Source organism: Leptolyngbya sp. PL-A3 (assembly GCF_039962325.1).
Lineage (GTDB): Bacteria > Cyanobacteriota > Cyanobacteriia > Elainellales > Elainellaceae > Vacuolonema.
This window is the reverse complement of sequence record NZ_JAMPLB010000001.1, coordinates 115344-173014: the sequence shown is the minus strand read 5'-3', so window position 1 is coordinate 173014 and position 57671 is coordinate 115344. Positions and strand designations below refer to the sequence as shown.

At 51.4% G+C, this 57671-nt stretch carries 41 protein-coding genes and 1 tRNA gene (2 of these 42 cut by a window edge); 17 read left to right on the top strand and 25 right to left on the bottom strand.

Annotation, left to right across the window (positions count from 1 at the left end):
* From NDI52_RS00685 to NDI52_RS00660, 6 genes are all read right to left on the bottom strand, one after another.
* On the bottom strand, window positions 1–1668 hold the 5' portion of the coding sequence (locus NDI52_RS00685; RefSeq protein WP_190772448.1) for a hypothetical protein. The gene continues 525 nt to the left of window position 1, outside the view; 1668 of the gene's 2193 nt are visible here — the first part of the coding sequence; it begins with the start codon at window positions 1666–1668; its stop codon lies off the left edge, out of view.
* 1162 nt (window positions 1669–2830) lie between these two features.
* Entirely contained in the window at window positions 2831–3715 is an 885-nt protein-coding gene (gene rfbD / locus NDI52_RS00680; protein WP_190772447.1) for a dTDP-4-dehydrorhamnose reductase, read from the bottom strand.
* A complete protein-coding gene (gene rfbC / locus NDI52_RS00675; RefSeq protein WP_190772446.1) occupies window positions 3712–4257 on the bottom strand; it encodes a dTDP-4-dehydrorhamnose 3,5-epimerase in 546 nt (181 codons plus the stop codon). Before rfbC ends, rfbD begins: the two co-directional genes overlap by 4 nt.
* A gap of 342 nt (window positions 4258–4599) precedes the next feature.
* Entirely contained in the window at window positions 4600–5127 is a 528-nt protein-coding gene (locus tag NDI52_RS00670; RefSeq protein WP_199307806.1) for a hypothetical protein, read from the bottom strand.
* A gap of 285 nt (window positions 5128–5412) precedes the next feature.
* Entirely contained in the window at window positions 5413–5967 is a 555-nt protein-coding gene (locus tag NDI52_RS00665; protein WP_190772445.1) for a serine O-acetyltransferase, read from the bottom strand.
* 189 nt (window positions 5968–6156) lie between these two features.
* Window positions 6157–7167, bottom strand: coding sequence for a glycosyltransferase family 2 protein (locus NDI52_RS00660; protein WP_190772444.1), 1011 nt, complete (start codon window positions 7165–7167; stop codon window positions 6157–6159).
* Window positions 7168–7957: 790 nt separating this feature from the next.
* Here NDI52_RS00660 and NDI52_RS00655 point away from each other — a divergent pair.
* Window positions 7958–8794 carry a slipin family protein gene (locus NDI52_RS00655; protein WP_190772443.1) on the top strand — a complete coding sequence of 279 codons (837 nt, stop codon included), beginning with the start codon at window positions 7958–7960 and terminating at the stop codon, window positions 8792–8794.
* Between the two features lie 109 nt (window positions 8795–8903).
* Here NDI52_RS00655 and NDI52_RS00650 read toward each other — a convergent pair whose 3' ends face one another.
* The 5 genes from NDI52_RS00650 to NDI52_RS00630 all read right to left on the bottom strand — a co-directional run bounded on the left by NDI52_RS00650 (window position 8904) and on the right by NDI52_RS00630 (window position 13438).
* On the bottom strand, window positions 8904–9689 hold the full coding sequence (locus tag NDI52_RS00650) for an ATP-binding cassette domain-containing protein (protein ID WP_190772442.1): 786 nt from the start codon (window positions 9687–9689) through the stop codon (window positions 8904–8906).
* Window positions 9690–9817: 128 nt separating this feature from the next.
* Window positions 9818–10606 (bottom strand): cobalt ECF transporter T component CbiQ, encoded by a 789-nt coding sequence (cbiQ, locus tag NDI52_RS00645; protein ID WP_190772441.1) that lies wholly within the window; start codon window positions 10604–10606, stop codon window positions 9818–9820.
* A 9-nt stretch (window positions 10607–10615) separates the two neighbouring features.
* Entirely contained in the window at window positions 10616–10960 is a 345-nt protein-coding gene (locus NDI52_RS00640) for a PDGLE domain-containing protein (protein WP_190772440.1), read from the bottom strand.
* A 68-nt stretch (window positions 10961–11028) separates the two neighbouring features.
* A complete protein-coding gene (cbiM, locus tag NDI52_RS00635) occupies window positions 11029–11775 on the bottom strand; it encodes a cobalt transporter CbiM (RefSeq protein WP_190789381.1) in 747 nt (248 codons plus the stop codon).
* Between the two features lie 886 nt (window positions 11776–12661).
* A complete protein-coding gene (locus NDI52_RS00630) occupies window positions 12662–13438 on the bottom strand; it encodes a peptidoglycan-binding domain-containing protein (RefSeq protein ID WP_190772438.1) in 777 nt (258 codons plus the stop codon).
* Window positions 13439–13686: 248 nt separating this feature from the next.
* Here NDI52_RS00630 and NDI52_RS00625 point away from each other — a divergent pair, with 248 nt between their 5' ends.
* Together NDI52_RS00625 and cofG are read left to right on the top strand one after the other, a co-directional pair.
* Window positions 13687–15627 (top strand): FAD-dependent oxidoreductase, encoded by a 1941-nt coding sequence (locus NDI52_RS00625; protein ID WP_190772437.1) that lies wholly within the window; start codon window positions 13687–13689, stop codon window positions 15625–15627.
* Between the two features lie 160 nt (window positions 15628–15787).
* A complete protein-coding gene (gene cofG, locus NDI52_RS00620) occupies window positions 15788–16756 on the top strand; it encodes a 7,8-didemethyl-8-hydroxy-5-deazariboflavin synthase subunit CofG (RefSeq protein ID WP_190772436.1) in 969 nt (322 codons plus the stop codon).
* 171 nt (window positions 16757–16927) lie between these two features.
* Here the strand turns inward: cofG and NDI52_RS00615 are convergent, their stop codons facing one another.
* Window positions 16928–18025: a calcium/sodium antiporter gene (locus NDI52_RS00615; protein ID WP_190772435.1), complete on the bottom strand. Its 1098-nt coding sequence runs from the start codon at window positions 18023–18025 to the stop codon at window positions 16928–16930.
* Between the two features lie 319 nt (window positions 18026–18344).
* Here NDI52_RS00615 and NDI52_RS00610 point away from each other — a divergent pair, with 319 nt between their 5' ends.
* Complete coding sequence (locus tag NDI52_RS00610) at window positions 18345–18692, top strand: hypothetical protein (protein ID WP_190772434.1); 348 nt, start codon at window positions 18345–18347, stop codon at window positions 18690–18692.
* A 243-nt stretch (window positions 18693–18935) separates the two neighbouring features.
* Complete coding sequence (locus NDI52_RS00605; RefSeq protein ID WP_190772433.1) at window positions 18936–19313, top strand: hypothetical protein; 378 nt, start codon at window positions 18936–18938, stop codon at window positions 19311–19313.
* A 50-nt stretch (window positions 19314–19363) separates the two neighbouring features.
* On the opposite strand, the gene NDI52_RS00600 is transcribed toward NDI52_RS00605, so the two are convergent.
* On the bottom strand, window positions 19364–19585 hold the full coding sequence (locus NDI52_RS00600) for a DUF4327 family protein (RefSeq protein ID WP_190772432.1): 222 nt from the start codon (window positions 19583–19585) through the stop codon (window positions 19364–19366).
* Window positions 19586–19776: 191 nt separating this feature from the next.
* Window positions 19777–20892: a 4-hydroxythreonine-4-phosphate dehydrogenase PdxA gene (gene pdxA / locus NDI52_RS00595; RefSeq protein ID WP_190772431.1), complete on the bottom strand. Its 1116-nt coding sequence runs from the start codon at window positions 20890–20892 to the stop codon at window positions 19777–19779.
* 119 nt (window positions 20893–21011) lie between these two features.
* Between pdxA and NDI52_RS00590 the strand changes: the two genes are divergently transcribed.
* Window positions 21012–21113, top strand: a complete 102-nt coding sequence (locus NDI52_RS00590) for a PetM family cytochrome b6-f complex subunit 7 (protein WP_190772473.1) — start codon at window positions 21012–21014, stop codon at window positions 21111–21113.
* 405 nt (window positions 21114–21518) lie between these two features.
* The gene (locus tag NDI52_RS00585; protein ID WP_190772430.1) at window positions 21519–22505 is read left to right on the top strand and encodes an SDR family oxidoreductase; all 987 of its coding nucleotides are present in this window, start codon (window positions 21519–21521) and stop codon (window positions 22503–22505) included.
* Window positions 22506–22696: 191 nt separating this feature from the next.
* Here the strand turns inward: NDI52_RS00585 and NDI52_RS00580 are convergent, their stop codons facing one another.
* Together NDI52_RS00580 and NDI52_RS00575 are read right to left on the bottom strand one after the other, a co-directional pair.
* Window positions 22697–22945 (bottom strand): hypothetical protein, encoded by a 249-nt coding sequence (locus NDI52_RS00580; protein ID WP_190772429.1) that lies wholly within the window; start codon window positions 22943–22945, stop codon window positions 22697–22699.
* A gap of 463 nt (window positions 22946–23408) precedes the next feature.
* A tRNA-His gene (locus tag NDI52_RS00575) sits at window positions 23409–23481 on the bottom strand.
* Window positions 23482–23619: 138 nt separating this feature from the next.
* Between NDI52_RS00575 and NDI52_RS00570 the strand changes: the two genes are divergently transcribed.
* Entirely contained in the window at window positions 23620–24042 is a 423-nt protein-coding gene (locus NDI52_RS00570) for a DUF4359 domain-containing protein (RefSeq protein ID WP_190772428.1), read from the top strand.
* A gap of 317 nt (window positions 24043–24359) precedes the next feature.
* Here NDI52_RS00570 and lnt read toward each other — a convergent pair whose 3' ends face one another.
* Entirely contained in the window at window positions 24360–25967 is a 1608-nt protein-coding gene (lnt, locus tag NDI52_RS00565) for an apolipoprotein N-acyltransferase (protein ID WP_190772427.1), read from the bottom strand.
* Window positions 25968–26303: 336 nt separating this feature from the next.
* On the opposite strand from lnt, the gene NDI52_RS00560 reads away from it, so the two are divergent.
* Both NDI52_RS00560 and NDI52_RS00555 read left to right on the top strand, forming a co-directional pair.
* Window positions 26304–27434 (top strand): HAMP domain-containing sensor histidine kinase, encoded by a 1131-nt coding sequence (locus NDI52_RS00560; protein ID WP_190772426.1) that lies wholly within the window; start codon window positions 26304–26306, stop codon window positions 27432–27434.
* 774 nt (window positions 27435–28208) lie between these two features.
* Window positions 28209–30425: a GAF domain-containing sensor histidine kinase gene (locus NDI52_RS00555; protein ID WP_190772425.1), complete on the top strand. Its 2217-nt coding sequence runs from the start codon at window positions 28209–28211 to the stop codon at window positions 30423–30425.
* Between the two features lie 457 nt (window positions 30426–30882).
* On the opposite strand, the gene NDI52_RS00550 is transcribed toward NDI52_RS00555, so the two are convergent.
* Both NDI52_RS00550 and NDI52_RS00545 read right to left on the bottom strand, forming a co-directional pair.
* Window positions 30883–32076, bottom strand: a complete 1194-nt coding sequence (locus NDI52_RS00550; protein ID WP_190789379.1) for a glycosyltransferase family 2 protein — start codon at window positions 32074–32076, stop codon at window positions 30883–30885.
* A 595-nt stretch (window positions 32077–32671) separates the two neighbouring features.
* Window positions 32672–34393 (bottom strand): ATP-binding protein, encoded by a 1722-nt coding sequence (locus NDI52_RS00545; RefSeq protein ID WP_190772583.1) that lies wholly within the window; start codon window positions 34391–34393, stop codon window positions 32672–32674.
* Between the two features lie 861 nt (window positions 34394–35254).
* Between NDI52_RS00545 and cobN the strand changes: the two genes are divergently transcribed.
* The 4 genes from cobN to NDI52_RS00525 all read left to right on the top strand — a co-directional run bounded on the left by cobN (window position 35255) and on the right by NDI52_RS00525 (window position 45837).
* The gene (cobN, locus tag NDI52_RS00540; protein ID WP_190772582.1) at window positions 35255–39010 is read left to right on the top strand and encodes a cobaltochelatase subunit CobN; all 3756 of its coding nucleotides are present in this window, start codon (window positions 35255–35257) and stop codon (window positions 39008–39010) included.
* 715 nt (window positions 39011–39725) lie between these two features.
* Window positions 39726–41969 carry a S8 family serine peptidase gene (locus NDI52_RS00535; RefSeq protein ID WP_190772581.1) on the top strand — a complete coding sequence of 748 codons (2244 nt, stop codon included), beginning with the start codon at window positions 39726–39728 and terminating at the stop codon, window positions 41967–41969.
* 893 nt (window positions 41970–42862) lie between these two features.
* Window positions 42863–44482, top strand: coding sequence for a DUF3370 domain-containing protein (locus tag NDI52_RS00530; protein ID WP_190772580.1), 1620 nt, complete (start codon window positions 42863–42865; stop codon window positions 44480–44482).
* 434 nt (window positions 44483–44916) lie between these two features.
* A complete protein-coding gene (locus NDI52_RS00525) occupies window positions 44917–45837 on the top strand; it encodes a DUF4886 domain-containing protein (protein WP_190772579.1) in 921 nt (306 codons plus the stop codon).
* Window positions 45838–45906: 69 nt separating this feature from the next.
* Here the strand turns inward: NDI52_RS00525 and NDI52_RS00520 are convergent, their stop codons facing one another.
* Window positions 45907–48342 (bottom strand): alpha/beta fold hydrolase, encoded by a 2436-nt coding sequence (locus tag NDI52_RS00520; RefSeq protein ID WP_190772578.1) that lies wholly within the window; start codon window positions 48340–48342, stop codon window positions 45907–45909.
* Between the two features lie 63 nt (window positions 48343–48405).
* Here NDI52_RS00520 and NDI52_RS00515 point away from each other — a divergent pair, with 63 nt between their 5' ends.
* Window positions 48406–48567: a hypothetical protein gene (locus NDI52_RS00515; protein WP_190772577.1), complete on the top strand. Its 162-nt coding sequence runs from the start codon at window positions 48406–48408 to the stop codon at window positions 48565–48567.
* 95 nt (window positions 48568–48662) lie between these two features.
* Here NDI52_RS00515 and NDI52_RS00510 read toward each other — a convergent pair whose 3' ends face one another.
* The 4 genes from NDI52_RS00510 to NDI52_RS00495 all read right to left on the bottom strand — a co-directional run bounded on the left by NDI52_RS00510 (window position 48663) and on the right by NDI52_RS00495 (window position 53243).
* Complete coding sequence (locus NDI52_RS00510) at window positions 48663–49472, bottom strand: ABC transporter permease (RefSeq protein WP_190772576.1); 810 nt, start codon at window positions 49470–49472, stop codon at window positions 48663–48665.
* 80 nt (window positions 49473–49552) lie between these two features.
* Window positions 49553–50464, bottom strand: coding sequence for an ABC transporter permease (locus NDI52_RS00505; RefSeq protein WP_190772575.1), 912 nt, complete (start codon window positions 50462–50464; stop codon window positions 49553–49555).
* A gap of 22 nt (window positions 50465–50486) precedes the next feature.
* Complete coding sequence (locus NDI52_RS00500; protein ID WP_190772574.1) at window positions 50487–51629, bottom strand: spermidine/putrescine ABC transporter substrate-binding protein; 1143 nt, start codon at window positions 51627–51629, stop codon at window positions 50487–50489.
* Between the two features lie 447 nt (window positions 51630–52076).
* The gene (locus NDI52_RS00495; protein ID WP_190772573.1) at window positions 52077–53243 is read right to left on the bottom strand and encodes an ABC transporter ATP-binding protein; all 1167 of its coding nucleotides are present in this window, start codon (window positions 53241–53243) and stop codon (window positions 52077–52079) included.
* Window positions 53244–53676: 433 nt separating this feature from the next.
* On the opposite strand from NDI52_RS00495, the gene mrdA reads away from it, so the two are divergent.
* A complete protein-coding gene (gene mrdA / locus NDI52_RS00490) occupies window positions 53677–55479 on the top strand; it encodes a penicillin-binding protein 2 (RefSeq protein ID WP_190772572.1) in 1803 nt (600 codons plus the stop codon).
* Window positions 55480–55625: 146 nt separating this feature from the next.
* On the opposite strand, the gene NDI52_RS00485 is transcribed toward mrdA, so the two are convergent.
* On the bottom strand, window positions 55626–57011 hold the full coding sequence (locus tag NDI52_RS00485; protein WP_190772571.1) for an adenylate/guanylate cyclase domain-containing protein: 1386 nt from the start codon (window positions 57009–57011) through the stop codon (window positions 55626–55628).
* Between the two features lie 91 nt (window positions 57012–57102).
* Between NDI52_RS00485 and NDI52_RS00480 the strand changes: the two genes are divergently transcribed.
* Window positions 57103–57671, top strand: partial view of an NAD(P)/FAD-dependent oxidoreductase gene (locus tag NDI52_RS00480; protein WP_190772570.1) — the 5' end (the start) only. Its footprint extends 1006 nt past the window's final position; only the first 569 of its 1575 coding nucleotides appear in the window; the start codon lies at window positions 57103–57105; the stop codon falls past the right edge of the window.

Below are 57671 nucleotides of genomic sequence, written 5' to 3'. Positions count from 1 at the left end.
CACCAGGCTCGGGAAGATACGGCTTGAGGGACCAATTAAGCGATAGGCTGTAACAACGGTCGTATCATCAGTCTCAAACTCGTCGTCGTCAACCTCAAGCTCATCATCAACCTCATTGCTTCCTCGGGGCACGATCACGTAGTAGCGACCGCCCCCAATTTCCTGATAGCGAATCTCATACCGTTGCCGTCTGTTCGTTCTGCCAAACTCAACATTTTCAGAGCTACTAAGAAGAATCAACTGCTGCGAGAAGGCCGAAACATCAAAGCTCGACAATGTCAGCAGGCTAGTATTGAGGGTTGTGTTCGACGTGTAATTTGCAGAGTCAAGCCGATTAATGGCGATCGTGTAATTGTTGGTTGTGGTATTGTTATCGCCACCCGTTACTTGAATCGGTTGCCCAGGATAGAAGACGGTGACATAAGGGCCAACCTGAATAGGATTCGTGATATTGATGGTCGTGCCACACACGTTGCAGGTAGAGGTTGCTCCCTGCCCACCATCATCATCAGAGCCACTGTTGAAGCTTTCGTCAAAATTGTAGCCGTCGCTTGTGTCAGTATCAATACTGCTGATGTCACCCAAACCTGGGAAGGCAGTAAATTGAATCTCTGAAGCTTCACCCTCAGAACGCGTACCGCCCTGCTCAAAGTTATAGCGGATTTGGCCACGGGTACCCGTGCTGCTGAACGCGACCCCATCCGTACCATAAGCGCCAAAGGTTGCCAATACCCCTTCAACTCGGCCATTGCCGCGAATCTGGAATCGGTCTAATGGCAGCGAACCATCAATCTGAGCAGCAGCTCCTGTCAGAGTTGCATCAACGATGCCCCCCTCGCCACGAATTCTAAAGGTACTTGTGCTACGGCCAGGTGCAGGAGCACTCTGCGCGTTGATTTCAAAGCGCTGATTGGCTTCTCCAACAAACCGAATCCCGTCGCTGGTGGTATTGAACAGATAAGAGCCTGCCGCTAAATCTTCTCCCTCAAATCGGAAGTTGAGACGCTGAAGAATAGGGACTGAAGTGGGGGGGTTGCTGCCACCGCCTGAGGGTGAGAATGAAAGGGTCGAAGGCAAATTGATCAGACCATCATTCAAGGTTGTGTCTAGATCGCCAACCTGTAGTTCGCCTTCTGTCGCCGTGAACTCACTTCCCTCTACCGTCGCATTTTCCAGACCAGGCAGGAAAATCAGGGGCGCGCTTCCTAGCACACTGGGGCTAATCAGGGTTCCATTGAAGTTTAAGGAGGACGCAAACGAGTCTACCTCAAAGGACAGGATCGTTTCCCGTTGAGTGAAGGGTAACAAGTTTCCATTTTGTGTCAGGGCCACCCCGGAAAGATAGCCTTGCAGGATACCTGTATCCCCTGCGTCTACAGCTTGGTTTCCACGATCATCGAATGTTGCGCTGGTTGGCACAAATATGGAGGTGGTTGAGGTTCCATTCTCACTTTCGATGCGGAGCTCTTGAACCGAGAGATCAAACAGGCTGGTACCAGGAGTCGTTTGACCAGGAGCGATATTTTGACCGGGGACAAAGAATGCTGCATTACCACTGAGTTGCCCACCAGTTACGCGAATTTGAGCATTACCCGCGGTTGGGAACAGTAATGCTAGACCACTGGCGATCGCAAGTCCTGCAGCTAACCGGGTTGACTTAAAAATCATGAACAGGCCTCCTAGGTGAATCAAATGCTGAATACAGCACATTAAAACTTTTTGCAAACGTAGCTCGACCAGTAGAGACAGTCTGTTAGGCCATGTCTTTCAGGTAACGTCTTATCAGTTTATCAGCGGTATTCCTGGAAACCCGGGAGCAGTAGGGTAATGGACAGTACACCAATCAGAATCACACCTTAGAGAGATGTTTGATAAGTACCTGGGCAATCTCGGACTGTCTAACACCCCTAGTCAAATGGACATTTTAAGCCAGACTGACTTTATGAGTGCGGGGGCTAATCGAGAAAACTTACTGCGAGGGAAAGGAGCAGAAACAGCAGGGCATAAAGCCAACCTCGATTCCCAGTTAAATCTAGCAAGGTAAGAATTCATACAGTGTATTCATTTTCATATCGTTACTGAAAGTAGGAGTTTTATAAATTTATTATCAAGACGCGTGAAGCTTGGGAACCTATTAGAAGCATTTATTTTCTCCTAGCAGCATTCTCGGTTTGTTGATCCACTGTGGAGCATAACAAGAAATTTGCGCTGCAACCCTAATCTTTAAAGCGAATACGGACGATGTATGGCTCAACGCACTCTGCATCATCGGTACCTGGAGCACAGACATACGTGTTGAGGTTTCGAGATGGATAAAACTTACCAACGGCACCATCAAGCAGCTTGAGTTTGATGCTTAGCTCTCTAACTGACAGATGAGCTTTTTCAAAGGTACACGAGGCGTAATGCCATTCTCTTGGGGGATGGGCATGCGCGTGCAGAGGCAGGCAACATGCCTATTGCCAGCAGGATAACAGCTTCATATTGATATGAGAGTTGCGCCCTGCTGTGAAGGATAAAATCCCAGCATGCACCTTTCTAAGACTGAACCTCAGAAGTCCTATTTTTCGTGTGCGTCGCGCACTAAAAATAACCTCAGGCTGCAGTGCTTATTTTGGCGTGCGCAAAGCGCACGCCAAAATAAGCGTTTTCGAGTGCCGCGCAATGCGCGGCACTCGAAAACGCCCTTAACCCGAACTCAGGTTAAAAATAGGGCTTCTGAGGTTCAGTGCAAGACCTGAGTCAAGAAAACGGTTAGATCTGGCAAACCTATACCGTAGGCATGCCAGATCTAACCGTTTTCCTTGCCCTCAAAAGTACCGGCGTTCGCTTAATGAGGAATATTCGCTAACATTTGCCGGAGCCCCTGCCGCCAGTGAGGCTGGGGTTTGCCAAGCAGTGCAGCTGTTTTTTGCTGTGATAGGACAGAGTAGGCAGGGCGTTTAGCAGGTGTCGGATACTCAGCGGTCGTAATCGGCAGAACGCGTTGAATACGGAGCGGAAACCCTAAATGAGCTGCCTCCTCGAAAATAGCGGTGGCAAAGTCGTACCAACTAATGGCCCCACTATTTGTAACGTGGTAGGTACCTGCAATCTGGGCAACGCGATCGCCCTCCATCGCCCCAACAAACTGTAAAATAGCCTGGCCCAAATCCCCTGTCCAGGTAGGTGAGCCCACCTGATCGACCACAACTTTCAGTTCTTCCCGCTCCTGGCCCAGACGAAGCATCGTTTTGACAAAGTTGCCTTTACCCCCATTGCCGTAAACCCAGGCGGTACGGAGGATGAGATGGCGATCGCACTGCTCTCGAATCCCCTCTTCCCCTGCCAGCTTAGATGTTCCGTAAGCTCCTAAAGGACTGGTTGGATCGCTTTCCAGGTAAGGGGTATTCTTTTGCCCGTCAAATACATAGTCCGTAGAGATATGCATCAGAGTGGCTCCAAGCGACTGGGCCTCTTCTGCCATTACAGTGGGAGCCGTACCATTAATAGCTTGAGCCAGTTCTAGTTCGCTCTCAGCTTTGTCAACTGCTGTGTATGCAGCGGCATTAATGATCAAGCTGGGTTCCACATCTCGGATCAGTTGACGGATGGCATCCGGCTGAGTCAAATCTAGTTCTGCTCGACCGACAGCTTTGACCATACCGACTGCCGGTAATAGCGCCTGTAGCTCTTCCCCCAACTGCCCATCTTTGCCTGTTAGCAAAATTCTCATGCAAATACCTCTGCATCCCGAAAGAATGTTCCATCTTTGTCTTTTGCAGAGAGGCTTGGTTCCCCATTCAGGGGCCAAGCAATATCCAAATCTGGGTCACTCCACAAAATGCTGCGCTCATGCTGAGGAGCATAGTAATCCGTCGTTTTGTACAACACTTCCGCTACATCGGAAGTGACAACAAAGCCATGGGCAAATCCTTCGGGGACCCAGAGTTGTCGCTTATTTTCAGCACTCAGCACACAACTGACCCACATACCAAAGGTAGGCGAAGAGCGCCGAATGTCGACCGCCACATCAAAGATTTCCCCGGCAACAACCCGCACTAATTTACCCTGAGTTTGCTGAATCTGATAATGCAAACCCCGTAGAACATTTCGGGCGGAACGCGAGTGGTTATCCTGCACAAAGCGGGCTGAGATGCCTGTTTTATCTTGAAATGCCTGCTCGTTAAAGCTCTCAAAGAAAAAACCTCGTTCATCGCCAAAAACGCGAGGCTCCAGAATCAAAACATCAGGAATTTCAGTCGGAATGAGGTTCATAGAAGGGTTTGGATGGAATAACAATAGCCGTTCAGAATATCGGGCGATCGCCTCTATCAGCCAGAGAAGCTATCAGTGGAAACACGCCTAGAATGCCCATCCTCCGTACAACCGTAACTCTACTCATAGCTTCTAGTGATAAACTTTAGAAACGTAAAGTCTTCATCAACCCTTGAGAAATTTTTTCTGAAGTCCTTGATTTTGTGTGCGCTTCACGCACACAAAATCAAGGACTTCAGAAAGAGCTATAGGAATTGAGAACGGCGTATCACACCGTCCTCAATTCCTATAGCTTTATTCCTGTGTACGGAAAGCCTATAGCAATGACCTCCGGACTCGCTCTTAGCTAGGCTTATTAGACCCTTCAGTAATATGAGCTGGCATACCCACTGCTGTTCTATACGCGGGAACATCGTTCAGCACTACAGCGTTCGCCCCAATGCGCGCATGTTCACCAATCGAAACAGGGCGGATAATTTTTGCACCCGCACCGATATCCACATGGCCCTTCAGATGAACCCCTCCAACAATGGTGACTTGCTGCAAAACAAGACAGTTGGGGCCAATATAGGCATTGGGATGAATCACGACGCCATTGGGGTGAGGCATCAACAAACCGCCCGCGATCTGACAGTTGAGAGGAATATCTGCCCCACTCACAGCGCTCCAAAACCGATGCCAGAGAACATACCAGCGGCATATCACCCATCCCAATGGGGAGCCTTTTTTCTTCCAAAACTGGTATCTACGGATGCACTTTAGCAGCTGACGGCTCGGATCCCACCACCGCTGACACTCTTCTCGGCTCCAATCCGGCTCGGACGCAGAAATCGATATATCCATAACAGTTGCTGCAACAGTTGCTGTCATTGAAGGCTCCTCTGGAACGTGGCTCGTTCAGGCCGTTTCCGGACTGTGGATAAGAAGTCTAAGAGCAGAAGTTTCACCCAACGGTTTTATCTGTCAACGGGTGTTTGAAAAGCCTCAACAAGATTGTTTTCCGAATTCATAGTGCCCGAAAAAAACACCTTGCAAACACCCCTTAAACTTTGGAGAATCAAGTTTTTTTTAATAAGGATAAAAAGCAATTTATAGTACAAGGGATAGATTTTTCGTGCGTGACATACACGAAAAATCTAGTAGTTCGCAACACCCTTAAGCTATAATTTTCGCTGGGATACCAACAGCAGTTCTACCTGTAGGGATGTCTTTGAGAACAACAGCATTGGCACCGACGTTAACATCATTGCCAAGGGTAATTCCTCCCAGCACCTTAGCACCCGCACCAATATTGACGCGATCGCCCAACTTTGGGGCATCCAATGGCTTTTCCAAATAGCGGTTGCCCAGCGTTACTCCCTGACGAATGACACAATCATCGCCAATTTCGCAATAGCCGTGCACAACAATACCATGTTGATGTTCAATGACTAAGCGACGCCCAATTTTCGCGGTGTAGGGCAACTCAATACCATAGGTATTGCGAACTTTGCGATAGAGCATGCGGTACAAAATACTAAAGGGTGCCCGCAAGAACTTAGGTTGGAGTTCCATACGCCAAACTCCAAAACGGTAGACGGCAAGCGCTCGAAACCCTGGTTTTGTCCAATCCCGTCCATTAGCAACCCAATCCTCTTGAATCAGTTGCCATAGAGTTAGAGATTCTGGTTCTGAAGGATGTGCAACAAGCGTGTGCCCTAATGTAACCATAAACTGTTCCTGGGTTTTATTCGTTTGCGGACTTCTGAAAGTTGAGCGAATTGAGATTTTCTATCGAAACGTAGAATTGAGGGCTTAGATCGAAAGTAGCCAGGGAGCACAGCCTTTCACATCCTCCTTTTGAGGCATCCACAGGGTGATTCCCTCCTCCTTCGGAACTGCCAGTGCTCCAAGGCGACTTCAAACCGTTTTAGCTGGATCGATAGCGCGACCTCTCATGAAGACACTGTTGCGCCAAAAATCCCCGAGCATTTGGGGAGGATCAAGGTCAGGTTTTTGCTGCAATACCCGCCGTGCACGCCAGGAAGCAAATCCTGCCGCCCACAACGCATCTGCAACAGCTCCATAAACCCAGCCATAGTTTTTGATGAAGTAGCGATGGCGGGAGTCAAACCAGTACTGGGGGAGACGCTTGGGGGGACGCTTTTGATCGGTAACCCCAGATGCTTGCCCAACGAGATGAACAACGTGACTTTCAGGTACATACCAGCAGGGCCAACCCGCTCGATGAGCTTGCAGGCAATAATCCATCTCCTCGTAGTACATGAAGTAGCCTTCGTCCATCAATCCAATATCTTGAATGACTTCGCGACGAACCATCATGCTGGCTCCCGCAACCCAATCTGTGAGGCAGGCCTCCTCCGATACAGGCGGAGCCACTACCCAAGGTTGCAATAGGCGAGACAACACTCCCAGACGCACCCCAGAATCCATTTCACTAAACAAGGTATGGAAGCGAAACGCCGAGCGTTGGGGTGTCCCATCGGGATCTTCCAGGCGGCTTCCCGCTATACCAACCTTGGTATTCGCTTCCATAAACTGCCACAGAGTACGAATGCCCCCCGGCCGGACGACGGTATCTGGGTTGAGCAGCATCACGTAGGGCGGCAAGGTGCCGCTCTCGTAATAAGGCCGAATGGCGGCGTTGTTGCCATAGGCGAACCCGCCATTCTTGGGCAGGGGCATCAGGTCAGCCCATGTTCCCCAACCACCTGCCTCAATAGCAGCCTGAATTTGCTCAACGGAACCATCCCCCGAGAGATTGTCAGTGACAACCACCCGTGTCGGTGGCAGAGTTGGAATTTCATCAACGAGCGATCGCAAACAATCAATGGTTAAAGCAGGGGTCCGGTAATTGAGAACCACGATTAACAGGGTTAAGCCTTCCGTTGACTGTTGGAAATCCAGCATAAAGAATGTCCGTTCGACTTATACCTGTTTCAGGAATCTGTGTTCAGTGACGTTATCCATCGATTTGCGCGATTTACTGCCGCACATCTATCGCCTGATCTTTAAGATGCCTGACTCAGTATGATTTGCACATAGTATTTTCTACGTATATCCCGCTTTTGTTATTGGACAGGAACCGTATAAACCGCAAATACAAACCAATTTGTCCTGAGTACTTTCCCCTGATTGATTTAGCTACTCAAAGCAATAAAAGCTAGCACCCACAGCTTTCTCTATGCATTTTCTCCACAGCATAGAGGAAGCCTCCGGAAAATAACCAGTTTTGCTCTATCAGCTCTATCATTTGAACATTCTAGAAAATAATCGTGTATCACGACTCACATTTTGTAAGTTGTTTAGAGGCAACTCACAGTACGGGACAAAAATTAAAACTATCTCTAGAACCCGGATTTTGGATTGGAGGGGCCTTCGCTCCTCCAATCCAAAATCCGGGTTCTAGAAGTTTTGTCCTGTATTAAAGAGGCAAGTATTACAGCGCTTTGTACTTAAATCAGCCCTGGTTGTTTTTGTGAGAATCGCGCAGAGCATGGCTCTCACAAAAATAACCAGATTTTAAGCGATTGAAAAGCCCTTAAACTTTGGCTGAATAGCAGACGTCATTAGTTGCCCTGTTTAGAATAGAGAGGAACAATGGATCGCTGTCTTTAGGGGTCAGGGTACCTATGCAAACGCCCTTCTGCCCCTGAATTGAGCGACCAAACATGTGAACACTGATTTAGGTTTTAGAACCATGGGCAGCCTTTTGGGCACAGTGTTAGGGTTTCTCATTCTTATGAGCCTTTCGGGTTTTAAGTTAGACCGAGAGTATCAGCGGGGCGTGATCTTTCGCTTAGGGCGTTCTAAGGGCGTGATGGGGCCGGGGCTCTATTGGATCGTTCCATTTATTGATCAAAAAGTGCAGCTAGATGTACGGACTCGAACCACCAATATCGAACCGCAAGAGACAGTTACAGCAGACAGTGTAACCATTCGTGTGAACGCCGTTTTGTATTACCGAATTATCGACCCAGTGAACGCAATTAACCGGGTTGAGAATTATGAAATGGCAGTATATCAGGCAGCTTTAACAACACTTCGGAACGTTGTAGGTCAACATATTCTGGATGATGTGTTGCAGAACCGAGACAAGATCAACACTCGAGTTCAAGAAATTGTGGATGAGATTACTGAGCCCTGGGGTGTTGTGATTGAGCGTGTCGAAATGAAGGATGTAGAAATTCCTACAGGTATGCAACGGGCTATGGCGAAAGAAGCGGAAGCTATTCGCGAAAAGCGTGCCCGCATTATCAAAGCGGCCGCGGAACAGGAGGCTTCAATCAAATTGGCAGAAGCCTCTAACAACATTAGCCAGAACCCAGCAGCCCTGGAACTGCGACGGTTGCAAATGTTGACAGAAGTCGGTGCCGAAAACAATACAACAACTATCGTGATGATGCCTTCAGACTTTATCAATCTGGCACGTCGCTGGTCAGGTAGCCCAATGGATGCAACTTCTGTCCAGTCACAGCAGCCGTTTAACCCTGAAGTTGTCTTGACCGATCATCATCCTGAAGCAGCCGAATCCTAATTTTGCTCATTTGCCAAGAAACGCCCTATAGAGGGCGTTTCTTGGCAAATGGACTTTCTGGTTGCAAGCTAAAAAGATTGCAAAATCCATTCAATCTACTGGAGTAATGCTAGTGAGCAACCCGTTGGGACACGGGGGCGTGTTCCAGTAAACAGTAAGGGCGGCTGTAGCTGAGGGGCAATTCTAGATGGTGTTCTTCCAGGAAAGGGCGATCGCTCAAAATCTGCTCTGTCGGCCCATCACGTACGACTCGACCGTGGCTGAGTACCACCGTTCGGTTGCATAGCTCAAGCGCCAGATCGAGGTCGTGAGTCGCGATCAGTTGGGTCATGGGCAACCCCTTCAGTAGATGAATGAGCTGTCGCCGTGAGCGAGGGTCGAGGCGGGCTGTAGGTTCATCAAACACCAGAATTTGGGGGCGCATAGCCAGGACTCCGGCGATCGCCACCCGCTGTTTCTCCCCACCAGAGAGGTTGCTCGTGTTGCGATTGCCATAATGCTGAGGGTCTAACCCCACTGCATAGAGACAGTGGTGGCAACGGTGGGCCAGCTCCTCCCCTTGTACTCCCTGGTTCATAGGGCCAAAGGTAATGTCTTCCCAGACCGTTGGCATAAACAGTTGGTCATCAGGATTTTGAAAGACCAGCCCCACAAAATTGCGGATCTGCTTCAGATTCTGGGGCTCCATTGGGTACTCGCCAACGGTGACCGTCCCTGTCTGAGGTATTAGAATGCCGTTGAGATGAAGTAGCAAGGTTGATTTGCCCGAACCATTTGCCCCAACCAGCGCGACCCGTTCAGTCGCCGCAATGGATAGATCAATATAGCTAAGAGCCTGAGTACCATCAGGGTAGGTGTGGCTTAACTGTTCGATGGCAATGGGATTATGATGCATATCAGCCCTGGAAATGGAAAGTGAGCAATTCCGTCAGCTTTTGTCGTGCAGGTTTAGGGCGTACTTTAAAGCCGGTTAAAGGGTTGTTTTTATGCGGAAAGCAACAAAAACAACCCTTAAAACAGACCCTAGCGATGGGTACCGTACCAATGGAGAGCCTGCCCCACAATTAGAACAGTCAAGGTGAGAGCGATCGCCACCCCATCCCACCAACGGCTTTGAGGTACTGTCTGAAGCGGGGGAAGCCCTGTATAACCACGCGCCAGCATGGCTTGATGGATGCGATCGCCCCGCTCATATGTCCGGATAAAAAGCGCACCTATCATATTCCCAATCACCAAGCGTTGATAGCGCTGGCGATTCATTAGATTGCGGGACGCCGCCGCCCGCCGCATGGTGGCAAATTCTCCAACAAGCAGTGCCGTATAGCGGTACATAGCAGCCAGGGTCGACACCAGCAAAGGGGGCATTTTGAGGGTGACCAGCGCCTGCAGCAGGTCAGGAACAGGGGTCGTTAGCACTAACAGGTTGAGCATCATAAGACTCAGCAGAGATTTGAGCCCGACGCTACCGAGTACCATCAAACCTTCCGAGGTAATGCGTAGCCAACCCCACTGCCAAAGTACTGTCCCCCCATCCCGAAACAGTGTCCCTAAAAGGACGGCTCCCAGAAACACCGATTCGACGCCAACCCGACGCAACAACCGCCCCAAGTTCACTCGGCTGAGGAGCAACAGCAACAGTAACCCTAATCCATAAACCCCCCAAACTGCCCAGTATCCGTTTGGAGTTAGGGAAGTGGCAAAGACAAACAACAGCGCACAGAGCACTCGGCTGGGTGCAACCAATCGATGCCAGGGCGAAGCGAGCTGACTATCCTGATCTAAATGAAATACGCCTGTGTGAAATAAGGCCATGCCAGTCCTTTAAGATTCTGACTCAGACGAATGAGAGCCTTTGACCAGTAGCTTTCCTGCCCCCCAGGCGAGGCCAAAGGTGGCTAGAGTACCGAGCAAACCCGCTAGCGGCGTTGCGACACCTTCGGGAACCCCCCGTAGGGCATATTCATCGAAGACAGCATGAAAGGGAAGCTTTTTGGCTGGAGCATCTTCCACAGCCCGGTCGGCAAAGCCGTGATCCTGAGACACGCGATCTAAGCCATCGGGATGGGAACTGGCAAACGGTGATAGTACTACTGCAATCAATAATGCAATGCCAAGGCCGCTCGTTATGAACACTTTGTTTCGCTTAGACAATGGGCGATCGCTCATGGCACAACCTCCACGAAAGAACGTTAAATCTGAATGAGGTAAAAACAAACAATATTTAGCCAGGTGGATTAATGGTGCGTCAAAATGCGGCGCACATCCGATTTTGGCTGGGGTGGATCAAACAACAAGTCAGGGCGGGTCCGCCAGATATAACTGATAGCGACCAGGGTGATCAGTGCTTCTCCAACCCCAATGAGTGCATGCCAGGACAGCATTGCTGTCAGCGCCAGGGTCAGCGGCACCGTACCCGAAAGCGCAAGCTGAATGCCACAGAGGAGCGATCCGGCCATTACACTGGCCCAGGCCGTAATGGCTGTGGCGATCGCCATCCCGCGCCAGCGGTTGTATCCCAAGACAGATCGCAGCACTTTGTAGAGGTAGTAGCCACCAAACGTACCCACCAGTCCCATATTAAAAATATTGGCTCCTAAAACCGTCAGGCCACCATCTTGAAACAGTACGGCCTGCACGATAAACACCACAGTCATCACAAGGGAACCAGCCCAGGGACCTAGTAGAACACCTGCCAGTGTTCCCCCCAGCAAATGCCCTGAGGTTCCTCCGGGAATCGGAAAGTTAATCATTTGAGCAGCAAAAATAAAGGCGGCACAAACCCCCATCAGGGGTACAGCGCGTTCCTGGTAGTTTTTCTTGACGCGGTTCAGGGAGAGGGCGAGGAGGGCGATCGCCAACACCCACGTCACTAAACTCACGGGTAGATTCAGAAACCCGTCAGGAATATGCATCGCCAACTGGGGGCTGACATTCCCAAAGCGAACATCACCGAGCAACGCAATAGGCAAGGAGAAGTGCATGAATATACTCCATACTCCATAAAAATGGGCAACGTAGCCAGACCGAAATATGTTGGGGGTCAGAGGGCCTGGGCTAACTCCGATATGCTCTTATTAGAGACAAAACTATCGGGTGCTGGAACCACCCATCAGTAGATAATCCCTCGGCCAGAAATGCAATACCGGGGAGGGGCATTTGAAGCCATAAACGCTATATCTTAAGAAAGAATTTGGAAAATAAGCCAAGAATGGCTCATTTGCTTTGAAATCCTAAGAACCACAAATTTTTGTGCATCCAATCTCTCAAAATCTCTGCTTTATTCAGGCTTGCTTGTGTTTGTTGTAAGCGTAAAGCACTTACAACAAACACAAGCAAGCCTGAATAATGGAATCAACCTGCTTCAGGCACCGATGATTTATCGTACTTTTGGGGCTGATCGCTCATTTTAACCCGTGAGATGTAGCGGGCATCTCACCCTCAAAAATCAGCAGTTCTCATTATGACCTTCAAAGCCAAGATTGCGCGCCCGTCGGGCGCGCAATCTTGGCTTTGAAGCCCGAAAACCGCTTGCCTTCGGCAAGCAGTTTTCGGGCCTAATTCCATACTGAGAATTGCTGCTCAAAAATACGACTACTTGCTTTATAAAAAAATTCTGCGTCATGGGTACTGCCTGGGCTTTACGTGCGTACAAAAACGCCTGGTTTTATGAACCAGGCGATCGCTATCACAATGACCCTTTGAGCTAAAAAACTGCCTTTAGAGAGGTATTTTCTACAGAATCAATCCTCGTATAGCCCTCTAGTACGCTGAGGCGGAAATCCATCACCTATGTTTTTGTGTGGGATGCGAAGCACCCCACACAAAAACATAGTATACAAACTTAGGCCGCAGCCTACTAGTCATTTTCTAACGGAATCGTCGGTAGGAGAGCCGGGCATCAATTCCACGATCCCGTAAGTCATCTACGATGTCCTCGGCAACTGAACGACTTGGGTAATTACCCGCATTGATAAAAGATCCCTGGCTGGAATCATCATAAAACGCCGTTGGAACTCGCCTCCGCACAACCCGTAGATCATCAGGATCGTTTCCAGGTATAGCAACAACATAAGGGCCAGCCCCCGGCGTATAGTCGCCAGGACCACCGGTTCCTGTGAACGAAAGGAAATTTCTGGCCACCCACCCCCCAACTGATAACTCTGCCCAGGTTAAGCCTCCAGCAAACTCTTCATCTCCTGTTAAGACAACAGGGGTGCCATTCGCCAAGGAGCTAATCACCTCACCATTTGGCCAACTCCGCACATTCAAAACATCACCCGATGTGCGAACAACAGCACTGCTAGAGCCTTGCCCATATTCATCATCCGTTGGGCCGCCAACATTGGTTAAATATCCCAAATCTAATGCGTCCAGGGTTGCAGGACCAACGACGCCATCTGCTTCCAGGCCATAACGGGACTGAAAATCAATCACGGCTTGCTCTGTTTCAGAGCCAAAGTCTCCATCTGGATAAACACCGAGCCGTTGTTGAATGGCCGTGACAGCAGAGCCGTTATCCCCATACTGGAAAACGACCTGAGCCAGAGCATTTCCTGCCGAAACGATTAGGGTAGAGGCGATCGCTCCCATTAACCCCCAACTCAGTCGATGGAATGCCTTGAAGGAAATTACAGGTGAGGCCATGATCCATTCCCCCGATTTATGACTACAATTCTTGGTCAGAACTCGGCTCTACCGAAGGGTGCAGATTTTTGGAATTCTAGGGAATTCTGAAACTGGCGCTTGGTAGCCGAGCGGGCAATCAAAAAAAGCAACGTTGCTCATTGCTCGTTTGGCTGACGACCTGCTTCAATGCAGGGCATGCATAGAGAGCGATCGCAGTCATCTGTTTATTTTCTTTCCTCAGCATATCATCCGCAATTTGGAGGTCAATGCAACTAAGGAATGTGCGTTTTCTGCCGTGGCTCGTACCTTTAGGTGCATTGCTTGCAGGCGCGAGTTCAGCCATCCTGCTGACCAGCCTGACCCGACGTCCTGATCTCCCTAAAACGAACGTGCCCGACGGCACCGAAGTTAGCCAGGCGGAGACCGTGATGGAGGGTATTTCCATGCCCAGCTCGCTGCCCAATGGTCGGCCGCTACTTTCCTCGTTACCTGAACCGGAAGAGGTGTGGGAATGTGAAGTGGCTGTGGTAGGCGGTTCCCTGGGTGGGGTAGCGGCGGCGGCCTATGCGATGGCGGGAGGTGCTGAAACTTGTTTGATTGAACTCACTCCCTGGATGGGTGGGCAAATTAGTTCCCAAGGTATTTCTGCCGTTGATGAGTCAGAAGCCATGCTGAGGGCGCAGAACTTCACCGATGGCTGGCAAAGCTTCAAAAATCGCATTCTTAACGAACCCGTTAACCTGCCTCAATGGACGGGAGTGTCGGGCGTACCCGCCTCTAGCATTAATAGCTGTTGGGTAGGACGGCTATGCTTTCCCCCCGAAGCTGGGGCCAATGCCTCCATGAAATTATTGGAGGAGGCCAAATCCTATTCGCCTAACAGCCGATGGGCTACCTCAACAGCCTTTAAGGGGGCTGAGTTTGATGAGTCGGGGCGAATTATTAAGGCCATCTATGGGGTCCGGCGGGTGCCGCGCGATCGCAACTATATTCCCCAGGGGCGCTTCTCCATCGAGCTCAATGCCTGGTATAGCTGGGAAGACGACACCACCTTCGACAAGATCCCCATCCGCCTGCAGCCGCCTCCCGGTAAAAATATGGTGGTGATCGATGCCACCGATACGGGCGAATTTGTAGGGTGGGCTCGTATCCCTTATCGTCTCGGCTCCGAATCATGGGCGACTTTTGGGGAAACCCACGCTTCAGATTGGGACAATCCCGAATGCACTCAAGCCTTCACCGCCCCCTTTGCCCTAGGCCTTTACGACGACGGGGGGAAGAGCAAAGAGGTCCTTAAAGATGTCGACACCTTCTACAGCGAAGAAGAGCATCACGATGTCTACAGCCTTGCGGGGACGGCCATGTTCACAGGGCGTAGCTTTTTCAATTACCGCCGCATGGTCAGCACGACCTTAAATGATCCGTTTACCAACAGCCCCGCCCCTGGGGACATTGCTTTGGTGAACTGGACTCAGGGCAACGACTGGAACTGGATGAACCCCCCTCTCATCCTGACCAAGGAGAAGCTGGTTAACACGGGCCACTACCAGAACTGGATGGGCGGCATCTCAGCCCTGGCTCTGCGTCATGGGGAAAACCATGCCCTGATGTTTGCTAAATGGTTGCTGGATAACCATAGTGAACCCGGCTACCCCCTCACATTCCTGCATGGAGCGAATAGCCCCATGAAAACGGCTTCGGGGTTGGCAATGGTGCCTTACATTCGGGAGGGACGGCGGATTCTGGGACGCGCAGCCTATGGGCAGCCGGAATTCATGATCCGTGAGCAGGACATTCGCAATGACATGGAGGGACGTGATTTTCGAGGAACGGTGGTGGCGGTCACCCACTACGACATCGACATCCATGGCTGCCGCTACCGCAATTGGGAAGCCACGGGAGAAGCCGTTCGGGCCTCGGTAAAGGAAGAACTGGTACGTCCTATCTACATCCCCCTAGAAGCCCTAATCCCCCAGGGAGTGGATAACATGCTCATCGGTGGCAAAGCTCTAGCCGCTAGCCATATCGCCACGGCGGCCATTCGAGTTCACCATGGGGAATGGCATGTGGGTGCCGCCTCAGGGGTGACAGCCGCTTGGCTTGTACGCCAACACCCAACAGAAACTCCCTCTAGCATTGTGCCCAAGGGACTTATGCCAGCACTACAGCAGCACCTGGAGAGCCAAGGGTTGCGCCCAGAGTGGTGAAGTTTCGCAGGAGAAGCAGAAGAGGGAAGCTCAGTTCCCCATTTCATGACTCCATTCAGCAACCCCACAAAGCCGCGAGCTGATTGTATGAAGTCCTTGAATTCAGTACGGTGGTGTGTAGCATTTTGTGCCACATACCACCGTACTGAAGTAGTGACTCATGAATACGGGCAAATGTATCAGCTTTAGTCCGGCGGGAACGCTGGTTCCTACCTACGAATGTTTTAACCAGTGCAGCTACTGTAATTTTCGGGTTAACCCTGGAACGGATACCTGGCTTTCCCTGGAGCAGGCTGAGAAGCAGTTGCAGAGTTGGCGCGATCGCCACATCATTGAGGCTCTCATCCTGAGTGGTGAAGTTCATCCTCGCAGCCCTCGACGAACGGCCTGGTTTCAACATATCGTCGATTTATGCCAGCTAGCCCTGGATATGGGTCTCTTGCCCCACACCAATGCGGGACCCTTGAGCTATGACGAAATGGCCCAGCTCCGAGACGTGAACGTGTCTATGGGATTGATGCTGGAGCAGGTAACTCCCGCTCTGACGGAGACGGTCCATCGCCATGCTCCTAGCAAAGTGCCAGAAGTACGCTTGCAACAATTGGAATGGGCCGGCGAACTGCGAATTCCCTTTACTACCGGGCTATTGTTGGGAATTGGGGAGAGTCAGGCGGATTGGCAGAATACGTTGGAGGCGATCGCTCAAATTCATCACCGCTGGGGGCACATTCAGGAGGTTATTCTACAACCCCACAGCCCAGGCCAAAATCAGCCATGGCCGGGAGAGCCCTTAGCACATGAAGCCCTGGTAGAGGCTGTGCGTCTAGCTCGCCACGTCTTACCCAACGACATTACACTGCAGATTCCCCCGAATCTGGTGGCTAGCCCCGAGCATCTCTTCGCCTGTCTGGAAGCCGGAGCATCCGATCTGGGAGGCGTCAGTCCCAAAGATGAAGTCAACCCTGACTATCCCCATCCCCAACACATAGCACTGGAACAAATGCTGGCTCAGGCTGGTTGGTCCCTACAGCCTCGCCTGCCCATTTACCCCCAATTTGATGGCTGGCTACCCTTGTCCTTACAGCGGGTTGTGCAGAGTTGGCGCCAACAGCTAGAGAACTGGGCTTAGCCCCCAGTTAGCCTCCTATGAGTTGCGCGTCGTGCTAAGCACGACCCGCAACTCATAGGAGGCTTATAAACTGACGCAATCTGGTTAGGACAGTCTATTTTCGAAAAGCCGCGCTCCGTGTAGCTTTTCAAAAATAGACACCCTGGTTCTGAGCGCGTAGCACTCACGAGACTACCGATTCGCAGTTCGTTTACGCCAAAGGGAGTTGAGCGTCACCACCGCCAGCGTGATGAGTGTAATGGGAATGACAAAGCTCTGCATGACCTGACTGTAGCCGGGTAACTGTTCGTGTTCTGTAGATTTGAGAATTAGATAAACGGTATAGGCAACGTAATATGCCAGAAAAAGAATTCCTTCAAGCCGGGCAATGCGGTTGCCCGTGAAGAAAATGGGAAGACAGGCGAGCGCCACCGCAATCATGAAGGGAATATCAAAGTTAAGGGCTGCTGACGACACATTGATACCCGTACTCGAAGCAGCTGCACTCAAGCCCAACACTGCCAGGATATTGAAAATATTGCTACCCACCACATTACCGACTGCAATATCCTGCTCTCCCTTGATACTAGCCACAACAGAAGAGGCCAGTTCTGGCAGAGATGTTCCTGCGGCAACTAAGGTCAGGCCAATGACCAGCTCACTGAGACCAAAAGAGCGGGCGATCGCCACCGATGAGCTGGTTAGCCACTGCGACCCCACCACAAGCAATCCCAAACCCACGACAATCAGCAGAACATTGATGATCCAAGTTTTGCCGTTACTCGGTTGGGTACCTCCAAATTCCTGCTCATATTCTGCCTGCACATCCGCATTCTGCTCTTTACGGCTCTGATAAATCAGAAAGACTGTATAGGCGATAGCTCCCAAAAACAGGATGACACCTTCGAAGCGATTGACATTACCATCCAGACCAAATAACAGCAATAACACCGAAACGCCAATCATGATTGGCACGTCCAGGCGAATTAATTGCTGAGCCACAGGCAATGGCGAAATTAATGAGGCGATTCCCAAGATTGCCAGCACATTAAAGATATTGCTGCCCACCACGTTCCCGAGAGAAATATCAGCCTGCCCTGCCAGACTTGCCTGCACGCTGACTGTCATCTCCGGTGAACTGGTGCCATAAGCAACGATGGTCAGCCCAATCACCAGAGGAGAAAGACCTGCAACTAAAGCAATTTTCGATGCCCCGCGAACCAGTAGTTCTGCACCGACAACCAAGAGTACTAATCCACCCAGAAGCAATAAAACATTCGTTACAGTCATCGGTTTTTAGCTCTACTTTGCTACTACTCCTAAGCGGATATTGGGAAAAATCCTGGGAAGGTTGTTTTTCTTCTAATGGCACGGAAAAATCAACATTTCCAACATCAGTTAAGCAAACGTACTTTATACCAAATCCTGTTCGTCATGTTTCAAACATATGGATGGGGTGTGGTGAAAAGGGTACTTCGTGTCCCTTTCACCACACCCCATTTACGTCATGACGGATCATGCTGTAGCACGTTACGCCGCGCTACAACTCATCACAGTTATTCAGCCGGATTTGATATATAACAAGATAGTTATACAGGGAGTACATTCGGTGAGCGCATCCCAATTTCGACTAAATCTGGTGGAAGGCTCAGTGGCATTCAGCTTTTCACCTGAAGCCGCGAGAGACCTGCAGGGTTCCCTTCAGGAACTGATGACACGCCTAAAAACTGTCGCATCACCAGGCACCCCATCCAGCAGGCCCGCTCCACAGGCTCCCCTGGAATATCGCCACACAGGAGATGTCTTTTTAGAAATTTTCTGTAATCCCAATATTTGGCCCACACCCTTTGCCGCTAAGGTCCTGGTCACAGTGCGTGACGATCGCATTCGTTTAACAACCGAAGCAGAGCTAACCCGCTTAGTAGAAGACCTTAACCTCTACCTAGAAAACTTCTAATCACGCTCTTACAGGATGGCTGGGCATTCAACCGAGCATCTTGTATACTTTTCGCCACCTTGGTTAGGACATGAGAAGAGAGTGAGGGCTTCGCCCTCACTCTCTTCTCATGTCCTAACCAAGGTGGCGATTGCTCCAAGAACAAAAGCGACTCTGCCAGCCTCGATCATCCTCCAGCAGTGGAAGATCGAGGTTCAGATCTGATAAGCTCTGGCTGACATCGTTCAACCAAGGCCTATGGACATGAACCCCGACGCTATTTTTCAGACGGTTCAGAAGGGATTCCGGGTCTCCATTGGAGCTGCTGGAACATTGATTGAGAGTTTACAGAACCCCAGCGTAGGCGAAGATGCCTTAAACAAGCTCCGCACCAACCCAACGGAATTAGCAGATGAGCTGGCAAGCCGAGGCGAAGTAACCGAGCGTGAAGCCCGCACCTTTGTAGATAGCCTGATCAATCAGGCCCGCACCTCAGGCTCAGCAACAGGAGGGGAATACACCGCTCCCACCGCGGGCCCTTCTGCCCCTGCAGATGTTGAGGCAGACTTGCAAGACCTCATTACGCAAATCACCGCCTTGCGTAACGAGCTCGCAGACCTGAGGTCATCTGATAACCCTTAGAAACCAGGGTTCGAATGAAGCGAGGGTATCCCTCGCTTCATTCGAACAACTTAGTCATTTTCCCAATCTTCTCGCCCCAGCAAATCGCCAATGCGATCGCGCAACAGGAAGTCGCAACGCTCAAGCTCACATTCCACATGAGCCCACTCCCGAGCGGGAATGTATTTGCAGAGGACATAAATAGGTTGTTGGCGGCTTACAATGCCCTGGTGTACCAGGTGGCGCGCCTCGTCTTGTAAGAGTTCCATAGAATACTGGATAGATTTCAGCATGATGACCCTCTGCTAACGCAATGAATGGGTGTAAAAAATTGAAATACTTCGTAACAAGACTCAATTAAATCTTACAAATTGTTTACCGTTTGTGGAGATTTGGTATTTCCCTATACGGATCACTGTCCATTGTCACGCCAAGTACCGAGTTTTGCCATTACGTTCTGTTAAAATGTCAGGAAAAACTGACATTAGTGTGGTTTTGCTTGTACTCCCTGAGACAGATATTTTTGACAACGAGCCTGGACAAGCTCTGCTGCCAGATGGATAGATGCTTTTAGGCTGCTTGGGTCAGCAATTCCTCGACCTGCAATATCAAATGCCGTTCCATGGTCTGGGGAGGTGCGGATGAACGGTAGCCCGATGGTGGTATTGACAGCACGGTCAAATGCCATTAATTTCACCGGGATCAAACCCTGGTCGTGATATAACGCCAGATAAGCATCATGAGTCTGGACATCTCCATGCCCAAACCAGGCTTGACCGGGTTTTACCCAAAGGGTATCGGGAGGAATGGGACCATCGAGTTGAATCTGGGGATAGCGATCGCTCATTTCCCGTATCCAGGGAATAAGCCACTTCTGTTCCTCATGGCCCAGTTGCCCCTCCTCGCCGCTGTGGGGATTGAGGCCGGCTACAGCAATGCGAGGCGTCGGTAATCCAAAGTCTAATTGCAGTGTTTGCACCAGCAAATCCAGCTTTCGGGTCAGCCCATCCGGGTGAAGTGCCTCAGGGACCTGGCGCAGGGGAATATGAGTTGTAGCAAGTAGGGCTCGCAATGTCCAGCCGGTATGGGGCGATCGCCCTACAAACATCATGCCGAAGCGTTCTACCCCTGCTTTTTCAGCCAGTAGCTCAGTTTGGCCAGGATAATGGTGACCCGCTGCTTTCCAGGCTGATTTGGCAATAGGGGCAGTAACGATGCCTTGAAAGTGACCCTGCAAAGTGTTGGCGATCGCAACCTCCAGGGCCCGAAAGCTCGCTTCTCCACTGGCAGCATTCCCTCGGCCAACTTCAACATCTTGAATTAATGCAGATTCTAGAGAGACATCTAGATAATTCAATTCACAGGGATCTGCGACAGCATCCGCAGGTAAGATATCTCGAAGCTGTTCATAAGTGTGTTGCAGAAGACCCGCATTACCCACCAGCGTTAAGTCAAAGTTTTGACGAAAGATTGGATCAGCCAGGGCTTTGAGCACAACTTCAGGGCCAATCCCAGCGGGGTCTCCAGTGGCGATCGCCAGTTTGGGCCGCCCATTGTTGAACGGATTTGCTACAAACCCCGGATGTATCAAAGAATCCATAACCGAACTGCCGTAAAATCTAAAGGATATTGGAATCTGGCGATCGCTTCCAACTTGGAAACAACGTTGCTATTCCTCATTTTGCAAAACTGCTCAACAAACGGGAGACACGAAAAACCATGGGTGAAATGGGTACTGCCGCAATTCTGCCCCCACTGCTGATCATGATTGGGCTGGGAGTTGGCTTCCTGCTGCTCAAGTTGCAGGGTGGCGAAGAGTAGATCTGAATCAGATCAGTTGAATTTGCGTAGGGAGGGCAGACAGATCGACGAGGCGTCGAGGTTTGCCCTCTTTAATCTTTATTAGAAAAAGGGACAAGTGTGTCACGTCGCCCCTTCTTGAGAAAAGTAAGTTTTATAAGCTGTCCTCCCGGCACCGTCTTTTCAGCTAGTGAAGCAGAGGAAGCCCTCGAGGAACAAAATGCCCTCCTAAGCAATGACTACAGCTTAAATGGCAGAGCCAGCCTCAAGTGTGGGCAAAATAACGAGGAAATATAACAAAAACACATCAGTCCGTGAATGGCAGGGATTTTGGGTAAAGTTTAGATATTGATAGCGGTTGCCCCCATTTCTGAGAGAATGTAGGGTATATCTTATAAAAAGTTAACGATTGAAGACGAATCCTGGATGACTTTACTCATTGTGGGGGCAACCGGCACCCTGGGCCGACAGATTGCAAAGCGCGCACTAGATGAGGGCCATACGGTTCGATGCTTAGTGCGAAGCCTTCGTAGAGCTAGCTTCCTGAAAGAATGGGGAGCCGAACTCATTCCAGGGGATCTGTGTGAGCCTGAATCGCTAGCGAACGCTTTGCAAGGGGTTACCGCAGTCATCGATGCTGCCACCACACGTCCGACGGATTCTCACAGCATTAAAGAAGTAGACTGGGACGGCAAAGTTACCCTGATTCAGGCCGCCAAACTGGCTGGGGTAGAGCGCTATATCTTCTTCTCTATCCTGAATTCTGACCAATATGCCCATGTTCCCCTAATGCAGATCAAGCGCTGCACAGAGCTATTCTTAGCCGAGTCAGGGTTAAACTACACCGTGCTACAAACCGCTGGTTTCTTGCAGGGGTTGATCGGGCAGTACGCTATTCCCGTATTGGAGCGGCAAGCAGTCTGGGTCATGGGAGATACCTCACCCATTGCCTATATGGATACTCAAGATCTAGCGAAGTTTGCTGTACAGGCACTATCTGTACCCGAAACGGTCAATCGCACCTTTCCGGTCGTGGGCACTCGGGCTTGGGGCGCTTACGAGATTATTCGTCTCTGTGAACGGTTATCGGGCCAGGAAGCTAGAATTTGGCGGATGCCCCGAGGTTTGTTGCGTGGAGTTGAATCGACGGCTCGCTTCTTCCAATGGGGTTGGAACTTGGCCGACCGGCTGGCCTTTACGGATGTGATTGCGTCGGGCAAACCTCTAACGGCTTCAATGGAGGAAACCTATCGGGTATTCGGCATTAACCCTGCCGAGTTGACAACCCTGGAGTCATATCTTCAAGAATATTTCAGCCGCATCATGAAGAAGATGAAAGAGGTGGAGTCGGAGCGGCAGAAGGCTAAGGAAAAAGCGATCGCCAAACGCAAAAAACAATCTATTTTCAAATAACAAAAACAGAAGCTGCATACATCTAGCGGATGCAGCTTCTGTCTAAATAGATCAAAAACCTGTGCGCTAAGAGCTGTCTATAAACATTTCCGATCTAGCGAGATGGATGTAGGACGAAGTCCTACATCCATCTCGCTAGATCGGAAAATGCTGCATTGAGGCAGAACAGTTCTCAACGCATAGGTTCTTGTTTAATGGGATGCGCTCTGGCTTGACGGCGATTGTAGGCAAGCAAAATGAGCTAGTTCGCAGACATCGGTCTGAGCAGCGGTTGTTGGCAGGAGTAGGGTCGTTCCATGAAGTTGCTCCAGAGCCGTCAGCGCCTCCATTAACCCTGCATAGGCGTGATTCAGGTAGGGCCGGGTTTGCGGTGTGTCACTTCCAGTGGTGACGACACGACCCAGAATGGCCCGAAGTTGGCGAATGTCTTCTTCAAGCATGGTGATTGCTGAATGCTCCTAGCTGATCTATTTTAATCTTCAGCAGATCGGGCCATTTTTCTGTCAGTCAAATTACGGGAGGAAAACACAGCAGTTTGAATACTCACCGTAATTTTTCATAGTCTTTATTAACCTGAGTTCGGGTTAAGGGCGTTTTCGAGTGCCACGCGTTGTGCGGCACTCGAAAACGCTCATTTTGGTGTGCGCAAAGCGCACGCCAAAATGAGCACTGCAGCTTAACCCGAACTGAGGTTTATTAATCTGAGTTCGGGTTAACGGCTTTGCGAGGGGCATGCTTTGCGCGCCCTTCGAAAACGCCCTTTTTGACATGCACCCTGCACACACAAAGGGCACTTTGGTTTATCCCAAATTGAAGTTTATTAGAAGCCAAGCCTTATTTTTGGTTTCCAAAGCAAAACTCCCTGAGCTAGAAAGCTACAGGGAGTTTTTTAGAAGTTGGAAGGGCGAACGAAGGGACTCGAACCCTCGAATGGCGGAACCACAATCCACTGCCTTAACCACTTGGCTACGCTCGCCGCGTATAAACTCATTATAGCATTGGTGGCACTTTTTGATCTATCACAGCCCCCTTCTTGGAAAATTTTGCTGGCCTGCTACGCTGAGGAAAGTTTGGGGTTCTTGAATTCCACCAGAGGTGGGGGGTAATAGGCAACATGAAAGGTTGGAAAGTCGGAGTTTTTGGGGGGGCGATCGCCCTGGGTGTTGTGGGGGCCATCCTGGTGGCAACCAATCCTCAGCAGTCACGCTACAACGAGTACGCTACGGCAAAGCTCGTGACTTACCTCAACGACAGCTTCTGCGCTGATCTCCCTAACCTGTTTGGCAATGACCTCCAGGAGCAATGCGTTGAACTAGTCGCCGAAAACCACTCCGAATTGCAAGAGATCGTGGCCGAGAATACCCAACGGCAGAACTTTGGTGTTGTCAGCCTGTATCGCACCCAATTAAGAACTGAGGAACTGCTTCCCGAAGATGTAAAATCCTTCGTACCCGCCAGTATGCTACCCACTTATGAAGTCGAATCAATTGGAGGCTTGCAGCAATTCTGGACGTACCGAGCCGAGCAACAACGGTAGGGTTTAGAAGATTTCTGCATCAGAATAGGACTTATGCAAGCCCGCTATATGCAGTGCGTCTGTGTTGTGGGTGGGGTGCAAAGCACCCCACCCACAACACAGACGCGTAAGTCCTGAAGAACTCATCAAGTGATGTGGATCGGGTGTGGTGAAGGGACATTCCTGCCCTTTTCATCACACCCCATTCACTCGTCTAGAACATTACCTGTAAGGAGATTTCCAGATAAGAACTTCCCCCTTATTTGGAAAAAAGGCGCGGCTTCGCCGCGCCTTTTTTCCAAATAAGGGGATATTGTTTCTCAGAAATCTCCTAAGTTTTACCGTTTTACTCGAAGCCACCCGATCAGAGCGACCCCAAGCAGGAATGGCGTCAACCAATTCCCCCATTGCACATAAAGGGTGCGAGTTTGCTGTTTATAAATTGTGGCAAGATGCGCCTCATAGGTCCGAAAGCCTGATTTCCAGAGGGTTCTACCGTGGGGGGTGACGACGCCAGAGAAGCCCGTGTTCGTGGCACGCAAAGTATAACGGCTGGTTTCGATCGCCCGCATCACGTCCTGAGCATGGTGCTGGTTCATCATGGCGGACCCATAGGGGTCATTGTTGGAGGCCGTAAGGATAAATTCGCCGCCTGTCGCCGCCTGGTTGCGAAAAATTTGCGGGAAAGCGGAGTCGTAACAGATAGCGGCGATCGCCCGGCCCACTGGGCTATCCACCACTTGATGTAACGACCCCGGCCGCATGGAGTCAGCTAAGGTGGAGAGCCGCTGAATCACTTCTCCCAGTAACGACTCAAACGGGATGTATTCTCCTAGCGGCACCAGTTTCACCTTGTTGTAGCGGCTGTAGACTTCCCCATCGCCGCTTATGGTGAAAAGGGTCTGCCTATAGTGACCGTCCTCCAGCCCAAAGGAGCCGACCCAGGCGGGAATCCCTCGACTAACAATGGTTTGGTAGAAGGCATTTTGCTGACGTTTCGGCGTATCTACCCACGCCCAGGGAAAGCTTCCTTCCGGCGTCAGCACTGCATCCGCACCCTGATCGACCAGAGCCTCGTAGCCATCGATATAGGCATCAAAGGAACGTTGGACACCGTCTTCAAAGAGTTTGACCCGAGTGGGAATATTGCCCTGGATGATGCCAATTTTTAGTTCCGATTCGGGAGCCTGAGGCACCGGTTGTAGAAATAATGCCAGCCCTACTAAATGAGATACCAGCAAAATGCCCAAACCCAGATTGACTAAAGGCTTCCGGACCCCAGCTTGGGGGTGTAACCAGGCCTCTGCCACTAAACCATTGATAGCAACCAGGCAAGCTGAAACGGCTGTTGGCCCGGAGAGCTGCCCCAGATGCAAAATCCATAGATCATGGGGGCTTTGGGTAATAGCAAGGGTCGTCCAGTCAAGGGGAGTGTAACTCCAGAGAACCTCTAGTGCACACCAGAGAGCGATCGCCCCTAACCATCGGTTCAAAATGCAGCCCAGGGATTCTGTTCCCGTTGCGTGCCAGCCCCAGAGCAATGCCACCAGTAGCCCCCAGCACGTTACCCGTACCACCCCCCAAAATACGATCGCAGTCCAGGCAAACGCTGTCACGCCCAGGCTCACGGAGTTAGTCAGTCCCATCCAGGTGAGCGGGTGCAGGTCGACAATCCAGGAAATTGCCAATCCGTTGTAGCCCACACCCCAGGCAGCACAGAGTGGAATGACGGCCCAAATTCGGCGGGGCGTACGACGTAGAAGTGCCCAGAGAGGGGCCAGGGCTACCCAACCTAAGACCCAGAAGCCAGCAGGTGCTAAGGTTAGCGCCATCAGGAGACCACTCAGGAAGGCGATCGCCATGCTGGGAATCTCACGAATCCGTTGCGTTATTTCCTGGGGATGGGAATTGGTTGCTGAAGAATACGGCACTGGGCGATCGACCATAAGAGCAATAAAGATTCAGTTGAAGGACAGCGATCAAGCGATTTAATGGCTGTAAAACAGGGCAGTCTAAGTAGGGTACTTAAAACGTTGGCTTTTCGTACTGACCACGAGAAATTGATGCTTAGCGGGACGGATAAAACGCCCTCTAAATGGTAAATCGAGCCAGAGTGCGCTGGGGGTTGACATACCCGTCTGGAAATACGGGTTAGCCAGGTCCCTTCGCCTTAGCAAGATTTCATTCCGTACTCACTTTGACATGCGAGCGTTATAGAGCACATCCTCTAAAGGAGTTTTGTCTGGATGAGGGAATTTGAGTCGGATTCTGAATTGAACCCGATGACTGTGTCTGAGCTGGACTGGCTGTTGGATGGTATTGAAACGGCAGTAGGCCGCTTTGACGCCAACGGTCATCTGGTGCAGCGCAACGCAGCCTTCTCTCATATGTGGCCCTGGCTTGATGAGCTTAGGATTGATTTGCTCTATTCAAGCCTGTTAGCAGAGCTGGCAATACGACACCCAGAGGCCAAAACCGAATGGCAGTACATCCAAACGTGGATGAACAACCCTCAGGCAACGGTATCGCTCCAACTCACCCTAACAGATAAAACCTTGCAGGAATGGCGGATGCGCCCTGCTACCACCGGGGGGTTTTGGTGCCTTATTCAACCACTACCCAGCAAAAAAGAACCCGAAGAACTCGAAGATTGGGGATCTCTACCACACACATACGACTTGCAAGCTCGGGCTGCCCAGGAAGTGGTTAAAACGTTGAACCATGCCCGCGAGTTAAGTGCCCTGAAGTCACGCATCATCACGATGCTCTCCCATGAGCTTCGTACGCCGTTAACCCAGATCCAATCGGCGGTAGAACTGCTGCGCTACCTGGAGTTGGAAGGCTCAGAGAAAGAAGAAATCTTTGAGCAGGTTTATCAAGGTATCCGTACCATCACAAACCGTATGGATGACGTATTGCAGGTGCGCCGCCAGCAGGATGAACCAGCGATGCACCCGCAAAAAGCCTCCGTTGATATTGTTGCTCTCTGTCAGAAGGCCTTAGGGACTATCAGCCGGGAAAGCGATCGCCCCATTCAGTTCAAATCCCATCTCGCTATTCAAGAACAGCACATGCTCCTGGACAGCGAAATGATGCAGCAAATTTTGCACCATCTCCTCTCAAATGCAATTAAATACTCGACGGCTGATTCTCCCATTTGGGTCGAGGTGGAGCGGGAGGGCGATCGCCTGATTCTGCACGTTCGCGATCAGGGTATCGGCATCTTGGCTGAAGATTCCCCTCGCCTCTTCGATTTCTTTTACCGGGGCGGAAATATTGGAAACATCCCTGGCACTGGATTGGGGTTATCCATCCTGCGCTATTACTTACACTTGCTTACCGGGGATGTGACATTCGAAAGTCAACCTGGGAAAGGAAGCTGTTTCACCATTAGCTTGCCAATTTTGCCCTAAAACTCAATTTCTTCTACAGCGTTTTTCAAGCGCTTAAAACCTGGTTGTTTTTGTGAGAGCCGTGCTCCGCACAGCTCTCACAAAAACAACCGTGGCTGATTCAAGCGCAAAGGGCTGTAATACCGTTTTTATATCAGGCTACATTTGAGCCTATATGGATTGAACAGTGTATTGCGTACACAATGCACCATCCAATTTAGATACAACATCTTCATTTCCTAATACAAAACCTATATAAATCTCTGCTGGACAGGGTGGTATGTTACGTATGGTGGGAGAGACTTACCACACATACTGTCAATACTCAGGATCTAATAGAACGCTCACCCATGTTTTGCAAATGGCGAGAGAGCGTACGGATCTCCTCTTCATGCTCGTTCGTCACAGCATTTGGGATCCCTTCTATACAACCGTAGAGAAGCGTACTAAAGACACAAGTGGAATTGGGCTCGATGTATGTCCACCTCATTGAGTTACATCCAAATTTACTCGAATCTGCTTTAGAGGCTATTTTTGCGTACACTTTGCGCACGCAAAAATGACCCTCTCAGCGAGTTTTAGAGCACGTCCTGGAGTTTGTTTGGATGCAAGCGTTTAAAGGTCGACACGTCTGACTGACCTCTAAACGCCGACCTTTGCGTATGCGATATGTACGCAAGTACAGGTTATTTGTTACCCGGAGCATTATTGTGGAGTGGGTCAGTCACCATACTCAACAATAGTGTGCAAGCCCTGTTGTACTGGCGTTGAAATTGTTGGGGATACAAGAAAACAATGAAGCGAGGACCCTCTCAAGTCCGTCTGCGAGTGTTGGCTCTGGTGCTGTATGGCCTGGTTTTAGGAAATGCCATGCTATCTGGGTTAGTTCCGAGAGGGGCGATCGCGCTCATACTGCTGCTAGAGCTGGGGTTTCAGCCATGGGTTCGACGTTGGATACAGGAAATCTTGAAACTGGTTGAGGCAGTAACTCACGGCAATTTCGATATTCGGTTAAAAGAATGCTCTGGATTGCAAGAACTGGAATCTCTGAATGAAGCCGTCAACCAGATGCTATCGGCTATTGTGGCGCATCAAGAGCAGGCGTGTCAGCCGGCCTTCATCCTGCCAGCCGAGCAGTCACAACACATCCAGAATTTGCAGCAGCACCGACAAGCAGCCTTCGAAATGGCTCTACAGAAGCAAATTGCACGGGAAACGCTGATCCATAAAGTAAGCCAACGAATTCGCCGCAGTCTTAACTTACCCGTTATTCTACAAACCACTGTTGAGGAAGTGCAGCAGTTCCTTGATGCAGATCGTGTGCTGATTTTGCAGTATGAGTCTCCGTGCCGCAGCCGGGTGCTGGTGGAACAGGTGCGGGAGGGTTACTCCAGCTTGAGTGATACGCTCCTGTATGCCCCCTTGTTGAGTTTAAGCACAGCATCTTCGGGGGCTGTGCAAGCGATCGCCGATCTAGAGCAGGCAGACTTGCCCGAGAACCATGTGCTGCTACTACTGCAATTTGAGATTAAGGCTTATGTAACCGTACCTATCTGGCTGGGCGATCATCCCTGGGGTTTGGTGATGGCGCATCAGTGTCGCCAAGCTCGCCAGTGGCAAGCCTGGGAAATTGAATTTTTGCAAGAGCTTTCTACGTCAGTAGCGATCGCCATCCATCAGGCCAACCTGTATGACCAGGTGCAACAACTCAACTCGGAGCTGGCCCAACAGGTACAAGCCCACACGGCCCAACTTCAAGAAGCATTAGACTTTGAAGCTTTACTGAAGCGTATTACAGATCGAGTCCGAGATAGCTTGGACGAATCCCAGATCTTGCAAAGCGTAGTACAGGAGCTGGCTCAGGGACTAGGGGTCGGCTCATGCCTGACCGCTACCTATGATCTGGCAACCCATACAGTTATTCCTCAATACGAGTACACGACTTTCTTTTCTTCTATCAGCCATCGGGTCATGCCGTTGGCTCAAAGCAGCTCTCCCTATCAGCAATTATTGTGCGAGCAGTATCTGCACTACTGCGAATACCACCCCATCTGGGGGCGCATTTCGCTGCTGGTCTGCCCCATCCTGGACGACCAGGGGGTGCTTGGGGAATTGAGGTTGGCTACGTTTGCCAATCGCACCTTTGATGAGTTGCAGATTCGAGTCGCACAGCAGGTTGCCAACCAGTGTGCGATCGCCATCCGGCAGGCCCGGCTCTACCAGTCGGCCCAGCGCCAGGTGCAGGAGTTGGAACGTCTGAATCAGTTGAAGGATGATTTTCTTAGCACGGTATCCCACGAGTTGCGCACGCCCATGGCGAATATTCGTATGGCGATGCAAATGATGGACCTGCTGCTCAAGCAAGCCGAGCTTCCCGAGCATATTAGCCTGGCGCTGCAACAGTATCTGGGAGTACTGGAGATGGAAGGCGATCGCGAGATGGCCTTGATTAATGACCTGCTGGAATTTTCGTGCCTGGACGCGAAGACAGAACCTATCTTGCCTACATGCATTGAACTTAAAACCTGGCTTTCCCATCTGTCTGAAGCGTTTACAGCCCGTCTTCAAGCACAAAACCAAACTCTGACAATTCAGGTGGCCGATTCGGTCGGCACGGTGGCCATTGATCTATCCCATCTGGAACATATCTTGATGGAACTATTCAATAATGCCTGCAAGTACACACCACCAGGAGAGGGAATTGCGATCGCAGCTCACGCCGATACTTCAACCCTTCATATCAGCGTAATAAACGCGGGGGTAGAAATTCAGACAACCGAGTTCGAGCGCGTTTTTGAGAAGTTTTACCGCATTCCCAACGGCGACCCCTGGAAGCACGGGGGAACAGGCCTGGGGCTAGCTCTAGTCAAGAAACGTGTCACTTATTTAGGCGGGGCGATTGAGGTTACCTCAACTCATGAACGCACGATTTTTACCATCCATCTTCCCCTTAACCCAGCAGCCTGCTGCAACACATTTTTTCCTATCACTCAAGATGTGCCATCTCTCTAGCGCTCCGCGCGACTTTTCAACACCTCAATTCGGGATAAACTGAATCGCTTATTTTGCGTGCGCGACGCACACAAAATAGGGTCTTTTCGAGGGACGCACTGCGCTCCTCGAAAAGACCCTTAATCCACCTCAGTTCGGGATAGGCTGAAGTGCTCATTTTGGCGTATGCTTCGCGCACGCCAAAATGAGCGTTTTCAAGTGCCGCGCGTTGCGCGGCACTTGAAAACGCCCTTAACCCGAACTCAGGTTAATCCGAACTGAGGTTTCAAAATCCCGTCCTAATAGATTGTGTGAGGCTATCTAGCCTCACACAAAAAGAAATAACGTTGCTATTTAACGTCAGTTCGGGATAAGCCGAACCGCCCATTATTGCGTGCGCGACGCGCACGCAATAATGGGCTTTTTCGAGTGCCGCGCGAAGCGCGGCACTCGAAAAAGCCCTTAACCCGAACTGAGGTTATTTACTAACCGCATCCCGTTCAGTGCGGACCCAACGGGTTTGACGCTTGAGCAGAAAGGCCATGTAGAGGGGCACTTTCCACAGCAGATAAAGGGGAATGCTGAGAAGAGTGGAACCGGGAATGGATTTGCGGGCGAATACCCACCAGGACACAACAATCGTTGCCGTCATAATGACACCGCTGAGGCCGAGGGCGATCGCTGGTCCCACCGAAGCTCCTAAAAGGGTAGCCGCAACCAACACCACCATTGCGCCAATCCATGCCATGACCAGCAGCGAGAGGGGGGGCACTAGCATATCCAATGCCAGAGCGATGAGGTCAAAGCGCATCTGGCGTAGACCTTCTGCGGTGAGGCGGGGCACCTGAGTGAGGAGAGTTTGCAAATGACCATGTTCCCAGCGAGTGCGCTGGCTTCGGGCAGCGGTATCCTGTTGCGGCAGGATACCAGTTACGCGGGCACTGCGGCAGAGGAGGGGAGCATGCCCAGCGATCGCCAGATCTAGACCCAATTGCATGTCTTCCACAATGTTGCCACTAGCCAGGGGAGAGTTTGCAATGCGTTCCCAGGGGAAAGCCATACCCGTTCCCGTCAGCAAACAGGGGAGCCCCAGCCCATCCATACCACGCGGCCGTACCAAATTCTTCACTGTAAAAGCCAGAGCAGAGATGGCACTACTGGGCTTGAACTCGGGTGGAAGTTCCATCAAATAAATAGCCTGAACGGGACGGCCCGTTTTTTGAGCCATCCGAGAAATCTGCTCAATGGCATCACCCTCAACCCGACAGTCGGCATCAACGATAACGACGACGTCTGGGGGTTGGGGCATCAGGTGTTGCATTCCAAAATCCAGGGCATAACCTTTCCCTCGGTTTTGGGCGTCGAAGCGCTCGATAACAGTGGCCCCCGCTTGGCGGGCGATCGCGGCTGTATTATCAGTGCAATTATCCGCCACCACCACCAACCGATCCTCGGATTTCAGGTGGGGCAGCAGGGTTTTTAGGGTGGTGTCGATTACGGCGGCTTCGTCGTGGGCAGGCATTAACACGGCAATGGAGGGAGCCGCTCCAGAGAGCTGATTACGACGGGGATTGGGTAACAGTGCGGCCAGACACTCCACCACAAATATGCCAATGGGGATGATCAGCAGGAGGGCGATCGCCATCAGCAAACCGTTGACCAGTGAAATCATCAGGCAGGCTCCAAGGGGTAAACGAGTGTCATCAATAGATCAGGGGTTATCTACAGCGTAGAAAATACCTAACCTGGTGCAGGTAAAGCTTTGAAGAAGCCCCATAAAATTTTGTGGGCATCTTTTAGGAGAATGCCCAAAATGGTCGTGGGAATACCCGGTCGTGTTTCAAATCTGAGAGGGCACTTAGAGCCTCTCTGCCAACACCCTATCCACACATCTGTAGAAATAGTTCAAGTGCGTTGAGTAAGTACGGTGGTATAGGGCGCTTCGTGTCCCATACCACCGTACTTAACGTCAGTTCGGGATAAGCCGAACCGCCCATTATTGCGTGCGCGACGCGCACGCAATAATGGGCTTTTTCGAGCAGCAATTCTCATTATGAGCTTCAAAGCCGAGAGTTCGCGCCCGACGGGCGCCAACTCTCGGCTTTGAAGCCTGAAAATAGCCCGCCTTCGGCGGGCTATTTTCAGGCTTCAATTCAAAATGAGAATTGCTGTTTTTCGAGTGCCGCGCGAAGCGCGGCACTCGAAAAAGCCCTTAACCCGAACTGAGGTTACTTAATCAACGCGCACAGATCTATAGAACCTAGCAATTATTTGCTTGCTTCAGATACTGACGTGCTTAAACGACTGGTCAGTAGCATGATTTTAGGCAGCACCTGGGTCGGTTGGATAGGACGTATCAGGCAATCGTCGGCTCCCACCTGCAGGGAACGAGCTTGGGAGTCCTGGGCATTGGGGGCTACGATCGCCAGAACTTTGAGATGCTTAGTTGTAGGGTTTTGTCGCAGATGGCGGATCAGCTCAAAGCCATCGATGTTGGGTTCATCGACACCCGTAATCACCGCATCGGGTTGGAGAACTTCAATCTGGTTCAGGGCTGTGGAGCTTTCAAGAATCCAAACCAGTTGGTAACCTGCGGTCGTGAGCATATCACAGAGGATGTTGGCACTTTCTTCGTGGTTCTCCACCAAGACGATCCGCTTTTGGCCACTGTCGGTAGCAAGGCCCAGAGGGCTTTCGGGGATAGAACCGTGGACATCAGCTCGGGCGGGGAGTTGTATGGTGAAGACCGTACCGACCCCTACGGTTGAATCGACAGTGATGCGACCCCCATGCAGTTCTACCAATTGCTTGGTCAGGGCTAATCCCAGCCCTGTTCCCTGATAAACCCGATGGTAAGAAGTATCGAGTTGCTGAAACTTTTGGAACAGGAGCGATCGCTTCTCTTCTGGAATACCAATGCCGGTATCTTTTACCTGCAAAATGGCTGAGTTCTCGTCGGCAAACACTCGTAGGGTAACATGGCCCCCGTCAGGGGTGAATTTGATCGCATTGCTCAACAAGTTCAGAAGGATTTGTTGTACCCGATAGGGATCAGCGATGAAGCGATCGCGTCCCCCATCGACACGGGAGTCTAGTTCTAAATTGACGCCTCTCTGGTCAGCCACGTCCTGCATAATTTTGAGGGTTTGCTGTGACAACAGGGTCAAGGAAAAGGCCGATAATTTGAGGACAGTATTGCCTGCCTCTAGTTGGGATAAATCCAGAATGTCATTAATCAGCTCCAGCAAGTGCTGGCCACTGTCGTAGATAGTTTGAATAAAGCCCCGTTGGCGATCGTTTAACTCCCCTAGAGACCAGCGCAGTAGAGTTGCAGACATGCCAATAATGGCGGTCAGAGGGGTACGCAGCTCGTGGCTAATGGCAGCAATGAATTCGCTCTTGGCACGACTAGCCGTTTCTGCAGCCAGCATCGCATCGTGTAAATCCTGGGTGCGTTCTATAACTTGCTGTTCCAGGGTATCCCGTTGGGGCTGTGCTCCATTGAGGGACACACTGCCAGTTGTCACCGGGGCCGGGGCCAGCAGACGAGCCAGTTGTAGAGTGAATTCACTTTGAACCTGGGGATCGTTGAGCCGAGGTACAGGCAGAAACTTTTCCAGGGTTTCGACCAGAGTAGAGCGGGACTGAAGCTTTTGAATCACATAGTCTAAAAATGCTGAAATCGCTCCCGGCTCAAAACTTAAAGCGACAGCATAGGTATCAGCTTCCACCCCCGACGCATGACCGTTGGATTCAGCTGAGCCAATGGGACGAGCGGTTAGCAGAGCGCTGAAGGCAGGCGAGATCACCAACCCAAAACTCTCTGCATTGCTCAGCAAAGGTGTGCGGGAAGAGATAAAAATTTCTTCTGTTAAGAAAATGGCCTGTGCGCCCATCCGTTGAGCCATCCGTCGCAGCAGTTCACGCAACTGCTCGAAGGTTTTGACCGGCAACATCTGGCAAAATATGGCATCGTCTGAATCGGGCATAGAGGAGTCTGTCAGGGTGCAGCAACGGGTTTTGGGTCAAATGCCAAACCACTATCTATATCCATTCAATGAACTATAGAAAAACTCGACGGACGAATTGGATTAGAAGTGGACAGATTGTGATAGTCGGGCGATCGCCCCAAATGCCAGTTCGCAGTTTCTTCGTAATCTATGCTACCTTGCTCAACTGCTCATCCTGGCAAACATAAGCTTTTTATGATAGCCCCTAAGAAAGTCTAAAGGCACTCTCATCACTTTCTTAAATCAATACTTTAGAGGATTCTTCTAAGGAGGTTTCTGCATAAGAATTTACTCAGGATGTTGGTGCTTCGCCCACGAAGCGGGCAAAGCACCAACATCCTGGGGGTAATTCATTGTTGAAAATCTTCTAAAGACTTTAATTTTGGAGCTATTTCATAATCTTAAATCAAAGAACTTTGCAAAACTATTCAAAATAAATTAGGACTTACGCAAGTCCGCTATATCTAGACCACCTTTGTTGTGGGTAGGCTGCTCTGCACCCCACCCACAACAAAGATGTGTAAGTCCTGTAAATGTTCACAGTAAACAAGATAAGTACTGCATCAAACGCTTTCAATTGTTCGCCATAAAGCCCTTGAACCTGAGTCACTAGTACGACAGGCAAAGCTCGCTGTACTCGTAAAACTTAGACGTAGCAGTTGTGCTCAACCCACCCTTCAAAAACAATTTAGGATTTTTAGTACCTGGTGGCTTAATGCCTGTGTTGGGTGGTGTGGAATGCTTTGCACCCACACCACCCAACACACGGTTGATTTCCGCTACTTAGCTGACGTTGAGCCCTTTCAGTCTAAATTGAATAAGCGGCTCAGAGCTTCGTATATGCATCGTCTCCCTGCCTCTCCCGGTGGCTGGAATCCTGACACCGAAGGCGTTATCTTTATCGACCAAACCCCGGCACCCATTATTTTTCTGACAGCGGCTGATACTGACATTTTGCTGTTGGGCCGCACTGTTGCGCAGCTTCCGTCCACTTTTCCGGAAATGCGGGTGGCAAACCTACTGCAACTTCAACAACAGCTCACCATTGATACCTACGCTGACACGGTTCTGGCCCATGCCTCGGTCATTGTGCTGCGACTACTCGGTGGGCGGGCTTACTGGCCCTATGGGCTAGAGGTGGTGCGGCAAACCGTGGAGCAAACGGGAGCTGCCCTGTTGGTGTTACCAGGAGACGATCGCCCTGACCCTGAACTCATCAGCCATTCCACGGTCCCCCTGGCTCTGGTGAATCAGTTCTGGCGTTATCTGACAGAAGGCGGTCTGGAAAATATGGTCAATGGGTTGCGGTTTCTGGAGCATGCTTGCCTGAATCAGCCAGACGCTCCACCGCCGCCCAAGCCCGTCCCCCGAGTCGGTTGTTTAAATACGACTCAGCAGGGTAACGCAACGGATCCTCGCGTGGGGATTTTGTTCTATCGGGCACATTATCTCGCTGGAAATGTGGAACCTGTGGAGGCGTTAAGTCAGGCGATCGCTCAACGCCATCTGCAACCCGTCCCCATCTTCGTCTCCTCCCTGCGTGACCCCGATGCGCAGGAGGATCTACTGGCTATCCTGCAACCCAAGGACGGCCCTGGCATTGATGCCTTACTGAACACCACAAGCTTCTCCCTGGCTCAGCTGGACACAGATGCTCCTGATGTCAAGCTTTGGGAGACGCTCGATGTGCCCATCATTCAAACCATCTTCAGCGGCGGCTCCCAGGAGCAGTGGAAAGCTTTGAGCCGTGGCCTTTCCCCGCGAGATGTGGCCATGAACGTAGCCCTCCCCGAAGTGGATGGACGGATTATCGGCCGCGCAGTGTCCTTCAAAGCGGTGGTGCAGCAACATCCTCAACTCCAGGTCGAGGGCGTGGGGTATCGGGCGGTTGGCGATCGCATTCAGTGGACGGCTGACCTGGCTCAGGCCTGGGTCACTCTACGCCGCACACCACCCGAGCAACGCAAAGTTGCGCTCATTCTCGCCAATTACCCCAGCCGAGACGGTCGCTTGGCCAACGGTGTGGGCCTAGATACGCCCGCCAGTTGTGTGGAGATTTTGCGATCGCTTCACCATGCTGGCTATACTCTAACCGAGGTTCCCGAAACTGGAGACGCGTTGATCGATTGCCTCACATCGGGAGTCACGAATGACCCCGAGGGGCAATATTTACGGGCTGTTCACCAATACCTTCCCTTAAAAGAGTATCAAACCTTCTTTGATACATTGCCGGAAGCCGCGCGCCAGGGCATTATTGAGCGCTGGGGGCAACCATCGTCAGAACATTTCGAAGACAAAGGTTTTCCCATTCCTGGCATTCAATTCGGCAACGTTTTCGTAGGAATTCAGCCGCCTCGGGGCTACGATCGCGATCCCTCCCTCAACTACCACGCGCCTGATCTGGAACCCACGCACGACTACTTGGCGTATTACCAGTGGTTACGGCAACACTTTGGGGCACAGGCGATCGCCCACGTTGGCAAGCACGGCAACCTAGAATGGCTTCCCGGCAAAAGCGTGGCTCTCTCTGAGGATTGCTACCCGGAGATTGCCCTCGGTCCCTTACCTCACCTCTATCCCTTCATTGTCAATGATCCCGGCGAGGGCTCTCAGGCGAAACGCCGGGCTCAAGCCGTTATCCTTGACCACCTGACCCCACCCATGACCCGTGCCGAACTTTACGGCTCGTTGATGCAACTGGAGGCTCTGGTGGATGAGTATTATGAGGCCCAGTCTCTCGATCCCACCCGGCTGCCTGCGATTCAAGACCGCATTGAAGCCCTGGTCCGTCAGGAAAACTTAACGGCAGATCTCCAAACCTGGCTGGGCGCCACGGAAGCCATTGACCTGAAAACCGCGGATTGGGGCGCTTTACTCACCGGGTTGGATGCCTGCCTTTGTGACCTGAAAGAAGCCCAAATCCGTGATGGGCTGCACGTTTTTGGTCAATGCCCTGAGGGGCGGCAACTACGCGATCTGGTGGTCGCGATCGCCCGTCACCCTGGCCCTCAGCGACTCGGTTTAACCCGAGCGATCGCCCAGGATTGGCAACTTTCCTTCGATCCTCTAACCGCTACTCCCAACGAGCCATGGGAGGGTATTTTACCCAAATTGTTCAACATGCCATGCCGTCATCAGGGAGACGTGATTGAACAGTTAGAAATTGCAGCAGCGACTTTCGTGGAATCCCTCTTAGAAGGAACAGCTTTTCCATTTCGGCCTGGAGCCGCAACGGTTCAAGAGCTGGCATGGGTGGGCGATCGCCTCTTACCCAACCTGCGTCGCACGTCCGAGGAAATCACCCATCTGCTGCGAGGTTTGGATGGCCGTTACGTTCCCAGCGGTGCCTCTGGAGCTCCAACCCGGGGTCGTCCTGATGTGCTGCCCACAGGTCGTAACTTCTATTCGGTAGACATTCGCGCCATTCCCACAGAGACGGCATGGGATGTGGGGCGACGAGCAGCGGAAACGTTAATCGAGCGCTATACCCAGGAGAACGGCGAGTATCCCCAAACCCTGGGGCTGTCCATTTGGGGCACGTCTACGATGCGCACAGGTGGGGATGATTTAGCAGAAGCTCTGGCACTCCTGGGAGTCCGTCCCGTGTGGGACGGGCCCTCCCGTCGAGTCGTGGATTTTGAAATTTTGCCCGTATCGGCCCTGGGTCGCCCCCGGGTGGACGTGACCCTGCGAATTTCAGGCTTCTTTCGGGATGCCTTTCCCAATTTGATTGATCTGTTTCATCAAGCCGTTCAAGCGGTCGCCGCTCTACCTGAGCCGGCAGAGGAGAATCCGTTGGCAGCGCGATCGCACCAGGAAGCCCAGGACTGGATTCAACAGGGCCTATCGGCAGAGCAGGCCGAGGGGCGATCGCGCCTGCGAATCTTCGGTTCCAAACCTGGAGCTTATGGAGCCGGGCTTCAGGGTTTGATCGAAGCACAAAACTGGAGCACGGATGATGACCTGGCTCGTGCTTACTTAAATTGGAGCAGCTACGCCTACACCAGCCAGGGGGATGGCCAGTCGGCCCCCGAAGCCTTTGCTCAACGTCTGCGTCAGCTACAGATTGTGCTGCACAATCAAGACAACCGCGAGCATGACCTGCTCGACTCGGATGATTACTACCAGTTCCAGGGAGGCATGACCGCTGCGGTACGTTCCCTCACGGGGCAAAATCCCACCACATATTTTGGCGACCACAGTCTGCCCGAAAATCCTCGCGTTCGTACCTTGCAGGAGGAAATGCGGCGAGTCTACCGCTCCCGTGTGATCAACCCCAAATGGATTGCCGGGGTCATGCGTCACGGTTATAAGGGAGCCTTCGAAATGGCTGCTACGGTTGATTACTTATTTGCTTACGATGCCACAGCCCGTTGCGCCGATGATTTTATGTACCAGGGCGTTGCCGAGGCTTATGTGCTGGATGAGACCGTACAGGCGTTCGTACAATCTAAAAATCCCTGGGCTTTGCGAGATATGGCGGAACGTCTACTCGAAGCCCACCAACGGGGGCTCTGGCAACAAGTTGATAGGGCAACATTGGACGAGTTACGGGCGATCGCCCATGCCGCCGAAGCAACTATCGAAGCGCGTTAGAGCCTGTTTGTAAGCAAACATAAAATCTCCGAAAGCTTTGTCGCAAGCTTATTAGGCAGCACAATTTTTGGAAATTTTATCAGGACTTACGCATTTGTGTTGTGGGTGGGGTGCTTCGCACCCCACCCACAACACAAATACGCTACAGATAGCGGACTTGCGTAAGTCCTGTTTATGTTTGATTGAATTGAGTTATTTGATACCAGAATTCATGAATGCTCGATAGTTAAAGTCTACTCACCTTCCAACATGAGTTGAGTTCCACCACTTCGTACTGGCCTCAAGTGTCATTTAGGAAGCCTATTGTTGTTAGAAATGAAAGACGATAGCCAACAATTCATCATGGTATAAATCAGAACAATAGACTTAGCAGTTCTGACTAGGTTCATCGCATTAAGCAGAATGTCCTTAACCTGTAAATTACCCGGGTCGGGTACTTACATCACCTCGTTATCCTTGCCAAAATCAACACATCCCAGACGCGAAATGCCTAACAATTTGCATTCCAAATTCACGGCATAGATTTTACAAAATCATTACGGCTAGTCCTGTAGGTCATGTTAAGCACAGGTTCTAATGCCGATTTCGTCTCAAGTTTAATCTCCTATGCATGCATGCGAATTGCATAGGAGACAGCGCAATATATGGGCCTTGCGATCGCACTTCTAGCGATGCACCCATCACAACTTCACTCAATTTCCAAAGGAATGATTGTATGACTACTCCGAATGATCCGCTGTTTTCACAACAGTGGCACCTTTCCAATACGGGTCAATCTGGTGGCACCGCTGGGATGGATTTGAACGTATTACCCGTGTGGGACGATTACACGGGACGAGGGGTACGGGTTGGCGTGATGGACGACAGTGTGGAATACCTCCATCCCGACCTGAATGATAACTATGACACCAGCATCGACATCGACACCTCCGAGCGCGACGACGATGCCGCCCCAACCTGGTATGACGACATACACGGCACCTCTGTTGCTGGCTTAATTGCCGCTGAGGCAAACAACGGCATTGGTGGAACCGGTGTCGCCCCCGATGCTACTCTGGCTGGCATTCGCCTTGACTTCTATGACTACAACTTTGAAGCCAATGCCAGCTATGGGTTCCGGCAGATGGCCAACTTCGATGTAGTCAATAACAGTTGGGGATACAGCTACCCCTTCTACGATAACTTTGACGGCAAGCCGGGCATGCCTTTTTACCGAGATGCTCTACAGTACGCCGTAGAAAATGGCCGGGGCGGCCTCGGAACCTCCATTGTCTTTGCAGCAGGTAATAGCCGGACGTGGGGTGATAATGCTAACTTCCACAACCTGAATAATTCCCGCTTCACCATCGCTGTAGCAGCGCTGACCCACACAGGGGTGCATACCTATTACAGCAGCCCCGGTGTCAATCTGCTGGTATCCGCTTTCGGAGGGGATACCCCCGAAGATGGCATTGTCACAACGGATCGCACAGGATACGACGGGTACAGCGGGGATGACTATACCAACCAATTTGGCGGCACTTCTTCCGCGGCACCCATGGTAACGGGTGTGATCGCCCTTATGCTGGAAGCCAACCCTAACCTGGGTTATCGGGATGTTCAGGAGATTCTGGCCTACTCGGCTCGTCAGGTCGATGTAGACAACAACACCTGGCTCACCAATGGAGCCACTAACTGGAATGGTGGTGGCTTACACCACAGCAGCGACTACGGCTTCGGGCTCGTAGATGCACGAGCCGCCGTCCGCCTGGCAGAAACTTGGACAACCCAGCATACCTATAGCAACGAAGCCCAAGCCCAGGTGTCTTCCAGCCCAGCAGCAGCCATCCCCGACAATGGTGAAGTATCCAGCCAGATCACTCTGACCGAGGAGATGGACATCGACCATGTCGAGGTAGTGGTTGACATTAGCCATACCTGGATTGGGGACTTAGAACTGGTGCTGACCTCCCCTGATGGCACCGAGAGCATTCTAACAAGCCGTCCAGGAGCGACGGAGTTCAGTCCTAACGGGTTGGATTCTGACAATCTACGGTTTACCTTTGGCACTACCCAATTTTGGGGTGAGGAAAGTGAGGGTACCTGGACTTTAACGGTTCGCGATCGCGCCCTATTTGACACCGGGGTGTTGCAAAGCTGGACATTACGGGTCTATGGCGACGAGAACACCAGCGATAACGTCTACATCTACACAGATGCCTACGGCACCGTTCCGAACGACTCCGCCCGCACAACTCTAACTGACAACAGTGGTCTGGATACCCTCAATGCCGCTGCTACAACCACCGATCTCGTGCTGAATTTAACGGCTGGTTCAACCAGCACGATCGCCGGACGCACCCTCACCATCGCTGCTGATACCACCATTGAGCAAGCCTTTAGCGGCGATGGCAATGACACGATTTCAGGCAATGACGCCGCTAACTTCCTGCGGAGTGGCCGAGGCAATGACAACACAACGGGGGCAGCAGGTAATGACATCATCTGGGGTGAGCAAGGTAACGATCGGCTCAACGGTAGCAATGGTAGCGATTCCCTGATTGGTGGAGCTGGGGCTGACAACTTACTCGGTGGGGCAGCTTCCGATCGCCTTACGGGTGGAGACGGTGCCGATACCTTCCGATTCGCCGCTAACAGTGCATTTGGGGCTGTATCCCTGGGTATCGACCTGATCACCGACTTCATTAACGGCGTTGATCGAATTATGCTGAGCAAGAGCACCTTCTCAGCCCTGCTCAGCACGATCGGAACTGGCTTCTCCCAGGCGTCTGAATTTGCCCAGGTTGCCAACAACACCCTGGTAGACAACAGCAGTGCGCTGATTGTCTACAGCCAGGCCAGCAACACCCTCTACTACAACGCTAACGGCACCGAATTGGGACTTGGCGATGGTGGCAGATTTGCAATCTTGAGAGGTGTGGCAAACTTGACCGCTCAAAGCTTCATCTTGCAGGCTTAATTTCGGTTATCCAAGTTGCGTCAATATTGGAGCGCACTTTAAAACTCCCTGGAAGGTTTTTTCATGTGCAAAGCGCACGAAAAAATAACTTCTAAACCAGCCCTGGGTTGCTGAATGAAAGAAGCCCGATGTTTGCAAAACATTGGGCTTCTATTTCTTTGGACTCAGCAACGTTAACTTGCAGCGGTAAGACAATCATTCAGGTACTGTTCTGGACGTGTAGTGAGTTGTTATGGAAGGGGCGCTCAGTGCTCCTTCCATAACAACCCACTACACACCACACCCAAAACATCACTGCCAGCCGACAACTCGACCAATTGGTTTGCTAACAGCAGATTTCATCCGGATGAGTAGCATAGCGCTCGTCATATACCCTATGTCCCGCTCGCTTTTACAGAAGCGGCCCATGTTCACGTGCTGCAAGTGTAAGTATGAACGGCAAAGCCAGGCCTCAAGGCGTTTTTCAAGCTCTAAACCGAATCAATCCTAAGCCATGGAAGCCCTCTGGGTTTTACTACAACAAGACCATAGTCCTCTCGATTATGGCTGTTGTTCGCACAAGCCAGCAGGGTACTCTAGGGCAGACTGACTTTGAAACTTTTTCACTAAATATTCCCTAAGGTTCTTGTCAAGTTCGGTGATAGTCTTGCTCCCGTAGGATGTTATGGTTAGAGGCGGCTCATTCTTAAGAAACATGTCGAAATAAGTTTCTTTTGCCTTGAGCATAGCCCACATTGTACTGGGGTTTTCCCTCCCCATTTGGGATGGGCGATCGCCCATGCGTAGGGCTTCTGCAAAGTCTACAGACAGCTTAGCAGAAGCCAAATCTACAGAATCAGGTCGCTGTCTTTCGATTCTTGTAGTTTGCTCCTTACCGTGTTCGTTGCCTCCCCATGCTGACTTTACTGTCATTCTTGCTTCCGGTCTCTATTCCCACACCACCGCCACTCCTGGCCCAGAGTACTCCCCATCAGTACGTCTACGAGCCCCAGGAAGTGCGCCCTTTACCGGGGCAATTGGACGAAGTCCCTGTGTTCAACAGCAACAGCCCCGAAGTTGTGCAGCAAGAAGGCATCTTGCTGTCCACCTTTCCCCCCGATGGAATGCGGGTTCCCTCCGCCCATCTCGACTATGCATTTGAAGGGCGTTTTGATCTTTTCATCCACCATATTGCTAAGGGGCAGACCCCCGAAGACGTTCGTACCCTATTTTTAGGGGTTCTGGTTCATAACCCTTCCGACGAGACGGTGACCGTAGAGGTATCCCAGGCCGTCAGTTATCTGAGCCAGGAAGCGCCCTTTTACGACTTGCCCTCCTACGTGGCAGACACCACCGGACGCGCTTTTGCAGGCCCAGGTAGCCGCACCACCACGGATATTCTGCGAGGGGTTGACCAAGGCTTTTTGCCTGATCGCTTCCGCTTGCCACCGGGTAGCACCCAGCTCCTCTTCAGTGCTCCCATTCCCCTGCGCAGCCTTCAAGAATTCCAACAGGGTATGCCATTGCCGCTGTTTGTCGATCCGGCTACTGAGGCTGGGCTCGATGCAGCAGAAGCCACCTCCGATAATCCCCTGGCTCCAACGCGTCCCGTCCGACCTCGCGGCCGAGATATCCCGATCAACGGTCGTACAGCCCTGGTCTATTTAGACAGCAACGGCCCTATCAATGTCGCAAGTTTAGGGATGTTTAGCCGAGTCCTTCCGGATGGCCGAGAGATCCCGCCCAGTACAGAGGATTGGATTCGTCTGTTACAACAGGGCGATCTGGCAGGACCGCGCGATGTTCCTCCTACCCCGCCGAACCAGCGGACCTCCTCTCGTCGCTTCTACTACGGTCGCGTTGCTGGCGTTGCCCAGGGTTCGCTCTGGAGCACTCGCCTGACTGATGACTCTGACTCTGAGCATCTCTCTATTCCCGAGGCAGGGCAATCTATTTCCTACGCCATCAGCACAGTTGACCGTAACACTCTGGGAACTGGGCAAATTCAAAGTGCTCCCATCCTGGCACGGTACCCCGATACGGCTTACCGTGCCCATGGTAACTATGGCATTCATTACCAGATCGAAATGCCCCTGCGGAACAATACCGATCGCACTCAGCAGGTGGCTGTCCTTTTCCAGACTCCTTTGAAAGATGAAACTCTTCAGGGAAGAGGGCTGCGGTTTATGCGCCCGCCGCTGGATCGGGTCTTCTATCGGGGTACGCTGCGGATTCGCTATACCAACGATTGGGGAGCCGAGCAAACTCGCTATGTCCATGTCGTCCAGCGTCGGGGGCAGGAAGGTGAACCTCTCGTAACCTTATCCCTAAGACCTGGGGAAGAACGAGATGTGGAAGTGGAATTTCTTTACCCTCCCGATGCCACTCCGCCCCAAGCGCTTACCATTGAGACTCTGGCCCCAACGATCATTCCGCGCCCCAACCCCGACGAGGGATACCCAACCCTCAGTAATCAGCCAGGGACACCCACTTCGCTGGAGCCTCACCCAACGGGAAATAGACCTCGCCAATAGGGGAAGGGCGATCGTGTCAAACTGAAGCCTTCACGGAAGCTTTCTTGTGAGTGCCAATTATTGCTCACAAGGCTTCTGATAAAAGGAGAGAGGTGAGGCTTCGTCCCACCTCTCTCCTTTTAGAGCGCTACGCGCCTAGAACCAGGCAGTATGCTTTTGAAAAGCTGCGCTCAGCGCAGCTTTTCAAAAGCATACTGTTCTAATCAGATTGGGTAAGGCTATAAAAAAAGATATTTGGCGATCGCGACACGCGCAAATTGCCAGACTGGACGTTCTGTTTTTTTTAGGCTTTAGTTTTTATACAGTGGTCTGGCCACGAGTTAAGTACAAAGACGGGGTTTTAGCGTAACGTATTCCACGTCGAATGTTTTCACATTGCATAACTCTATACAGAACGGCGTCTTGCAACCTTGATTCCAAAAGCGGGTTTAGTGATGATTCGTCATTTTTTTCATTCAGCCTGGAAGCGGAGGGTAACCCGCTTCAGGTTGAGATATTTAGTGTTGGGGTTTTGGGCTACCGCCATGGTGGCTCTGGGGTCTTGCCATAGCTTAGTCTCCAGTAGCCAAGCTACCCCCGCTTCCAGCCTCTACTTCATCGGGAACAGCCTTACAGACGAAGTGCTGTACAAGGGCTTTGATGACATGGTGGAAAGTCAGGGACGCCCCCTGGAATGGGGCCGTCACATGATTCCGGGCGCCCCATTGGAATGGATTTTTGAACACCCCAATGATGGGTTTCGAGAAGAACCCTACGGTACCTATCCCCAGGCCTTTGCCAACTACACCTGGGACTATGTAACGCTGCAACCGACCAATCGCCTTCTAAATGATGATTTGACAACGATCGCCCAGTTCCTTGATCTCCTGAAGGAGCGCAGCCCAGAGGCCCAAGTCTTCATCTATGCGCAATGGCCCGGCAATGACGGTCAGGATTGGGACACGCAATGGCTACACGAGTACACTGATCGCTGGGATGGCACACAACGTACCCGTGATTATTACGAAACTCTGACCCAGACGTTGAATGAGCAGCATCCTAACTTTTCCCCATTTCGCCTCATTCCAGTAGGCCATGTCATGTATGCGCTCAATCAGAAGATGAAAGCTGGAGAGATACCAGGCTTTACCAAAATTACCGATGTTTACATCGATAGGGGCCATCTAAACAGTGTTGGTTCCTATATTGTGGCAACGACATTCTACGCCACAATTTTCCAATCCAGCCCCATTGGGCTTCCGGTACCACCTCCGTATCAAGAAGATCAGCCGATTTCCGATGAATTGGCTGCTGTCATCCAGAACACGGTTTGGGATGTGGTAACTACAACGCCCTTGTCTGGCGTCACGCCCTAATTTTTCCGTTGCTGAATGAAGCTATGAAATAGCTCCATTCAGCAACACCTATTGGCGATCGCCACAACATCACTGTGCACAAAAATCCAAGTTGAGCAGGATGTACGAATAGAGTTCTGGACTGAACAGTCGCTCCGTGCGCCGGCGAAAGTCAGAACTGGCAATAAAGTTATTAACCGTTGTTTCCCAACGGCGATCGCCCTCAGGCAACACCAGACCATAGGGCTCACAACTCAGCGGTGCATCAGGGATCAGGCGGTAGGAATTGGGGGGAAGATCCTGAGCGATCGCCTCCCCCAGCAACAAAATTCCATCTCCTGCAAAGGCATCGACCTGCCCCTGAAGCATCGCCCGTACACCCTGTTCCTGAGCAAGCGGCCCCTGAAAATCCACAGCACTTGCAGCAGGATAGCGCTGCTCAAGAAAACGTTCCGTGGCCGTTTCATCTTTGACTCCCAACCGTGTGCCTTCGAGGGCACCGTAGGGATTAATGGGCGTTTGATCACTTTCCCGCACGAGGAAGTGGGTTCCTGTAATGAAAAAAGGACTGGAAAACGTCACCCCTTCCGATGCGAGACGTATGCTGTTGGGGCCACATTCCACCATCGCTGCACCGTTAAGAACGGCCTGAAACCCGTCGCTTACGGTTGGTTGGGCCACCACTTCCATACGAATGGGCACCTCTAACTGCTGCGTCAGGTGAGCAGCCAACCCCTCCATCAAATCTACACAGTAGCCTTGCAGTTGGCCCTGGTCATCAGTAAAACCAAACGGTAAGGCATTGGTACGAATAGCTACTCGCAACACTCCCTCCGCAGCAATCACATCCAGCACCGAGGAAGCATTGGCAGCTAAAGGTTCTTGCACCAACGGCGGCACAATCGGAATAGGTGGATTAGCTCCATAGGCTGTCTGCAAATCCTCGGGGGTGAGCGATCGCACCAACGCCAGATCCAATTCCCCAGCCCTGATAAACTGAGCATAGTCTGGGGTGAGATAGGAATCATACTCAGCCTGGTTTTGGAGATACCGCTGCATAAACGCCAGGGAAAGCTCCCGAATATACTCCCGACCCTGCTGTGGATCTGGGCCTGCCAAAGCCGCAGCGAGAGGGCCTGCATTAGCCAGCTCAGTATTGTCAGCGGAGGAATGACCACTGGGAATCATCAGCGCCAGGTATTTGTCCTCGTTGGTCATCCACAGAAACGGGTGGATTTGCTCCTGAACGACGGAGGCCACAAAGTCATTACTTCCTCCAATCATGAGAGTAGGAACTTCGATCTGGCTCATACTCTCAGGCCCCAGCACTACACTGATCGTGGGACTGATGGCGATCGCCGCTCGCACTCGATTATCCTGCAAGGGATACGCAAAATTTGGCAATCGTGTCGCAATGCATTGCAGGGTTGGAGCAGCATTGAGGGTAAACGGAGGCGGATTACACTGGGCCTGAATACGGTCAATGTTGAGGGGGGCTCCGGCCAGCGCCAGCGCCGTATATCCACCAAACGAGTGGCCAATCACGCCAACCTGGTTGGTATCAATGCGCCCCTCCAGAGAACCACCGGGCTGAGCCATTTGTTCCAGTACATCCAGGATGTAACGAATATCCAAAGGGCGATCGATAAATTCTACCGGGTTAATATCTGTGCCCAGCACGCCCGATATCAGAGCATCGCGGAGGCTCTCATCACTGCCAATATGTTGGGGGAGTACCGTCGCAAAGCCGTAAGAAGCCAGGTGCTCTCCCAGATAATCAAACGCTTCGGGGGTAGAACCCAGACCATGGGAGATGACAACCACGGGTGCCGGATGATCCAATCCTTCTGGGATGTGCAGGTTGACACGGAAACTACGGGCAATGGGCTGACCTTCTGCTGTCTGGCGATCGCGATGCAACTCCAACCGGATGTCTCTTGTGCGATATGGCCCTAACTCGCTTAAATCTGGAAGCTGGCTGAAGTCGATGGGTGGTTGATTCGTCGTCTCGTCCATTTCGGCCTGAACAGCTCGAACGGCCGCATCTCGATAATCTACCAGGGTCAAGAACTCGTCCCGCAATGCCAGAAGCTGACGGCCATCAATTCGAATGGCACGGCTGGGATATTGCTCAATCAAGTTCACAACGGCAAACCCCTCAGGCTCGTTCGCAGCAAGAGTTAGGGCGGCTCGAAGGGCAGTAAACCCGTTAGTACGGGCATCCGTCTGGATAACTTGGCCTAAATTTTGCAACACCCCTTCTCCCATCAGGGAATAGGTCAGTTGCGAAACCACTACGGGATCCAATTCAAAGCGCTGCTGCAGAATGCGGCGAAAAGCAGCCAGGGTTTGATCATCTAAGAAGCGAGCATAAAAACGTAAATCTCCTTCCAATTTCCCCGTCTCTTCAAATATCTCCAGGGATTCTCGCGAGAGGGAAAATTCCAACTGTCTATAGGTAACAATCACTTCTTCGGCCGCGATCGCCCGCTGTGGCTTCAATCCTGAACCCAATCCCAAAGCCATAGCGCATCCTAGCAAAGCCCATCGCCCTAACCTCCGAACCCCAGGCTTTCGAGATAACCTAGCATGGCCAGGGCTTACACAATTTTGCATGGGCCAGGTAAAACCCAGCCCATGCAAAATTGCACGAAATATGTTGGACTTGCTAAAGCCCTGCTCGTATCTCATGGGCGATCGCTCTGCTTCACAGGAACCTATCACCCGGCAATTCTGGCACAAATTCCGTGATACCAGATGTAACTAACGTTAGATGCATCCGTTAGAGCTTCTATTTTTTCAATTTGAAGACGTATCTCATGTTCTGCTCTCTAGTACGCTGAGGCCTAGCCATTCAGACGGCGGCGATCGCCTTGAAAGCGAATAAACTCAGCCGCAAAGGCTAACAACCCTGACCCTAGAATCAGCACGACGCTGAGGGCATTAATATCCGGTTTCACTCCCGTTCGAACGCGGCTAAAAATTTCCATCGGTAGGGTTGTTACACCACCCCCTGCCGTAAAGCTAGAAATCAGCAGGTCATCCATGCTCAGCACAAAGGACAGTAGACACCCAGAAATAATTGCCGGCATAATCTCCGGCAGCAGCACTTTGATAAATGCCTGGACTGGCGTTGCGCCCAAATCCAGTGCGGCCTCTTGCAGAAATGGATTGAGCCCCGCTAAGCGCGTAGAAACGACCACCGCGATATAAGCAATACAGAAGACCACATGGGCAGCCACCACCGTCCAAAGGCTCAAGGGAATGGCCATCGATGCCAGAAATACAAGGGTTGCTACGGCGATCGCAATATCTGGAATAATCAACGGCAAATATGCCATCCCTTGATACAGCCCTTTGCCAGGGAACATATAACGCGCCAACCCCACGGCCATTAGCGTCCCCAACACCGCAGACACCGCCACCGCAAAGAATGCAACTGACAAGCTATCTTGCAGCGCCGACAGGATGCGGGTATCACTAAACATTTTCTGATACCACTTCAGGGAAAACCCCTGCCAGTTAGACGAAAACGGCGATGCGTTAAAGCTAAAGAAAGCTAGCACCAGCACAGGCAGGTACATGAAGGCAAACATGAGCAGCGTTAACACCATCTGCCAGTGCAGCCGAAAGCGAGGGGAGAGGCCATTCGTCATAGGATGCGGTGCGGGTTGAATAAAAGCGCTTACAAGGTCTTTTGAGGGTTGGAAATTGACCCTCGAATACTAACAAGGGACTAGAAGGTTTCGGCTTTGCGATCGCCGTATTTCAACAGGAGGGCGATCGCTGCACTCACAGCCAAAATCAGCAGCATACTCAGCGCTGAGCCAAAGCCCCAGTTACGGGTTGCTCCTAAAAACTGGTTGAAGATCAGCCGGGCCATCGTCATGCTAGACGCCCCACCCAATAATTCCGGCACCACAAAATCGCCCAAGCTGGTAATAAATACCAATAGGCACCCCGCCGCAATCCCCGGCAACGATTGGGGTACGGTAACCTTGCTAAAAACTTGAGGAGGTGTAGCCCCCAAATCCGAAGCCGCCTCCAGCAGCCGCTTATCTAGCTTCTCCAAAGAAGCATATAGAATCAGCACCATGTAGGGCAGGTAGTTATAGGCCAATCCCAAAACAACCGAGAACTGGGTATTCAAAATTTCCACAGGGGGAATACCAACCACTCCTAGCACTGAATTCAGCACTCCTGTGGGTCGCAAGATCGTGATCCAGGCGTAGGAACGCAGCAGCGACGAAGTCCACAGGGGCAGCACAAAGGCAACCACCAGTAGATTTTGCCAGCGCTTAGGAGCCATCAGCGCGATCCAGTACGCCACAGGAAAACCTAGCAGCAGACAGACAATCGTACTAATGACCGCAAAGAGAACCGAGCGGAAAATAACCAGCAGGTAAACCGACTCAAAAATCTTCAGGTAATTACCCAACCCGTAGGGGGGTGCAGCCTGCCCCAGCTTAAAGTCTGGTAACAGACTCAACTCCACAATCATCAAGGTAGGAATGACCAACAACAGAAACAGCCATACCCCTGCTGGAAGCAACAAAATAAGCGGCTCAACCAATCGGGCAAACCGCTGTCGTACCGTACTTAGAAGAGAGCCAGATTTGGGAGGAGAGGCAGGGGTGCTGGATGCCATCGAGGTGAATCCGAAGTAGGGATCAGGTGCTAGTAAGTTGAGTCCATAGGCGATCATACAGATCAATGGTGTTACCCACATTCGCCAAGGGCTCACACTTTTCTAGCACGTTATCAGGTGGGAACAGGCGCTCATCGGACTTGAGTTTGGAATCGAGAAGATCCAAGGTTTTCTTGTTAGGAGTAGCCAATTGTAAGCGACTGGATACTTTGGAGGCGCTTTCCGGCTTCAGCACGTAGTCCATCCAGGCGTAGGCAGCCTCCACGTTTGGTGCTGTTTTTGGGATAGCGATGGTATCCGTCCACACCGTCGCACCACTGGCGGGAATGACGTATTTCAAGTCGGTGTTTTGCTGCACCACATCCAGTGCATCCACGGAGTAGGCGTGGGAAATCAACAAATCACCTGGGATAATGCGATCGCGCCACCCATCTGTCGTAAAGGCACTGATAGCAGGCTTCAATTCCTCTAATTTCTTAAAGGCCGCTTCAACTTCTTTTGGATTGGTCGTGCTGTTGGAGTAGCCAAGCATCTTTAAGACCGCCCCTGTCACTTCCCTTACATCATTGAGCAGGCTTACCTTACGAGACAGTTTTTTCTTATTATCCCAAAGGTAATCCCAGTCAGTAATCTCAGCTCCTAATTTGGCAGCATTGTAGACCAACCCAGTCGTGCCCCAGGTGTAGGGTAGGCTAAAACCATTCTTGGGATCGTAGGGAGGGCTTTGCCACTGAGGAAGCAGATCCGCCAGCTCAGGAACGCGGTCCTGGTCAATCTCAGTCAGCAGCCCCATCTCGATCATCTGCTCCACCATGTAGTCAGAGGGGTAGATGATGCTGTACTGGCTACCCCCACCGGCCTGCAACTTCGCCAGCATCGTTTCGTTGGAGTCATAGATGTCGGCGACCACTTTAATACCGGTCTGCTTTTCAAAATCAGCTAATACTTCATCGTTGACATAGGCCGACCAGCTATAGATATAAAGGGTCTTATCACCGCTTGCGGACGTGGATGCAGAAGCATCCGGGTCACTACTGCCAAGATTGCGGGCGCAGTTGGATAGCACCACCCCTGTCATCGCCGCAGTAGACAGTTGCAGAAAACGCCGCCGACTGCTGGAAAGATTTTGAAAAGAGCGGGATGGAACCGACCCTCGCTTAGGCATAGATCAAACTCCTCAAGGCTATAGATTTAAGGGTAAAAGGTGCCGCCACAAAACATTCAGTTGTTGAAAAGAACCGTAAATTTACGGGCTAGCAAAAAAACAATTCCCAGCGACGAATTGCTTTTATAAAAGAAAAGCTGCGGCCTTGATACACAAAAAATTTAGTCCCTGAATGTCTCGAGGAATGATGAATAGATACAGTCAACTATGGAATGCAGGCAAGTTCCGTACACCGTGAACAGCTCTGCAAATTTTCCAGCCGTGCTACTCCGCTGTAGAAGAAATCGCGCCGATATAGCCTTACCTAATTTTGTTAGAACAGTTGATTTTCGAGAAGCCATACTCCGTGCGGCTTCTCGAAAATCAACTATTTAATCAAATAGGACTTACCCATTTCGTTGGGTACGTTCCATACACTCAACGAACATGGGTAAGCCCTGAATCAAATCACGCTGGGGTCAGCGCATGGGTCAGCGCCAAGCAGTCAGCATAAGACCAGTAAAGGTAGACTGTATCGCCCAATTCCAACAGGCTGCCCTGGCGGTTAGGCTGAAGAACCGTTATACGCTCGGTTTTACCATCCCGACAGAAATCGCCTGGCTCTAAATCTACAACGTAGTGAACGTGAGTTCCCAGGTACATCGTGTTTTGTACCCGGCCCTTATAACAGTTGACATTTGCATCCAAAGGTTCAGGACTGAGGTGCACATTCTCAGGCCGAAGACTCAAAACAACTGCCTCCCCCACCGAACCACTCCACCCCTCCGCAGGGTGAACCAGAATACGCATTCCACTTTCCGTGGTAATTTTCAGCAGACTGGCATCTGCTGCTTCCACAAAACCATGCAGCAAATTGGTATCACCAATGAAATCAGCCACGAAAGGAGTCTGGGGGTTTTCGTAAATTTGGCTGGGAGTGCCAATCTGCTCAATACGTCCCCCATTCATAACGGCGATACGGTTGGAAAGGCTCAGGGCTTCCTCCTGGTCATGGGTCACCATCACAAAGGTGACGCCCAATTCCTGGTGCAGCGTAGACAGCTCGACCTGCATTTCCTTTCGCAGTTTCAAATCTAATGCCCCTAGGGGTTCATCCAGTAATACCACCGTCGGGCGGTTCACTAAGGCTCGAGCCAGGGCAACTCGCTGCTGCTGACCGCCGGAGAGTTGGCTGGGGTAGCGGCGGGCAAAGGAATCCATCTTGACCAATTGCAGCGCTTCCTCAACCCGTCTCAGAATTTCCGCCGTCCCATGTTTTTTGATGCGGAGACCAAACGCGACATTCTCCCAGACCGTTAAGTGACCAAATAAGGCGTAGCTTTGGAAGACTGTATTGACAGGCCGTCGATAGGGAGGCACGTTTGCCATCCCCTGTCCTCGAATCAGGACATCCCCAGACGTAGGTTGCTCAAAACCCGCAATCAAGCGCAGAGTTGTGGTTTTTCCACAGCCGGATGGCCCCAGAATACTAAAAAACTCTCCCTGGCGAATTCCCAGATCAATACCCCGAACTGCTGTATCTCCGTTGTAGACCTTGAAGACTTTGCGCAGTTCCACATCGTACCGAGCATTTGTCTCTGTCGCTGTCTGGTTATGTGTAATGGTCTGAGCCATGAAAAGTCCCCGCAGTCACGCAATCTCAACTCGAATGGTTACCCGATCTACCCCGCTAAGCGGTGCTTGAAAAGTCTCAGAAAGAGCTCCTTGATTAGAAGAAATTAATTTTTATTCATAGTGGATGAAAATTAACGGTTCTAATCTCCCTTGATTGAGCCTACCTAAGTATTTGGGCAGTTGGGGAAATCAACGGTTAAACGCGATACCATTGAACGTTAGTCCGTAGCATAGCTTAAAGTTATGGACGATCACTATAGAGATATTTCTAAAATCTTTCCTCAATTCAAGTTGAGTACTGTGGTGTAGCCTTCCAGCTTAGAAGCTCGTCTGACCGTCCAATGATGAAGTCGGCTAGACTGGCAAATTGAGCAGGTTGCTTTCAACAGTCAAGCTAACCCTCATATGTTTTGAATAGATAGCGATCGCCCTCATGACTCTGACGAAAAACGGTTTACTAGGCCAACGGGACAGCACCCGTACCGTAGGGCAACGATACCAATCGGTTGTTGTCATGTTTTTCATTACTCTGGCCCTCTTGGGAGGTATTGGTAGTCGTCTAGCCTACCTACAACTGGTACAGGGTGAACAAAACCGCCAGTTAGCTGACAATAACCGCATTCGACTAATTCCCCGACAACCGGAGCGGGGGCGGATTTTGGATCGGAAAGGCCGCACCTTAGCCGGAAGCCGTCTGTCCTTCGCCGTCTTTCTGTGGCCGATCGCCAATAAAGAAGCTGAGTGGAAGCCTATCGTTCAAAAAGTCTCGAAGATCCTCAATATTCCTCCTAAGGTAATTGAGGATCGTCTAACACAGGCCGGGTATCACTCGCCTACCTTAGTGCGCATTGCCCGAGGCATCAGTCCAGCTCAGGTTACGGCATTAGCCGAACTTAGTCCCGAGCTGAACGGTGTCCAGGTAGAAGGGGAAGCGGTGCGCTATTACCCGAACGGTGACCTGGGAGCTCATGTGCTGGGCTACACGGGGGAACTCACTGATGATGAGTTGAAAGATAACCTGGACAAGGGCTACCGGCTGGGGGATGTCATTGGCCAAATGGGGGTCGAATCATCCTTTGAGCCTCGCCTGCGGGGTGAGTGGGGTGGCCAGCAGGTAGAAGTCGATGGTGCTGGCCGTGTGCTACGGGTGCTGGGCGAAAAATCTGCTCGCGCTGGAAATACAGTCACCCTCACCCTGGATCTGGATGTGCAACGGGCCGCAGAGGCAGCTTTGGGCGATCGCAAAGGGGCCGTCATTGCCATTGATCCCCGCAATGGTGCAGTACTAGCCATGGTTAGCCGCCCCACCTTCGACCCCAATATCTTCTCAGGCCGTGTTACTGATGACCAGTGGCAAGAACTGCAAGAGAAACAGTACCCCTTTGTCAATCGAACGTTACAGGGCTTTCCACCCGCCAGCACCTTCAAAATTGTGACCACAACTGCTGCCATTGAGTCGGGTAGTTTCTCCCCCACAGCGGTACTACCCACCTACCCATTCGTTTCAGTCGGTGGCATTCAGTTTTGGGATTGGAACCGGGCCGGTTTTGGGCCGTTGAACTTCCCAGGGGCCATGGCCATGAGCAGTGACACTTTCTTCTATCAAACTGCCATGCGAATGGGTGGCGAAACCTTAATTGAGTGGACGCGCCGCTATGGCTTTGGCAGTAAAACAGGCATTGAATTAAGTGATGAAGAGGCAGCCGGATTGGTGCCTGACGAAGCCTGGAAACAAGAAAATATTGGTGAAGGCTGGTTTATTGGTGACAGCATTAATATGTCTATTGGCCAGGGCTTCATGCAAGCTTCGCCGCTGCAAGTGGCCCGGATGTTTGCGGTACCAGCCAACGGTGGCTACCTGGTTAAACCGCACCTGCTAAAAGACAACGAAGAAGCTAAGCAGTGGCGAGAATCGCTCAACATATCCCCCACCACGGTAAGGGTGTTGGAGCAGGGGTTACGGCGAGTGGTTACCGCGGGAACAGGGAAGGTACTGAATGTTCCGGACCTCCCCCCCATCGCTGGCAAAAGTGGCACGGCTGAGGATCCTCCTCGGCACTCTCATGCCTGGTTTGGAGCCTATGCCCCCTTCGATAAACCTGAAATTGTCGTCGTTGCCTTCGTTGAGAACTCAGCCGCAGGCGGGGGTGGTAAAGTAGCGGGCCCGATTGTGCTTCAAGTCTTACAAACCTATTTTGGTAAGGCGAAGTCAACGGCGAATCAGCCTGCGAATTGACGTTTCTATCATTTATAGCAATGTGCAAGTGCGTTAAGTACAGCAACGGCAATGTGGGGCACTTCGTGCCCCACGTTGCCATACTTAATTAATGTGCACAGCGCTAGATGGAGTGGTACCCATTCCATCAACGATGAATGCCAGCCCTATTTTTTTCCTTTTAATAAATACGTCACCATTTCCCCCTTACCTTTGACCAAAATTTGGCCCCGTTCTTCAAAGACAAATTGGTACTTCAGACACTCGTAGGTCGTGTCGGTCACCTGAATCTCGTTTGGCAGCCCCTGAGATTCCATCCGGCTGGCCGTGTTGACAGTATCGCCCCAGAGGTCGTAGGCAAATTTTTTCAAGCCTATAACACCAGCAACAACAGGGCCCGTATGAATTCCAATCCGTAACAAAATGGGTCGACCGAAGTAGAAGCTAAATTTTTCTAGAGCATCTTGCATCGCAAGGGCCATGTTAGCGATCGCCACCGCATGGTCTTCCCGGTAATGGGGTACCCCTGCCACCACCATGTAAGCATCGCCAATGGTTTTAATCTTCTCCAGGGCAAACTCTTCTACAAGCTCATCGAACATAGAAAAGACGGTGTTGAGCAACTCCACAATTTGATCTGGGGTCATGTGGGCTGAAAGCTGAGTGAAGTCGACAATATCTGCAAACAGCACGGTGACAGTCGAAAAATTATCGGCAACGGTGCGCTGATTGCGTAGCAAGCGCTCCGCGACAGACTGGGGCAGAATGTTGAGCAGGAGTGCTTGCGATCGCGATCGTTCGTCGTCTAACTGTCGACGAATCACAAACTCCGTGTGAAACAACTGATCAATCAGGTACACCACCAGAACGGACATTCCCGAAATCCACACCATATCGAACAGCACATCTGCTGCTGCGGTGCCCTCCGGGAATAGAGGCAACCCCAGAAGGCCATTCACCCCGAAGTAGTAGGCATAGGCTCCTAAATGAGAAACCAGGTGTAGCCGCCAGCGAAATGGGATAACAGTGGCCTGAGCAAAAAATAGCATGGTCCACCCAGAAATATCTGGATTGATGTGCCCGCTGAGGGTTTCGGGAATTTCGGTGAGAACGCTCACGGCCCAAGAGAGCGTTAGGAACATGAGGGATAGGTTGCTATGCCGGGGCGATCGCTGCAACCACACCAACAGCCCAGCCAGCACCACGGCCGTCAGCAGATTCATCACAGCTTGAGCATCCACCGAGCTAGTCGGCAAAACCCAGGCCCTCACCCAATCCAGGGCAGCATAGGTGGCAAAATAACCAAACGCTAGCAGCATGCCCAAGCCTAACCGCCGTCGCATGAAAAGGCGTTGCCACAGGGCGTAGGTCATGCGACCAGTGTCATCCGGTCGTTCCAGAAAGAAACGAACAAACCGGCGAGCAAACTGAATAGTCGGTATCACGGGGCGATCGCCGTCTAGAAAGCGAGGAGGTGTTGAGTGGCTCTTGGGCTGATCCCATCTGGTACACACCAGCCGATCAATCCAATAGCCAGGCCTTAAATAACCCATTCAGGTATAGCTGCACGCCAGGAAGAGGAGTAACGTATCTATATCGAGAGAGGTAGGGTGCTGCCCCGTCGAATTATCGAGAGATAGCAGTATGGCTCGAAGTCAAATTATTCAAATTCTACGTCGTGCTTACCAAACAATTGGTATTGCAACAAAGCAAAAAATTTCCATTGGTGAGGCTGAGGGGTTATTAACATCCCAGTCCCACTTATCCCGTCGAGAGTTTTTATACGGCAGTCTGGTTACGGGGGCAACTCTGGGTTTACGCCCCAAAGAGGTAACACAGGTTATTAGTAATCCCAAAATTTTGGTCGTAGGTGCGGGAGTTGCCGGTCTGACGGTGGCCTATCGGCTACAACAGGCTGGCATAGCGGTTGATCTGGTAGATGCGTCTCAACGGGTGGGGGGACGGTTGCGCAGTCTGCGAGACTGGCCCGGATGCCCCAATCCGGTAGAACTGGGGGGGGAATTTATTGATACCCGGCATACAGCGGTGCACGCATTGGTGCAAGAGCTGGGCTTGCCCCTGGCAGATTTGCGAGAAGCTGATCGCGGGCTGGAGGCAGAAGTTTTCTTTTTCAACGGGCAGCGAGTTTCTCACAAGGCCGTGATTGATGCTTTTATTCCATTAGCTGAAAAGCTCAATCGGGATTTAGCTGC

Coding starts and splice junctions, on each gene's coding strand:
- rfbD (WP_190772447.1), bottom strand. CDS start 3,715: ATGAGAATTTTGCTAACAGGCAAAGATGGGCAGTTGGGGGAAGAGCTA.
- rfbC (WP_190772446.1), bottom strand. CDS start 4,257: ATGAACCTCATTCCGACTGAAATTCCTGATGTTTTGATTCTGGAGCCT.
- NDI52_RS00670 (WP_199307806.1), bottom strand. CDS start 5,127: ATGACAGCAACTGTTGCAGCAACTGTTATGGATATATCGATTTCTGCG.
- NDI52_RS00665 (WP_190772445.1), bottom strand. CDS start 5,967: ATGGTTACATTAGGGCACACGCTTGTTGCACATCCTTCAGAACCAGAA.
- NDI52_RS00660 (WP_190772444.1), bottom strand. CDS start 7,167: ATGCTGGATTTCCAACAGTCAACGGAAGGCTTAACCCTGTTAATCGTG.
- NDI52_RS00655 (WP_190772443.1), top strand. CDS start 7,958: ATGGGCAGCCTTTTGGGCACAGTGTTAGGGTTTCTCATTCTTATGAGC.
- NDI52_RS00650 (WP_190772442.1), bottom strand. CDS start 9,689: ATGCATCATAATCCCATTGCCATCGAACAGTTAAGCCACACCTACCCT.
- cbiQ (WP_190772441.1), bottom strand. CDS start 10,606: ATGGCCTTATTTCACACAGGCGTATTTCATTTAGATCAGGATAGTCAG.
- NDI52_RS00640 (WP_190772440.1), bottom strand. CDS start 10,960: ATGAGCGATCGCCCATTGTCTAAGCGAAACAAAGTGTTCATAACGAGC.
- cbiM (WP_190789381.1), bottom strand. CDS start 11,775: ATGCACTTCTCCTTGCCTATTGCGTTGCTCGGTGATGTTCGCTTTGGG.
- NDI52_RS00630 (WP_190772438.1), bottom strand. CDS start 13,438: ATGGCCTCACCTGTAATTTCCTTCAAGGCATTCCATCGACTGAGTTGG.
- NDI52_RS00625 (WP_190772437.1), top strand. CDS start 13,687: ATGCAACTAAGGAATGTGCGTTTTCTGCCGTGGCTCGTACCTTTAGGT.
- cofG (WP_190772436.1), top strand. CDS start 15,788: ATGAATACGGGCAAATGTATCAGCTTTAGTCCGGCGGGAACGCTGGTT.
- NDI52_RS00615 (WP_190772435.1), bottom strand. CDS start 18,025: ATGACTGTAACGAATGTTTTATTGCTTCTGGGTGGATTAGTACTCTTG.
- NDI52_RS00605 (WP_190772433.1), top strand. CDS start 18,936: ATGAACCCCGACGCTATTTTTCAGACGGTTCAGAAGGGATTCCGGGTC.
- NDI52_RS00600 (WP_190772432.1), bottom strand. CDS start 19,585: ATGCTGAAATCTATCCAGTATTCTATGGAACTCTTACAAGACGAGGCG.
- pdxA (WP_190772431.1), bottom strand. CDS start 20,892: ATGGATTCTTTGATACATCCGGGGTTTGTAGCAAATCCGTTCAACAAT.
- NDI52_RS00590 (WP_190772473.1), top strand. CDS start 21,012: ATGGGTGAAATGGGTACTGCCGCAATTCTGCCCCCACTGCTGATCATG.
- NDI52_RS00585 (WP_190772430.1), top strand. CDS start 21,519: ATGACTTTACTCATTGTGGGGGCAACCGGCACCCTGGGCCGACAGATT.
- NDI52_RS00580 (WP_190772429.1), bottom strand. CDS start 22,945: ATGCTTGAAGAAGACATTCGCCAACTTCGGGCCATTCTGGGTCGTGTC.
- NDI52_RS00570 (WP_190772428.1), top strand. CDS start 23,620: ATGAAAGGTTGGAAAGTCGGAGTTTTTGGGGGGGCGATCGCCCTGGGT.
- lnt (WP_190772427.1), bottom strand. CDS start 25,967: ATGGTCGATCGCCCAGTGCCGTATTCTTCAGCAACCAATTCCCATCCC.
- NDI52_RS00560 (WP_190772426.1), top strand. CDS start 26,304: ATGACTGTGTCTGAGCTGGACTGGCTGTTGGATGGTATTGAAACGGCA.
- NDI52_RS00555 (WP_190772425.1), top strand. CDS start 28,209: ATGAAGCGAGGACCCTCTCAAGTCCGTCTGCGAGTGTTGGCTCTGGTG.
- NDI52_RS00550 (WP_190789379.1), bottom strand. CDS start 32,076: ATGATTTCACTGGTCAACGGTTTGCTGATGGCGATCGCCCTCCTGCTG.
- NDI52_RS00545 (WP_190772583.1), bottom strand. CDS start 34,393: ATGCCCGATTCAGACGATGCCATATTTTGCCAGATGTTGCCGGTCAAA.
- cobN (WP_190772582.1), top strand. CDS start 35,255: ATGCATCGTCTCCCTGCCTCTCCCGGTGGCTGGAATCCTGACACCGAA.
- NDI52_RS00535 (WP_190772581.1), top strand. CDS start 39,726: ATGACTACTCCGAATGATCCGCTGTTTTCACAACAGTGGCACCTTTCC.
- NDI52_RS00530 (WP_190772580.1), top strand. CDS start 42,863: ATGCTGACTTTACTGTCATTCTTGCTTCCGGTCTCTATTCCCACACCA.
- NDI52_RS00525 (WP_190772579.1), top strand. CDS start 44,917: ATGATTCGTCATTTTTTTCATTCAGCCTGGAAGCGGAGGGTAACCCGC.
- NDI52_RS00520 (WP_190772578.1), bottom strand. CDS start 48,342: ATGGCTTTGGGATTGGGTTCAGGATTGAAGCCACAGCGGGCGATCGCG.
- NDI52_RS00515 (WP_190772577.1), top strand. CDS start 48,406: ATGGCCAGGGCTTACACAATTTTGCATGGGCCAGGTAAAACCCAGCCC.
- NDI52_RS00510 (WP_190772576.1), bottom strand. CDS start 49,472: ATGACGAATGGCCTCTCCCCTCGCTTTCGGCTGCACTGGCAGATGGTG.
- NDI52_RS00505 (WP_190772575.1), bottom strand. CDS start 50,464: ATGGCATCCAGCACCCCTGCCTCTCCTCCCAAATCTGGCTCTCTTCTA.
- NDI52_RS00500 (WP_190772574.1), bottom strand. CDS start 51,629: ATGCCTAAGCGAGGGTCGGTTCCATCCCGCTCTTTTCAAAATCTTTCC.
- NDI52_RS00495 (WP_190772573.1), bottom strand. CDS start 53,243: ATGGCTCAGACCATTACACATAACCAGACAGCGACAGAGACAAATGCT.
- mrdA (WP_190772572.1), top strand. CDS start 53,677: ATGACTCTGACGAAAAACGGTTTACTAGGCCAACGGGACAGCACCCGT.
- NDI52_RS00485 (WP_190772571.1), bottom strand. CDS start 57,011: ATGGGTTATTTAAGGCCTGGCTATTGGATTGATCGGCTGGTGTGTACC.